Annotated in this window: 56 protein-coding genes, 1 other RNA gene and 1 pseudogene (1 of these 58 cut by a window edge); 25 read left to right on the top strand and 33 right to left on the bottom strand. The window is 48.7% G+C overall.

Annotation, left to right across the window (positions count from 1 at the left end):
* The 6 genes from IPL17_RS06300 to IPL17_RS06275 all read right to left on the bottom strand — a co-directional run.
* Positions 1–491 carry the 5' portion of an HAD family hydrolase gene (locus IPL17_RS06300; RefSeq protein ID WP_345306228.1) on the bottom strand. 142 nt of this gene lie to the left of the window's left edge, so only the first 491 of its 633 coding nucleotides appear in the window; it begins with the start codon at positions 489–491; the stop codon falls past the left edge of the window.
* Positions 492–521: 30 nt separating this feature from the next.
* A complete protein-coding gene (locus tag IPL17_RS06295; protein WP_345306227.1) occupies positions 522–1,391 on the bottom strand; it encodes a DMT family transporter in 870 nt (289 codons plus the stop codon).
* Positions 1,392–1,409: 18 nt separating this feature from the next.
* Positions 1,410–1,961 carry a DinB family protein gene (locus IPL17_RS06290; RefSeq protein ID WP_345306226.1) on the bottom strand — a complete coding sequence of 184 codons (552 nt, stop codon included), beginning with the start codon at positions 1,959–1,961 and terminating at the stop codon, positions 1,410–1,412.
* A gap of 132 nt (positions 1,962–2,093) precedes the next feature.
* Positions 2,094–2,714 (bottom strand): hypothetical protein, encoded by a 621-nt coding sequence (locus tag IPL17_RS06285; protein ID WP_345306225.1) that lies wholly within the window; start codon positions 2,712–2,714, stop codon positions 2,094–2,096.
* A gap of 49 nt (positions 2,715–2,763) precedes the next feature.
* Entirely contained in the window at positions 2,764–4,224 is a 1,461-nt protein-coding gene (locus IPL17_RS06280) for a WD40 repeat domain-containing protein (protein WP_345306224.1), read from the bottom strand.
* A gap of 894 nt (positions 4,225–5,118) precedes the next feature.
* Positions 5,119–5,802, bottom strand: coding sequence for a glycosyltransferase family 2 protein (locus IPL17_RS06275; protein WP_345306223.1), 684 nt, complete (start codon positions 5,800–5,802; stop codon positions 5,119–5,121).
* 109 nt (positions 5,803–5,911) lie between these two features.
* On the opposite strand from IPL17_RS06275, the gene IPL17_RS06270 reads away from it, so the two are divergent.
* From IPL17_RS06270 to IPL17_RS06240, 7 genes are all read left to right on the top strand, one after another.
* Entirely contained in the window at positions 5,912–7,246 is a 1,335-nt protein-coding gene (locus IPL17_RS06270; protein ID WP_345306222.1) for an ATP-binding protein, read from the top strand.
* Between the two features lie 32 nt (positions 7,247–7,278).
* Positions 7,279–8,031 carry a glycerophosphodiester phosphodiesterase family protein gene (locus IPL17_RS06265; RefSeq protein ID WP_345306221.1) on the top strand — a complete coding sequence of 251 codons (753 nt, stop codon included), beginning with the start codon at positions 7,279–7,281 and terminating at the stop codon, positions 8,029–8,031.
* Between the two features lie 2 nt (positions 8,032–8,033).
* Entirely contained in the window at positions 8,034–10,868 is a 2,835-nt protein-coding gene (locus tag IPL17_RS06260) for a glycoside hydrolase family 3 N-terminal domain-containing protein (protein ID WP_345306220.1), read from the top strand.
* A gap of 38 nt (positions 10,869–10,906) precedes the next feature.
* On the top strand, positions 10,907–11,914 hold the full coding sequence (locus tag IPL17_RS06255; protein ID WP_345306219.1) for a hypothetical protein: 1,008 nt from the start codon (positions 10,907–10,909) through the stop codon (positions 11,912–11,914).
* 110 nt (positions 11,915–12,024) lie between these two features.
* On the top strand, positions 12,025–12,615 hold the full coding sequence (locus IPL17_RS06250) for a peroxiredoxin-like family protein (protein WP_345306218.1): 591 nt from the start codon (positions 12,025–12,027) through the stop codon (positions 12,613–12,615).
* A gap of 24 nt (positions 12,616–12,639) precedes the next feature.
* Positions 12,640–13,800 carry an ABC transporter permease gene (locus tag IPL17_RS06245; RefSeq protein ID WP_345306217.1) on the top strand — a complete coding sequence of 387 codons (1,161 nt, stop codon included), beginning with the start codon at positions 12,640–12,642 and terminating at the stop codon, positions 13,798–13,800.
* Between the two features lie 4 nt (positions 13,801–13,804).
* A complete protein-coding gene (locus IPL17_RS06240) occupies positions 13,805–14,536 on the top strand; it encodes an ABC transporter ATP-binding protein (protein ID WP_345306216.1) in 732 nt (243 codons plus the stop codon).
* A gap of 91 nt (positions 14,537–14,627) precedes the next feature.
* Here the strand turns inward: IPL17_RS06240 and glnA are convergent, their stop codons facing one another.
* The 5 genes from glnA to ssrS form a co-directional block, all read right to left on the bottom strand.
* Positions 14,628–15,968 (bottom strand): type I glutamate--ammonia ligase, encoded by a 1,341-nt coding sequence (gene glnA / locus IPL17_RS06235; RefSeq protein ID WP_345306215.1) that lies wholly within the window; start codon positions 15,966–15,968, stop codon positions 14,628–14,630.
* A gap of 122 nt (positions 15,969–16,090) precedes the next feature.
* On the bottom strand, positions 16,091–17,035 hold the full coding sequence (locus IPL17_RS06230; RefSeq protein ID WP_345306214.1) for an EamA family transporter: 945 nt from the start codon (positions 17,033–17,035) through the stop codon (positions 16,091–16,093).
* 24 nt (positions 17,036–17,059) lie between these two features.
* Positions 17,060–17,371 (bottom strand): MGMT family protein, encoded by a 312-nt coding sequence (locus IPL17_RS06225; protein ID WP_345306213.1) that lies wholly within the window; start codon positions 17,369–17,371, stop codon positions 17,060–17,062.
* The gene (locus IPL17_RS06220) at positions 17,352–17,924 is read right to left on the bottom strand and encodes an AraC family transcriptional regulator (protein WP_345306212.1); all 573 of its coding nucleotides are present in this window, start codon (positions 17,922–17,924) and stop codon (positions 17,352–17,354) included. The genes IPL17_RS06225 and IPL17_RS06220 overlap by 20 nt, the downstream gene beginning before the upstream one ends.
* 599 nt (positions 17,925–18,523) lie before the next feature.
* Positions 18,524–18,700: non-coding RNA, 6S RNA (gene ssrS / locus IPL17_RS06215), on the bottom strand.
* 141 nt (positions 18,701–18,841) lie between these two features.
* Here ssrS and IPL17_RS06210 point away from each other — a divergent pair.
* Positions 18,842–19,831 (top strand): GH25 family lysozyme, encoded by a 990-nt coding sequence (locus IPL17_RS06210; protein WP_345306211.1) that lies wholly within the window; start codon positions 18,842–18,844, stop codon positions 19,829–19,831.
* Positions 19,832–19,871: 40 nt separating this feature from the next.
* Here the strand turns inward: IPL17_RS06210 and asnS are convergent, their stop codons facing one another.
* The 3 genes from asnS to gatB are packed head-to-tail and all read right to left on the bottom strand — an operon-like array spanning position 19,872 to position 23,595.
* A complete protein-coding gene (asnS, locus tag IPL17_RS06205; RefSeq protein ID WP_345306210.1) occupies positions 19,872–21,215 on the bottom strand; it encodes an asparagine--tRNA ligase in 1,344 nt (447 codons plus the stop codon).
* Between the two features lie 56 nt (positions 21,216–21,271).
* Positions 21,272–22,120 carry a DUF559 domain-containing protein gene (locus tag IPL17_RS06200; RefSeq protein ID WP_345306209.1) on the bottom strand — a complete coding sequence of 283 codons (849 nt, stop codon included), beginning with the start codon at positions 22,118–22,120 and terminating at the stop codon, positions 21,272–21,274.
* A 23-nt stretch (positions 22,121–22,143) separates the two neighbouring features.
* Positions 22,144–23,595 carry an Asp-tRNA(Asn)/Glu-tRNA(Gln) amidotransferase subunit GatB gene (gene gatB, locus IPL17_RS06195; RefSeq protein ID WP_345306208.1) on the bottom strand — a complete coding sequence of 484 codons (1,452 nt, stop codon included), beginning with the start codon at positions 23,593–23,595 and terminating at the stop codon, positions 22,144–22,146.
* A gap of 81 nt (positions 23,596–23,676) precedes the next feature.
* Here gatB and IPL17_RS06190 point away from each other — a divergent pair, with 81 nt between their 5' ends.
* Complete coding sequence (locus tag IPL17_RS06190; RefSeq protein WP_345306207.1) at positions 23,677–24,168, top strand: DinB family protein; 492 nt, start codon at positions 23,677–23,679, stop codon at positions 24,166–24,168.
* A 31-nt stretch (positions 24,169–24,199) separates the two neighbouring features.
* On the opposite strand, the gene gatA is transcribed toward IPL17_RS06190, so the two are convergent.
* The 3 genes and pseudogenes from gatA to aspS all read right to left on the bottom strand — a co-directional run bounded on the left by gatA (position 24,200) and on the right by aspS (position 27,923).
* Complete coding sequence (gatA, locus tag IPL17_RS06185; RefSeq protein ID WP_345306206.1) at positions 24,200–25,660, bottom strand: Asp-tRNA(Asn)/Glu-tRNA(Gln) amidotransferase subunit GatA; 1,461 nt, start codon at positions 25,658–25,660, stop codon at positions 24,200–24,202.
* A gap of 87 nt (positions 25,661–25,747) precedes the next feature.
* A pseudogene (gene gatC, locus IPL17_RS06180) lies at positions 25,748–25,969 on the bottom strand (Asp-tRNA(Asn)/Glu-tRNA(Gln) amidotransferase subunit GatC); the annotation flags it as partial.
* Between the two features lie 190 nt (positions 25,970–26,159).
* Positions 26,160–27,923, bottom strand: a complete 1,764-nt coding sequence (gene aspS / locus IPL17_RS06175) for an aspartate--tRNA ligase (RefSeq protein ID WP_345306205.1) — start codon at positions 27,921–27,923, stop codon at positions 26,160–26,162.
* Positions 27,924–28,378: 455 nt separating this feature from the next.
* On the opposite strand from aspS, the gene IPL17_RS06170 reads away from it, so the two are divergent.
* A complete protein-coding gene (locus IPL17_RS06170) occupies positions 28,379–28,771 on the top strand; it encodes a hypothetical protein (RefSeq protein ID WP_345306204.1) in 393 nt (130 codons plus the stop codon).
* An 84-nt stretch (positions 28,772–28,855) separates the two neighbouring features.
* Here IPL17_RS06170 and IPL17_RS06165 read toward each other — a convergent pair whose 3' ends face one another.
* A complete protein-coding gene (locus tag IPL17_RS06165; protein WP_345306203.1) occupies positions 28,856–29,803 on the bottom strand; it encodes a serine/threonine-protein kinase in 948 nt (315 codons plus the stop codon).
* A gap of 281 nt (positions 29,804–30,084) precedes the next feature.
* Here IPL17_RS06165 and IPL17_RS06160 point away from each other — a divergent pair, with 281 nt between their 5' ends.
* Entirely contained in the window at positions 30,085–30,420 is a 336-nt protein-coding gene (locus tag IPL17_RS06160; protein ID WP_345306202.1) for a hypothetical protein, read from the top strand.
* Between the two features lie 327 nt (positions 30,421–30,747).
* Here IPL17_RS06160 and IPL17_RS06155 read toward each other — a convergent pair whose 3' ends face one another.
* Positions 30,748–31,200: a DUF3592 domain-containing protein gene (locus tag IPL17_RS06155; RefSeq protein ID WP_345306201.1), complete on the bottom strand. Its 453-nt coding sequence runs from the start codon at positions 31,198–31,200 to the stop codon at positions 30,748–30,750.
* A gap of 231 nt (positions 31,201–31,431) precedes the next feature.
* Here IPL17_RS06155 and IPL17_RS06150 point away from each other — a divergent pair, with 231 nt between their 5' ends.
* Positions 31,432–32,199 (top strand): EAL domain-containing protein, encoded by a 768-nt coding sequence (locus IPL17_RS06150; protein ID WP_345306200.1) that lies wholly within the window; start codon positions 31,432–31,434, stop codon positions 32,197–32,199.
* 90 nt (positions 32,200–32,289) lie between these two features.
* On the opposite strand, the gene IPL17_RS06145 is transcribed toward IPL17_RS06150, so the two are convergent.
* Together IPL17_RS06145 and IPL17_RS06140 are read right to left on the bottom strand one after the other, a co-directional pair.
* Positions 32,290–32,733 (bottom strand): universal stress protein, encoded by a 444-nt coding sequence (locus IPL17_RS06145; RefSeq protein WP_345306199.1) that lies wholly within the window; start codon positions 32,731–32,733, stop codon positions 32,290–32,292.
* 96 nt (positions 32,734–32,829) lie between these two features.
* Entirely contained in the window at positions 32,830–34,425 is a 1,596-nt protein-coding gene (locus IPL17_RS06140; RefSeq protein WP_345306198.1) for a GMC oxidoreductase, read from the bottom strand.
* A gap of 121 nt (positions 34,426–34,546) precedes the next feature.
* Here IPL17_RS06140 and IPL17_RS06135 point away from each other — a divergent pair, with 121 nt between their 5' ends.
* The gene (locus IPL17_RS06135) at positions 34,547–35,227 is read left to right on the top strand and encodes an isoprenylcysteine carboxylmethyltransferase family protein (RefSeq protein ID WP_345306197.1); all 681 of its coding nucleotides are present in this window, start codon (positions 34,547–34,549) and stop codon (positions 35,225–35,227) included.
* Between the two features lie 9 nt (positions 35,228–35,236).
* A complete protein-coding gene (locus IPL17_RS06130) occupies positions 35,237–36,034 on the top strand; it encodes a class I SAM-dependent methyltransferase (RefSeq protein WP_345306196.1) in 798 nt (265 codons plus the stop codon).
* Positions 36,035–36,104: 70 nt separating this feature from the next.
* Here IPL17_RS06130 and IPL17_RS06125 read toward each other — a convergent pair whose 3' ends face one another.
* The 3 genes from IPL17_RS06125 to IPL17_RS06115 all read right to left on the bottom strand — a co-directional run bounded on the left by IPL17_RS06125 (position 36,105) and on the right by IPL17_RS06115 (position 38,787).
* Positions 36,105–36,950 (bottom strand): 3-hydroxybutyryl-CoA dehydrogenase, encoded by an 846-nt coding sequence (locus IPL17_RS06125; protein WP_345306195.1) that lies wholly within the window; start codon positions 36,948–36,950, stop codon positions 36,105–36,107.
* Between the two features lie 71 nt (positions 36,951–37,021).
* Positions 37,022–37,516 (bottom strand): DinB family protein, encoded by a 495-nt coding sequence (locus IPL17_RS06120; protein WP_345306194.1) that lies wholly within the window; start codon positions 37,514–37,516, stop codon positions 37,022–37,024.
* Between the two features lie 71 nt (positions 37,517–37,587).
* Complete coding sequence (locus tag IPL17_RS06115) at positions 37,588–38,787, bottom strand: acetyl-CoA C-acetyltransferase (RefSeq protein ID WP_345306193.1); 1,200 nt, start codon at positions 38,785–38,787, stop codon at positions 37,588–37,590.
* Between the two features lie 99 nt (positions 38,788–38,886).
* Between IPL17_RS06115 and IPL17_RS06110 the strand changes: the two genes are divergently transcribed.
* Entirely contained in the window at positions 38,887–39,324 is a 438-nt protein-coding gene (locus IPL17_RS06110; RefSeq protein ID WP_345306192.1) for a group II truncated hemoglobin, read from the top strand.
* Between the two features lie 86 nt (positions 39,325–39,410).
* On the opposite strand, the gene IPL17_RS06105 is transcribed toward IPL17_RS06110, so the two are convergent.
* From IPL17_RS06105 to IPL17_RS06095, 3 genes are all read right to left on the bottom strand, one after another.
* Entirely contained in the window at positions 39,411–40,085 is a 675-nt protein-coding gene (locus tag IPL17_RS06105; protein WP_345306191.1) for a DNA alkylation repair protein, read from the bottom strand.
* 8 nt (positions 40,086–40,093) lie between these two features.
* Positions 40,094–40,555, bottom strand: coding sequence for an HIT domain-containing protein (locus tag IPL17_RS06100; protein WP_345306190.1), 462 nt, complete (start codon positions 40,553–40,555; stop codon positions 40,094–40,096).
* 95 nt (positions 40,556–40,650) lie between these two features.
* Positions 40,651–41,250 (bottom strand): GNAT family protein, encoded by a 600-nt coding sequence (locus IPL17_RS06095; RefSeq protein WP_345306189.1) that lies wholly within the window; start codon positions 41,248–41,250, stop codon positions 40,651–40,653.
* Positions 41,251–41,388: 138 nt separating this feature from the next.
* Between IPL17_RS06095 and xseA the strand changes: the two genes are divergently transcribed.
* From xseA to IPL17_RS06080, 3 genes are read left to right on the top strand one after another with little or no spacing between them, the layout of a single operon-like run.
* Positions 41,389–42,594: an exodeoxyribonuclease VII large subunit gene (gene xseA / locus IPL17_RS06090; protein ID WP_345306188.1), complete on the top strand. Its 1,206-nt coding sequence runs from the start codon at positions 41,389–41,391 to the stop codon at positions 42,592–42,594.
* Positions 42,595–42,623: 29 nt separating this feature from the next.
* Positions 42,624–42,875 (top strand): exodeoxyribonuclease VII small subunit, encoded by a 252-nt coding sequence (locus IPL17_RS06085; RefSeq protein ID WP_345306187.1) that lies wholly within the window; start codon positions 42,624–42,626, stop codon positions 42,873–42,875.
* On the top strand, positions 42,872–43,324 hold the full coding sequence (locus IPL17_RS06080) for a divergent PAP2 family protein (protein ID WP_345306186.1): 453 nt from the start codon (positions 42,872–42,874) through the stop codon (positions 43,322–43,324). Before IPL17_RS06085 ends, IPL17_RS06080 begins: the two co-directional genes overlap by 4 nt.
* Positions 43,325–43,356: 32 nt before the next feature.
* Here the strand turns inward: IPL17_RS06080 and murJ are convergent, their stop codons facing one another.
* Positions 43,357–44,925, bottom strand: a complete 1,569-nt coding sequence (gene murJ / locus IPL17_RS06075) for a murein biosynthesis integral membrane protein MurJ (protein ID WP_345306185.1) — start codon at positions 44,923–44,925, stop codon at positions 43,357–43,359.
* 38 nt (positions 44,926–44,963) lie between these two features.
* On the opposite strand from murJ, the gene IPL17_RS06070 reads away from it, so the two are divergent.
* From IPL17_RS06070 to IPL17_RS06045, 6 genes are all read left to right on the top strand, one after another.
* Complete coding sequence (locus tag IPL17_RS06070) at positions 44,964–46,076, top strand: phospholipase D-like domain-containing protein (protein WP_345306184.1); 1,113 nt, start codon at positions 44,964–44,966, stop codon at positions 46,074–46,076.
* Positions 46,077–46,202: 126 nt separating this feature from the next.
* Entirely contained in the window at positions 46,203–46,577 is a 375-nt protein-coding gene (locus IPL17_RS06065) for a DUF5666 domain-containing protein (protein ID WP_345306183.1), read from the top strand.
* 137 nt (positions 46,578–46,714) lie between these two features.
* A complete protein-coding gene (locus IPL17_RS06060) occupies positions 46,715–47,263 on the top strand; it encodes a sigma-70 family RNA polymerase sigma factor (protein ID WP_345306182.1) in 549 nt (182 codons plus the stop codon).
* Positions 47,256–48,512 carry a DUF5666 domain-containing protein gene (locus tag IPL17_RS06055; protein ID WP_345306181.1) on the top strand — a complete coding sequence of 419 codons (1,257 nt, stop codon included), beginning with the start codon at positions 47,256–47,258 and terminating at the stop codon, positions 48,510–48,512. Before IPL17_RS06060 ends, IPL17_RS06055 begins: the two co-directional genes overlap by 8 nt.
* Before the next feature lie 179 nt (positions 48,513–48,691).
* Positions 48,692–51,271 (top strand): DUF87 domain-containing protein, encoded by a 2,580-nt coding sequence (locus IPL17_RS06050; protein ID WP_345306180.1) that lies wholly within the window; start codon positions 48,692–48,694, stop codon positions 51,269–51,271.
* Positions 51,272–51,426: 155 nt separating this feature from the next.
* Entirely contained in the window at positions 51,427–52,002 is a 576-nt protein-coding gene (locus IPL17_RS06045) for an isoprenylcysteine carboxylmethyltransferase family protein (protein WP_345306179.1), read from the top strand.
* A gap of 11 nt (positions 52,003–52,013) precedes the next feature.
* Here the strand turns inward: IPL17_RS06045 and IPL17_RS06040 are convergent, their stop codons facing one another.
* The 4 genes from IPL17_RS06040 to IPL17_RS06025 all read right to left on the bottom strand — a co-directional run bounded on the left by IPL17_RS06040 (position 52,014) and on the right by IPL17_RS06025 (position 54,438).
* Positions 52,014–52,364: a hypothetical protein gene (locus IPL17_RS06040; protein WP_345306178.1), complete on the bottom strand. Its 351-nt coding sequence runs from the start codon at positions 52,362–52,364 to the stop codon at positions 52,014–52,016.
* A 143-nt stretch (positions 52,365–52,507) separates the two neighbouring features.
* A complete protein-coding gene (locus IPL17_RS06035) occupies positions 52,508–52,762 on the bottom strand; it encodes an RNA-binding protein (RefSeq protein ID WP_345306177.1) in 255 nt (84 codons plus the stop codon).
* Between the two features lie 166 nt (positions 52,763–52,928).
* The gene (locus tag IPL17_RS06030; protein ID WP_345306176.1) at positions 52,929–53,453 is read right to left on the bottom strand and encodes a M17 family metallopeptidase; all 525 of its coding nucleotides are present in this window, start codon (positions 53,451–53,453) and stop codon (positions 52,929–52,931) included.
* Complete coding sequence (locus IPL17_RS06025; protein WP_345306175.1) at positions 53,422–54,438, bottom strand: M17 family peptidase N-terminal domain-containing protein; 1,017 nt, start codon at positions 54,436–54,438, stop codon at positions 53,422–53,424. The genes IPL17_RS06030 and IPL17_RS06025 overlap by 32 nt, the downstream gene beginning before the upstream one ends.
* A gap of 487 nt (positions 54,439–54,925) precedes the next feature.
* Here IPL17_RS06025 and IPL17_RS06020 point away from each other — a divergent pair.
* A protein-coding gene (locus IPL17_RS06020; protein ID WP_345306174.1) for an IS3 family transposase occupies positions 54,926–56,007 on the top strand; the annotation gives its coding sequence in 2 pieces (ribosomal slippage) (positions 54,926–55,178 and positions 55,178–56,007; 1,083 coding nt in all).
* A gap of 450 nt (positions 56,008–56,457) precedes the next feature.
* On the opposite strand, the gene IPL17_RS06015 is transcribed toward IPL17_RS06020, so the two are convergent.
* A partial coding sequence (locus IPL17_RS06015; RefSeq protein ID WP_345306173.1) for a hypothetical protein occupies positions 56,458–56,713 on the bottom strand: 256 nt, incomplete at its 5' end.

Below are 56,713 nucleotides of genomic sequence, written 5' to 3'. Positions count from 1 at the left end.
CTTAATGAGTCTCCGACCATAAACACTGATTCTTGCTTTCCGTTTTCTAAAAGGCGGTTTCGCGCCATTGATATTTTCTGCGCCTTGGAGCCTGGTGAATCCACTCCATAGACCGCATGGATGAGACTTTCCAGGCCGTGTTTGACGAGAAAAGTTTTTACATTTTGCGACGAATTTGTTGTGACAATGGCAAGCGTGTGATTGATGGAAAGGTGTCTGATCACCCTGCTCAGACCTGTGAAAATGGCCGGTGGGGTTTCCTTTTCTGCGAAAAAGTTTAAACAAATTTTGACAAACTCATTAACAAGATGTTCAGGGACTTCACATGCCTGTCCATAGGATGCAAAAGACATAACTTCAAGATTGTTTAAGTCCTCTTTTGTTACTAAATGGTTTATACCCAATTTGTTGCAGGCTTCTTGACCGAAGTGAAGCAAGTCATCAAGAGTATCTGCGAGTACACCGTCATAATCAAAGATGATAAGTGCCATGAAAAGGGGCTCCGTTTGGCGCGTTTTATACTAGAACGCGGTTGCGATAATACCGGCAACCGCCATGACGATTCCAAATCCCTGAGGTTTTGAAATTTTGTCTTTCAAGAAAACAACAGCCAGTGCAATGGTCACGATTGACAAGGCGGACGCGATGGGTGTGATCAATATTGCGTCGCCGATCGTCAAGCCGAAATTAACAAGTGCTACTGCGCCAGTTTCGATAACACCCATTAATAAGATGATGGTTTTTGTTTTCGCAGAAACTTTAGTCAAGCCGATCCTTTGTTTTGCAGGAAGCGAGAAGACCAACAGGAATAAAATAATTCCAAACTTTATAAACAGGGTCGTTAATAACCACCCGATTTCTTCAGAAATGATCTCGCTAACGTTCCAGAAGATACCAAAGAAAAAAGCCCCGAAGACGGCTTCTTTGACGCCCGCTGAAAGCTGGAATCTTTGATTTCTAATTTCACTCCAATTTAAGGAAGCCAAAGTAGCGCCAAGGATAATCATAAGGACACCCAAAGTTTGTAAAGCAGAAAGCCGCTGCCCCATAAATATAAAAGCAAACAACATGGTAAACACAGCCCACAGATTCATGGTCGCTGCAATGATGGACACATTGCCCTTCTCAAAGCCTTTGAAGAAAAATAAATACCCGGCGGAATAAAGTATCGCCGCGATGAAGGATAAAATAATTACCAAAACAGGGATGTTGATGCCTGGCTTGAAAAGAATGGCAAGTAGAAAGATGGAAATCAAACCAGCCAATTGCGACCAAAACAAAGACTTGAAAGATCCGATCTGTTTGGCAAAAACGCCGCCAAGAAAGTCGTATATTCCCCACCCGACCATGCCGCCTATTCCCAATACGATGCTCAAGATGGTTGTACTCATGAGTGCCTGCTTCGCATTTTAACTGTCTGCGCTTCCATGTATGCCTTGAACACCGACAAGGCATTCGATCATCCCAAGATGCCGGTTGTCATGGGTCATCCATGTTGAAATGATGGGACCGATGCGTCCGTCGTGCCAATTTTCCCCATGAAGACCCTCATAAATTTTGTAGAACTCCTTGTCACTGATCCCTTCAACGGCACGCTGGGCGGCGGCAAACGCGCGGCGCGCGTAATCAAGGAGCAAATCCTTCCCAGGGATTCGGAGCGTCACGGCAGTCTTATCATCCATGCTCATGCCGGTTTGAGCATAGCCCAAGCTGTCCGTTTCCATATCCCAATGGATTGCTAGTTCTTCCTTATCCCACAATTGATTCCCGCGTCCATTGATCATCTCTTGAAGGTAATCTGCCCAGCGTGCCAGATGCCAGACATGGAAACCTATGGAAGGAGTGGTTGCATTTGGTGTCCAGCCAATCTGTTCATCGGTCAGGTTGACGAGGAGATCAAGCAGGTTTTCGTGGGTGTTGCGATATTGCTCGGAAATCTCAGCCATTATGCTTTCGGGCATTTTATTTCTCCATGAAGTTGAGCGCCAAACCATTTTCGTTCGTGGATCGTGACTTTCACGTCTGAGCGGAAAAGCTCAAAGCCAGGTCCATCTCCAAATACGATCAGTATGCCCTGAAGCCCTTCTCAATTGTTAGCCTGCTTGGGTGTTTTTGCGGATATCATATTTCCATAGCAAAATACCCTGCCAAATACTTATTATCGTGCCAAGCAACAAAACAAATCCTTCAAGTTCTGGGAACAGATAAACAAACAAGGACGAGACTCCCGCCAGAAAATAGAAACCATTTAACAGTCGGGGAAAGAGGTGAGATGCCCAACTGGCTGAACCAAGTAACACAAACGCCCATCCTAGAAAATGGAACCCGATCGCATTCACACTTGTCACAAGCGTTGTCCAAACGACAAGGATGGTTGTGGAGTTTTCCAGATCCAGTTCAGGGTGGTTCAAGTGGTAATGACGATTGGATGCGCGGATAAAAGCGACTGCTGCCATCCCCGCTGCGGAAAGGACAGCTGCCAAAAGACCGAGGTCCGCGCGGCGAAACGCCCTCTCCCCGATGATTTCACGAAGCACATAGGTCACAACGATTAGACTGGCTGACAGGATTGGTCCGTAGAGAAAATCTGCCAGGTCATATGCGAATACTCCGACGGCATCTCGCAAATTTCCAGTCAGGTAAATCAGCGGCGCAACAACAAATGATACCGCTAGTAAAAAAGATGCGAGCCCGCCCCATTTGTTGATTGTCATGGTTTTACTCCAATTTCAGCGAAGTGCTATTTACCCTTTGCCGTCAATTTTATTCCAACCCCGACTCCCATTCATAAGACTCGACAACGACCCAGCTTGTGGATTTCAGCCTCGTTTCGCATTGACGCATCGCTTCTACTATTGTAGCCTGCTGGCTTCGTGGGTCCTGGGCGAATGCTGCTCGACATTGTTCATCCCAGGCTGATGCTTCCCAGCCTGTCAAGAGCAGGGCGTAGTCAACATAGAGAGGGTTGCCGGTATCGATCTGGCGTTCGCCATACTTCTTGAAGAATTCGCTGCGATTCCACCACACTGGAAAATCCATTATCCAGCCTGGCTGGCCGTGTTCGGTCGGGCATAAGTAGATTCGTTCGCGAACTGTGGGCATGGTTTGCTCCCTGTGATCTATCCATTTGCCTTTAAGGACGCCCCAAATTAGAATTCCACCGTCATCTGTACGTGTAATAAGGAATCGCCCATCAGGCGAGAAAGAATCAAGCCAGCCGCGTAGTGCGGTCTCATGGGATGTCCAGTTTGTTGTATCCCTGGCAACTGAGGAGCCTTCTACTGTCTGATATGCTAGGATTGAACCGTCAGGTGAAATCAAATAGCCGGAGTGCCTATCGAGGATGCTTGTAATTTGGACAGCGCCGTCTGGAGAAAATATTTTAAGAGAACCCTCAACACTATCTAGCGCTGCCAGGAATTTTCCGTTCGGCGAGTAAGATGCTCTATACATGTTAGGCAATGTTTTCAGGATAGTTTGGCTCTTAATATCCCAAATATCGACATTGCCCTCATCCACGGTAATCGCTTCAATGGCAATTTTGGAGTTGTCGGGAGAAAACGAGAGTCCTAAACCGTTCGAGTTCTCTAACAAGGCTATTGGCGTGTTATTTGCGATATTGATCACAGAGGTTCCCTCGGCTACATCAAACGCCAGGTATTTTTCATCTGCCGACACAGCAAACTCAATTCCATCCCATGCGGATAGAATATTGCCTGCACTATCAATATGATAGATCATATATGGACCATAGGAACTTACTATGATGCTTCCGTCGGATAGATACTTTATCGCTGTGAACGGTACATCGGCATTCTCAATGTTAGTGATGTACAGTGAATTAGAGGAAATTGTTCCGCTTTCCAGGTCAAAAAAGAAGAGTTGAGCCTTGTTGCTGTTCCCTAATACTAATGTTTTTCCATCAGGCTCAATTACGACAACCGAATGGGCCATCGGCATTTCAGCAGGGAAGGCCTGCACTAGCTGCAATCGTGTCCAGTTTTGAGGTGAGATGGTTTCCAACTGAGTGAGCCACCCTGCTGGAAGATTGGGACGCACTACAGAAGGCTGGGTGACAGGTACAGAGGTCAGATGCTGTGTTGCAGGCAGGGATGTTGCGGGTGCGGTCATTGTCTCAGAAGGCGGGGTTTCTTTTGGAGAAAATAAACTACACGCGAACAGTAAAAATGCGGTAGTGATGAAAAATGTGAAGGCACGATGCATGTTGTAAAATCCTTTAGTGAGATAGAACTGCCTAACGGTTTTCGTCATCGTCCCCGAGAGTGTTCTTCCCGCGTGGGATCGCGGACTTGATCTGCAGGTTGTCCCGCTGGGGTGTGGCGTGGACTCTGCAGATTTCATCTGTGTGTGATTTATTGGACAACCTGCCTACCATACCGATGACTAAAAAAGACGCCACCGCAGACACGGCAAGATTTTACGTGTAATTTTTTTTACCGGAATAAATAATGTAACTGACCAAACAATGCCACACACGAACTAAGAAGAAGCGGATTTTGAAGAATCTGACACAAACAGAAGACAACAACGCCAACGAAACCGAGATAATTTTATAAACTCAACTTGTCTGAGCCTTTGCAAAAAAATACAAGCCAATTTTGAGAGTCTGAAAATTCAACTAAAAACGCTACTGATATTTTTTTAGAGATGAGCCACAAGTTCGGCAAAATAAATCTGTTGTTCCTAAAATTTTTGTTCCACAACTTGGACACTTATTAGGTGTAATTAGTGGCGCGAACAATGTTACCAAAATAATAGCTGACCCTAGCAACCCCATAACGCCAGAAACCAAATTGAGCAATCCCCATTGCATTACTACCGACGGGCTGTCATTAGTGCTGAACGAATCGGGTGTCAAAAAAACAATAATCAAGCCTGTTATCATTATTGCGCCGCCAATAATTAGCGGCACTATTTTTATTTGACATCAGTTATTGATTACCTTGTCTTGCTCTAGCCTGTCTTAAGTCGTCGTTTTACCACCCAGTGAGCTTATGGATTGGTGCAATTTAAAACGCCAAAATTAATATAGGCAAAAGACCGCCATAGGTTAAGAAGAGGTGATCTGGGTTCGCGCTTAAGTGCCCTCTGTAAGAGTTACTCCACAAACCGATACTTGACCAAAGTCCACACTGCTTCGAAGGCATCATGTAACTTGATCTTCTTGCCCTGCGAATAATCGCGCGGATTAAAGGTGATCGGCACTTCGAAGATGCGGAATTTGCGCTTGAGGATCTTGGCGGTGAACTCAGGTTCAAAGTCAAAGCTGTTGGCGTGCAAGACCATGCCATTTAAGACCTCGCGGCGGAAAACCTTGTAGCCGGTTTCCATGTCTGTCAGGATGGTGTTGTAGAGGATGTTGGTCATCAGGGTCAGCATCTGATTGGCGACCAGATGCCAGAACATCGTCACGCGGTGCGCGCGCCCTAAAAAGCGCGAACCATAGACCACATCCGCCAGACCCTCTTCAATGGGTTGGAGCAAAATAGGAAAATCGCGCGGATCATATTCCAGATCGGCATCCTGGATCAGGAGCACGTCTCCGGTTGCCGCCGCCATGCCGGTCCGCACCGCCGCGCCTTTGCCTTTGTTCTTCTCATGCAGGATGACGCGCAGGCTGTTCTTTCCATCCAGGGTTGCCAGGACATCACGCGTGCCGTCTTTCGAACCATCATCCACGACCACGATCTCATGGACAAGGTTGGTCTCGTACACACGCTTTAAGATGACTTGAATGCTCTCAACTTCGTTGTAAACGGGGATAATGACGGATAGTTTCATAGAAAATCGATTATAAACGAAAAGAAGTATAATCAGATTCCGACATGAATTTATTCACGGCGTCGTTTTTTAAACAAAAACCTTCTCAAACACCGGATGGACGACATCTATGACTCGACAACCAGGTAAAGTTTCAGCACCGCTTACAGGTGGATTTTCTCCGCCGCAGATCAACAGCCTTGAAGATACAGGTCTTTCCCCGCTTTGGCTGCAAGACCTGATCCTTAAAGTCTTGTATTTCCGCGGTTACATGACCGGTTTCAAGATCTCGGAAGAGATCACCCTGCCGCTTGCCGGTGTTACAGATCAATTGCTCGCTTCCTTAAAAACGGAAAAATTCATCGAAGTGAAATCATCGCAGGGCGGTTTGGGCGAAGGCGCCTACACCTACGGGATCACCAGCGCGGGCATCCTGCGCGCCCGTGAAGCCATGGAACGTAGTCAATATGCCGGCCCCGCTCCGGTCCCGTTCGAAGTCTATAACGAAGCCATCCGCCGCCAGAAGAGCGGACGATTGACCGTGACCACCCGTTCCATGCGTCAGATCCTCTCGCAAATGGTCATCTCTGAATCCACTTTTCAAAGGCTGGGTCCCGCGCTGAATTCGGGTTCTTCCATTTTTATGTATGGTCCGCCCGGAAACGGAAAGACCAGCATTGCGCGCGCATTTGGAAATCTGGTCTTGAGCCAAAGCATGTTCATCCCGTACGCGTTGTATCTGGATGGACAGGTCATCAAAGTATATGACGCTGTCAGCCACAGCCTCGCGCCAGACAGCGATCAGGCCAATGGCGCATCCAGTACCGGTAATTTGCGGACCAACATGCGCCGTGATCCGCGCTGGTTGAAGATCCGCAGGCCGTTCATTGTGGTCGGCGGCGAATTAACCCTCGAAGGACTCGACCTGGTTTTTGATGACACCACCAAATTTTACGAAGCGCCGTTCCAGGTCAAAGCCAATGGCGGTATTTTATTGATCGACGATTTTGGCCGACAACAGGTGCGTCCGCGCGACCTGCTCAACCGCTGGATCGTTCCGCTCGAGAACCGCGTTGATTATTTGCGTTTGCACACCGGCCGCAAAGTGGAAGTCCCTTTTGATGTGCTGGTCGTTTTTTCCACGAACCTGCCTCCCAAAGACTTGGTGGACGAAGCCTTCCTGCGCCGCTTGCGTCACAAGATCGAGATCGGCGACCCCACTTTTGAGGAATATCGCGAGATCTTCAAACGTGTCGCCCAGGATAAACGCGTTGAATATGTGGACCAGGGACTCGCTTATCTTTTGCAGGAATGGTACATCAAGCCCAACCGCAAATTGCGCGCTTCGCATCCGCGCGATCTATGCGACCAGATCATTGACATCTCATCCTATCTCGCCGTCCCCGCGACCATGTCCCGCGAAATGATCGATCAAGCCTGCGCGGCGTTTTTTGTGGATATCTAAGACGCTTCAGACCTACCCCGAGCCTGCCACCGATGTTTGAAAATTTTCCCCATCCCATCATACTTGCGCACCGCGGTGACCTTGCCCACGCGCCGGAGAACACCCTCGCATCCTTTTCCCAAGCCCTGCAAAAAGGCGCGGACGGTGTCGAACTGGATGCCAAATTAACCTCCGATGGTCACGTGATCGTGATCCACGATACAACTGTGGACCGCACTACAAACGGCAAAGGCCGCATCCCAACGCATTCCCTCGAGTCGATCCGCCAGCTGGACGCGGGCGCGTGGTTCGATGAAAAGTTTCGCGGAGAGAAGGTCCCATTGCTGGAGGAAGTGTTTGAACTGATCGGCAGGGATAAATTGATCAACATTGAATTGACCAATTACGCCACCCCGCGCGACGGGTTGGTGGTGAAGGTATGTGAGTTAATTAAACGCCATAACAACCAAAAACAGATCATCTTCTCGTCTTTCTTTCCTGCCAACTTAAAGATCGCAGCGCAGAGTCTGCCTGAAGTTCCGCGCGGCTTGCTCGCCATGCCGGGGTTGATGGGCATCTGGGCGCGTTCCTTTGGTTTCATGTTTGGCGAATATCAGGCATTGCATCCCCATATTTCCAGCGTCAACAAGCAGCAGGTTCTGCGTGTGCATCGCATCCATCGCCGCGTGCATGTGTGGACGGCGAACACCCCCGCGCAGATCGAGCAACTTAAAGAGTGGGGCGTGGATGGCATCTTCACTGACGATCCGCAGACAGCGGTACGCGCACTCGGGAGGGCAGGGTGAAGTTGAGGTCCTCTGAAAACCGCGATCAAGCCCGGGCGGAGCGCGAAACGAAAATCCAAAAGGCGTCGTTCATCGAGCGACGTCTGTTTTATCTAAAGAAGCACCTGCTTCATATCTTTCTCCTTATCAATTTGTTCGCCATGTTTGTGCCAACCTTGGCGCAGGCTCAGTCTCCCACGCTGCCCCCGCAAATTTCTGCTATCTTGAAGTCCATGACCCCGCAGGAACGGGTCGGGCAGTTGTTTGTTGTGACTTTTAAGGGGACGGACGTTGGCGATACTTCCGAGATCTATGATCTGATCGTTAATTATCATATTGGCGGCGTTGTGCTTCTGGCGCAGAATGATAATTTCACCGCCGCTCCAGACACGTTAACTCAGACACACGCCATGATCGAAAGCCTGCAGCGCGTGGCTTGGGATACATCCACTGCCCCGGTCACGGACTCTGCCAGCGGGCTCACACAGGGGAACTCCGCTTTTGTACCGCTTCTGGTTGGTGTCGCGCAGGAAGGGAATGGATACCCAACCGATCAGATCCTAAGCGGTTTAACGCCGCTGCCAAGTGAAATGGCGATCGGCGCGACCTGGAATACCGGGCTTGCGCAGCAGGTCGGGGAAGTACGCGGGCGCGAACTTTCTGCGCTTGGTTTTAATTTATTCTTTGGACCGTCTCTGGATGTGTTGGAAGCGCCTTCGATCTCCGGCGGGGACCTGGGCACCCGTGTTTTTGGCGGCGATCCATATTGGGTCGGTGAGATGGGGCGCGCTTATATTACCGGCTTGCATACCGGCAGTAATAACCAGCTTCTGGTGATTGCAAAGCATTTTCCCGGCGTTGGCGGCTCAGACCGCCTGCCTGAAGAGGAAGTTTCAACCGTTCGTAAATCCATTGACCAATTAAAACAGATCGAGCTTTCGCCGTTCTTTGCGGTTTCAGGGAATGCAACTTCTCCCGAAATGACAGTCGATGGGCTGCTGGTCTCGCATATTCGTTATCAGGGATTCCAGGGCAACATCCGCGCGACCACGCGACCGATCAGTTTTGATCCGCAGGCATTGAAACAGATCCTGGCTTTGCCTGAATTTTCCACCTGGTATGAGAATGGCGGATTGATGATCAGTGACGATCTCGGCACGGCGGCGGTTAGTGATTTTTATGCGTCTGGCGGCGGGCAGTTCCTGGCGGTTACCGCTGCGCGTGACGCATTTCTTGCGGGCAATGACATGATGTATCTCGGCAATATTGTGTCCAGTGATGCTCCGGACACGTTCACATCCACGACCCGCGTGATCGATTTTTTTGCGCAGAAATATGAGGAAGACCCGGCCTTCGCTCAACGGGTGGATACCTCTGTCGCGCGCATCCTTGCTGTAAAGTCTGGTATTTACGAAGATTTTGTTTTTTCAAATGTGGTAACGCCTCTTAATGCGTTGGCCAATATCGGCACCGCGACCGATGTCACATTTGATGTGGCAAGAAATTCGGCGACGTTGATCAACCCCGATATTCAAGACCTCGCGTCTGTCCTGCCGCTTCCGCCCCAATCGGATGAACGGATGGTGTTTATTACAGATACCGCGGGTTACAAACAATGCAGTCAATGTGCAGAGCAATCATCACTTGCAGTGGATGCGTTGCAGGAGGCTGTCCTTCAACTATACGGTCCGCAAAGCGGGAATCAAACCGCGAATTTCAGGTTGACTTCCTACTCATTAAGTGATTTGCAAACCCTGCTGGATGATCTTGAAATCCCGTTGATCCAGGATGACATCACCCGCGCAGATTGGATCGTGTTTTCAATTACAGATTCTTCTCAAGGGCAGGCGGCTCTTGTCAGTCGTTTCATGCGAGAGCGCCCCGATCTGTTATTGGACAAGCGCATCATTATGTTTTCTTTTGGCGCGCCTTACTATTTTGACACCACCACCATTTCAAAATTCACAGCCTATTCCTCACTTTACAGCAAGCAAACGCAATTTGTGGATGTCGCAGCGCGGCTTCTATTTCAGGAGCTTACTCCGATCGGAGCTTCGCCTGTTTCGATCCCCGCAGTTGGATATGAATTGATCTCGGTGCTGACTCCCAATCCCGATCAGATCATCCCGCTCTTTCTTGACCTTGAAGTTGTTCCTGAGATTCCCGATTCTCTGATCACCCCCGAGCCGACTCCGATCCCGCTTTTTCAAATTGGCGACACCATCGCGATCCGTACTGGCCTGATCACAGACAATAATGGGAACCCGGTGCCGGACGGCACGCCTGTTAAATTCTCCATGATGCTTACCGGGGAAGGCGCCGGCATCCTGCGCCAAGTGGACGCCGTGACTACTCAGGGTGTGGCGCGTGCCGCGTTCGGTCTGGACAAACCCGGCCTGCTTGAGATCAATGTGACCAGTGACCCGGCCGTGATCTCCAATATCCTGCAGTTGGACGTTTCGCAGTCCGGGGCCGTGGCGGTGACGGTCGTTGTCCCGGAGTTGACCGAAACTGTCGCTTCACCCACACCTGAACCGCCGGTCGTGGAAGTTGTGGATGATTATATTTCGACCGAAGGCTATCCGCGTTTGTCCGCCTGGTTTGTGGCGATCTTGATGATCGTCTTTTCTACCGGGATTGGATATGGCGTGGGGATACAAGTTGTAAATCGCCGTACCGCATTCCGCTGGGCATTAGGCATCGCGCTGGGCGGTCTGGCTGCGTATAATTATCTTGCTTTTGGGTTGTTCGGCATCACGAACTGGCTTACCGCAGGCGGTATAACGGGGTTGGTCACCTTTGTGATCTTTGGCGAATTTCTCGGCTTTGTTGTCGGTTGGGTCTGGTCCAGAAGATAAGAATACGGGATATACAATAATTGACAAGGAAAAAAAACATGCCTGTGCAAAAAAAGAATAAAGAAAAAGAACCCCCGATCCTCTTTGATAAAACACAAGCCATCATCAAACAGGCCAATATATTATTGCACGGAACACTGATCACCTATTTCAACAATCCGCGTGGAAGCGTCTGCCATGACGACGTTCTGGCTTTGTATGAACTGCTTGAAAAGATAGGACATCAGGAAAAGATTTATCTCTTTATTAAATCAAGCGGCGGGAATGGACAAGCCTCCCTGCGGCTTGTAAATCTTTTACGCCAGTATTGCAGGGAAGTTGTAGCGGTCATCCCCTTGGAATGTGCTTCCGCTGCGACCATGATCACACTGGGCGCGAATGAAATTCAAATGGGACCGATGGCTTACCTCACACCAGTGGATACGTCGTTGACCCACTCACTCTCTCCGATTGACCGCGACAATGACCGCGTCAGTGTCAGCCTGGATGAATTGACTCGCGTTGTCCGCTTGTGGCAGGCGCAGAACAGTGATGCCAAAGAGAATCCATATCAGGAATTATTTCGGCATGTCCATCCGCTCGTGATCGGCGCTGTGGACCGGGCAGAGTCGCTTTCGATCATGCTCAGCAAGGAATTGCTCGCATATCACATTGAAGACGATCAAATGCAGGACCAGATCGCCAGCGCATTGAACGCAAAATACCCATCGCATGGCTATCCCATTTTGTTTGAAGAAGCCAAACGTATCGGTCTCAAGGTTAGTCACCTTGCCCCTGAGATCAACTCCCTTTTGCTTGAGCTGAATGAACTTTACAGCGAAATGGGTCAGCGTGCCACCACCGACTTCGACGATACCCATGCGCATGGCAATGAAATTCTAAATATTTGGGAGTCGACGGATGTGCTTGCTTACTACCAACAAGACAAGGATTGGTTCTATCGCACCGAAGAAAGGCGCTGGATTTCCCTTAACGATATCAGCAGTTGGCGGCGGGTTTTAAAGGTGGGGAACAAGGTTGAAAAGACGATTTTGCATATCACATAAACCTGTGCAAAACCTGTGCAATATGTTATGATCTGTTTATCAGATTATGGAAAATCCGTGTCTGTGCTGATGCGGATTTTATTTTAATAAAAATGAAGGTGTAAAGAAAAATGGCAAATCTTAAATTCAATGACCCCGCTCCCGATGTGACATTGCTTGACGGGGAAGGGAAGCCAATTCAGCTTTCCTCGCTTTGGCAGGATAAGGTACTTGTCCTTGCGTTTACCCGTCACTTTGGATGTCCGCAATGCAAAGAGATGCTCGATCAATTGATCGACTCGCATCAAGCCCTGACCGAGAAAGGGCTGCGTCTCGCGATCATTTCCCACGCTTCGGCAGAATCAGCCAAACAATTCTGCGACCTGCGCGCACCCAGCGCCATCTGTCTCGCCGACCCAGACCGCACAGCCTATCATGCGTATGGTCTGTATCAAGGCACGCTCTGGCAAACCCTGCTCTCACCGCAGATCTGGATCTCCAACCGCAAATTGGCGCGCACAAAGGGATATAAACCCGAACTTCCGCACGCGGGCCAGGATGCCTATCAAATGTCTGGGACATTCATCATCGGCACGGATGGACGAGTCCGCCTCCCATACTATTACGAAGATATCGCCGATCATCCGCCCGTTGACCTGATCCTGCACGGCATCATGGGCGCCGACTGGAACAAACCATATGACAGCAAACCGCTCCTATAAAAACTCAAACGATAAAAACAAAACATGAAAAATTTTTTTCTCGCTACATATCTCGCAGTAAAAGAAGTGATCCGTAATCGCGGCCGATTTTTGCTTGTCGCTCTGGTGATCGCGCTCATCACTTTGCTTGTGTTGTTCATTGCCGCGCTGGGTGAGGGACTCGCCAATGGCAATCGTCAATACGTTGCAAATCTGGATGCGCAGCTGATCGTCTTTTTGGAAAAGTCAGACTACAGTATTTCCGCCAGCCGATTGGAGACGAACACGGTCAAGGCTGTGCGTCGTGTGGAAGGCGTTGAAGATGCCGGTCCGGTCTATACCTCAACCACTGAAATTGTTTCCCTGCCGGAACCGTTGAAAGTATCCATGCTCGGGGCGGAAGCGGGAAAGCCCGGCATGCCTTCCATCATTGACGGACGGAATTTCCGTGGCGGTGAAGCCCGCGAAGCAGTTATGGATCGTAATGTCGCTTTGCGTTCAGACTTGAAAATCGGTGACTCGATTCAGATCCGCTCCACACAGGGAACAGATGATAAGTTTTTTGATCTCGTGATCGTCGGTCTGGTTGATGGTCAATCCTATTTCTTTCAGCCCACCATTTTTGTTCCCGCCGCGACATGGGAAAAGATCCGTCCGCAGTCGGAAGCGGAATTGAACAGTGATACGCCATATCCCAATATCATCGCTGTCAAACTGACCGATCCCGCTCAGCTGGATGCCATGTCCACCCGTTTGGCGGATGAAGTCTCAAACATCGAAGTCGCTACTCTTGAAGTTACCATTAATAACATTCCTGGCTACTCTGCTCAACAGGGAACTGTTCAAACCCAGGGTGTCTTCACTTTGTTGATCGGTATTCTGGTGATCGGCGGTTTTTTCCAAATTCAAATTTTGCAAAAGGTTCCGCAGATCGGTGTCTTGAAAGCCATCGGCTCGTCGAACTCGGTGGTGGGGCTTGCCGCGGTGATCCAGATCATTGTGGTGACAGCTCTCGGCGTAGGTATTGGAGGCGCGATGACCTATCTATTCTCGCTGGGTTTCCCGCCCACGATTCCATTGGTGTTCAATGGTTCGCGATCCTTGATCGCCGTTGCATTGTTGTTGGGGATTGGACCACTTGGCGGCATGGTTTCGATCATTTACGCAGTCCGCATTGAGCCGTTGAAGGCTTTGAGATTAGGATAAGAATATGAGTTCTGTTGCTTTGGAAGTTCGTGATCTAGTTAAATCATTTGCGTTGGATGGCGCCACCATCAACGCGGTAGATGGTGTTTCGTTTCAGGTAAACTCTGGCGAATTTGTGGCGCTGGTGGGCCCAAGCGGTTCAGGTAAGACAACCATGCTCTCCATTCTTGCCGCTCTGCTCACTCCCACTACTGGACAAGTTCTGATCGATGGGCAGGATCTTGCGCAAATGAACGAAAAGAAGCGCGTGAAATTACGCCGTGAGAAGATCGGCTTTACCTTTCAGTCCAATAATTTAATTCCATACCTTACTGCTCGTGAGAATGTGGAGTTCATGCTGCGCTTGAATAATAAACTTGACCGCGCGGGCCGAGTCCGCTCGGATGAATTGCTGGCGCGTCTTGGTTTGTCTGACCGTTTGCATAATCTGCCCGCCCAAATGTCAGGCGGGCAGCAGCAGCGCGTAGCCATTGCGCGCGCGCTCATCCACAATCCTGCCGTTGTGCTTGCTGATGAGCCGACCGCCTCGCTGGATACGGAACGCGCTTTCCAAGTTGTGGAAACTTTCGCGCACCTTATCCATGAAAATGACCGCGCCGGCATCATGGTCACGCATGACCTACGCATGTGCCAGTTTGTTGACCGTGTACTGCAAATGCAGGATGGAAAGTTGGTAAAAGTATATGAATCAAAGCAGGAAATTTTGGAACTTGCACAAGGGGTATTGAAGCATTAGAGTTGAAATATTCTGAAAGTAGAAAAAAGACTCTGAGTTTTTCTCTCAGAGTCTTTTTTCTACTTTCTGCTTTCCGTATTCTGCTTTTGAACTACGCTGTTTCCAAATACTTTGTGATCTCGTAATCGGTCACACGCAGGCGGAACTCATCCCACTCTTCCAGCTTCGCGCGCATATAAGCTTCGAACAAATATGTGCCGAGCGCGGACTTCAATACTTCATTCTTTTCCAACTCAGCAAGAGATTCAGCCAGAGAGCCGGGCAATTCAGTCACGCCCAGATTGGTGCGTTCTTCCTTGTTGAGGTGATACAGGTTGATGTTGTTGAGCGGCTTGGGCGCGGTAAGATTTCTGTCAATGCCATCCAGCGCGGCGGCAAGCATCACGGTGAATGCCAGATACGGGTTGCAGGATGGGTCAGGGAAGCGCAGTTCAGCGCGGACAGCCTTGTCGCGTCCTTCGGTGTAGCGCGGAATGCGGATCAACGCGGAGCGGTTCTGCTGAGCCCAGCCGATATAGACAGGGGCTTCATAACCGGGCACCAAACGCTTGTAGGAGTTCACGGTCGGAGCGACCACACCCGCGAGCGCGCGCGCATGTTCCAACTGACCCGCGATGAACGAATATGCCAAAGGTGAAAGATGGGCGGCATCACTCTTATCGAAGAATAAATTTGCGCCGGTCTTTATGTCGAAGAGGGATTGATGGCAGTGCATACCAGAGCCATTAATGCCGTACACAGGCTTGGGCATGAAAGAAGCGGTCAGCCCGTGCTGGGCGGCGATCGCCTTCACGGTGTATTTCAAAGTCAGCACATTATCGGCCGCCTTCAAAGCGTCGGCAAAACGGAAATCAATTTCATGTTGTCCCAATGCAACTTCGTGATGGCCCACTTCCACATCCAGACCCATTGCGTCAAGCGCTTCCATTAACGCGGTGCGCACCACAACGGCTTCATCGAAGGAGGAGAAATCAAAGTAACCGCCCGTATCGTGGGGGACAGGGTGAACTCCCTGGCCGTTCTCGCCTTTGAACAGGAAGAACTCCGGCTCGGGTCCAATATTGAGCATCCAGCCGCGGTCAGCGATTTTCTTAAGGATGCGCTTCAATGCGCCGCGCGGATCGCCTTCGAACGGTTCGCCGCCGGGGGTGTAGATATCGCAGAACACGCGCGCGCGTTTCGAATCTTCCGCCGACCAGGGCAAGACCGCATAGGTATCGGGGTCAATGATCAGGCGCATATCGCTTTCCTGAATGCGCGCAAAACCTTCCACCGATGAACCATCGAACCATGCGCCGTCCTTCAGCACATCTTCGAGGTGGCGCACAGGCATGTCCACGCTCTTTACCGCGCCCATCACATCTGTGAATTGCAGCGAGATGAACTTGACTTTATCTTCCTTCACTTTTTTAACCAAATCTTTTGGATCCATTTTCTTTTCTCCTTTTTAATTTTGTTCTGGAGTTCAGCAGTTTATACCCTTGTGGGTGCTGCTGGATCATCTCCAGGTTTTTAATGATAGCTGACGACCTTCGACATTTTCCTGCTTACTGGTCATTCTTCATACGCCCTCGCTTCTTCCTCACCTGCACTGGCGTGCGGCGCAGGTGTCACTTTTGGCTTGCTCCTGCTATTAATAAAGATCACCGACCCGATAATGATCGCTGTCGCCAACCCAATGCGCGGCTCCAGTGTTTCATTTGCCAGCCAAACCCCAAGCAAAATAGCCACGATCGGGTTGACATACGCGTAGGTCGCAACCAGCGAGATTGGCGCATTTTGCAGCAACCAGGTGTATGAACCAAAACCAACGATCGAACCTATGGTGATCAGATACCCCAGCCCGGCCAGGGATCGAGTGGAAACCTCTGCGGGATTCCATCCATTCAACTCACCTGTGACCAGCGAGACAATGAACAAACCAATACTACCCATCAACATTTGCGCGCCTGTTGACATGAGAGATGCCTTTGGCAGGTCTGCGTGTTTGCTATATACCGAGCCTGTTGCCCAAAGCAAACAAGCGAAAAGCAATGCGATCACTCCATAGATATTTAATCCCGCCCCCGCGACAGCTTCCGAGGGATTGATCAGAACATAAATGCCCAGGAAGCCGATCAACAGCCCAACAATGGACTGCCAATTGGGCTTGACTCCATTTGGGCGGATCGCTTCTGCGACCACCAGGAATAACGGAACAGACGCGATGATCAGCGCCGCGATGCCCGAAGGGATGAATTGCTCTGCCCACGAAACCAGTCCGTTGCCCCCGAGCAGGAGAAAATTGCCAATGATGGCTGTGGATATCCACTGCCTGCGGGTGGGCATTTGCTGTCCTGCCGCGCGCTGCCAAATGACGAGGATCAAGCCTGAGGCGAGGAAACGCACTCCCGCATGAAAAAATGGAGGAATGGTCTCGATCGCAACTTTAATACCCAGGTAAGTTGAACCCCAAACAATGTATAACGCGAATAACGCCAGCCAAATTTTAGATTTCATTTTTTCCTTTTATGTAATGCGACATTAATGCCGCGCTACAAATTCTTGTGCCAGCAACGCTTTTTTTCTCGCCGCGCCGTAACGATAATTTCCAAATTCTCCGCTCTTGCGAATGACCCGATGACAGGGGATCAGTACCGCAATTGGGTTATGTCCAACAGCTGTGCCGACTGCTCGTAATGCATTCGGGTTCCCGATTTGCGCGGCGATGTGCTCATAAGTGGTCACTGTGCCGATTGGAATGTTGAGCAATGCTTCCCAAACTTTGATCTGGAAGTTCGTTCCGCTCAGGTGCAGTTTCAAAGGCTGAGCTGTTTTATCGGAAGCCGGGATCATCTCCATGGTAGCCAAAGATGCGGTCCGTCAACGGGGCGGTGGATCTGTGATCCTCGATCATCTTCGCCTGATTCCATGTCGAAACTAAATGATCGATCGCCTGACCTTCGCTGGTTTCGATAAAACTCAGGTTGCAGATGCCGCGTTCGGTTGTGGCGATCAGGCATTTTCCAAAAGGCGTTTGGTGCAGACCATAATGAATGGTCAGTCCTGCGCCGCGCGTTTTGTATTGGCCCGGTGTGACAGCCTCGGTGTTTACAAAAAGATCATGCAAGCGCCCCAAACTCGATAACCCCACTTGATGGGTGGTATCGAGCAGGTTTTCAGACCGGGCAAGCAGGTCTTTGGCATGCTCCTTTGTCAGGAATTGCATGAAACGCTTTGGACTAATGCCCGCCCAGCGCGTGAACATGCGCTGGAAGTGATATTCGCTCACGCCAACTGCGGCTGCGATCTCTTCCAGTTCAGGCTGGCGATTTACATTCGCTTCAATGTACTGAATTGCCAGTTCTATCAATTTATAGTGTTGTGAAAGTTCAAGATTATTTTCCATAACGATCTCCTTTTTGATGTTGGAGATTGTATTGGTTCATTTGTAAAGCGGCGACCCGTTTCTTGCTCATTTTTTTTTCAGATGCTCTATAAACTTGATGGGTATTCATACTGGAGGGGGAATACCTTGTGTACGAGACCTTTCAGGTTTTCACAGACAATAAAAAAAACAGGCATGCTCGGGCATACCTGTTTTAATACACAATGGTATTAAAAAGAAACGCCCTTCCAACAAATTACAAGCAACGCTCTCCTGCTTGTATTCACCGCGTTCACCTTGTCCCAAACATTACTGTCTGGTTTTCAGTGGCGAGCAACCGATACCGTTTTGCTCAAAACGCTTGCTTTGGAAGGGAGAAGGAAGTCCGTGATATGACTTCGAAGGCATCCGCTGATCTATCCGATTTTCTTGACCTCGTTTGGTTGAGGGCAATTAGCGTCCCGCTCACACGGGAGAACCTTCACCTCGTGATCTTGTTTTGTCATTTACATGACACCAAAAGACCCAGCCGCTTATATCTCCATTTATTTGTCTTACAACGCCGCGTATTGTATACGCAGCGCAGGTGCTCGTCAAGTAACAATGTATCATGGATAAAGAAAAACCCCGCACGTGCCGTGTATCACCAGGTTTTGAACCTGCAAGTGCAGGTGGGTCCCTACCTAGAAACGCCGCCTTGGCTCAGGCCTATCGCGTTATTCCTATTAAGTTAAGGACCCTTTTAATATGTATTGGCTCAAAACGTGAAGGCGATATCACGAACACAGAAGGGCTGTGATTCTTATACCATAATCAGCGGTGCAAGTATAGTTAAAAATTAATATCCCTTAATTGCAGTTTTGAAAAACTTGTTGATTTCATAATTATTTTGTGCTAGTCTGTATCTATCGAATCTTACCTTATATAACGGAGGCAAAATGGCTACAGTTCCAGGTATTGATGTTTCTCATTGGGATGCGGGTATTGATTGGCCCAAGGTGCGTGCGACCGGCCAACGTTTTGTGTTTGCTAAAGCCACGGAAGGCATTGTTTATAAAGATGATACCTTTAAGGATAATTGGTTTGGCGCCAAATCTGCGGGGCTTTTGCGTGGCGCGTATCATTTCTTCCGCTGTAATGTGGATGCGAAGAAGCAGGCAGATTACTTTATTGATTATGTGCGTTCGGTAAAAGATGACGGTGAACTTCCGCCTGTGCTTGATCTTGAATCCAATGACGGCGTTTCGAAAGAAAAGATCGTGACCGCCGCGAAGGTTTGGCTTGATCGGGTCGAAGCTGCCTTTGGAAAGAAACCCATTATTTATTCAGGCCAGTATTTTCTACAGGATTATCTTGTACTGCCCGGAGGCGGACCCCCACCATGGGCGAAGAATTATCCGCTTTGGCTGGCGCAATATCCAAACCAATATGTTGAAGGAATGAAACCCTTCCTGCCGCGCGGCTGGTTTAATTGGACGATCTGGCAGTATAGTGACAAGGGCAGGATCAATGGGATCAATGCCTCGGTGGATATGAATCTATTCAACGGCACGCTTGAGGAATTGTATAAATTTGCGGGCGCGGCAATCCCGGACCAAACGCCAAAAATTCATACCGTTGGCGCTGGTGATAGTTTTGAATCCATTGCCAATAAATATGGGGTGACCGTGCGCGAATTGGTTTCGGAAAACCTGCAATTGCTAAAAGTCGGGGATAAGTTGACTGTGCCGGTTGCGATTGCCATTCCTCAGGAAAGTGTCACCGAAAACACGTCTTCTACTTCCACACGAACGTATACCGTGCAGACGGGAGATACTCTTTCATTTATCGCGGTGAAATTCAGTACAACAATCGCCGCGATCGCCAGCGCAAATAATATTAAGAATATCAATAACTTGAAAGTGGGGCAGGTGTTGATAATACCCTAAACAAAAAACTCGGAGGTCTTCAAGACCTCCGAGTTTTGATTTAAGGATAAACCCTCTTGATCGTTCTTGGGAAGGCGATCGCCTCGCGGACATGCTCATTGCCACAGATCCATGAAGTGACACGTTCCGTTCCCATACCGAAGCCTGAGTGGGGAACCGATCCGTATTTTCTCAGATCAAGATACCACTTGAACGCCTCTTCGGGAAGTTTCTGGTCGCGGATGCGCTGGAGCAATGCATCGGGATCGCTGATGCGTTCGGAGCCGCCACAGATTTCGCCGTAGCCTTCGGGCGCTAGCAGATCCACGCTCTTGCAGACTTCGGGACGGTTGGGCCACGGTTCCATATAAAAGGCTTTGACGGCAGTTGGGTAGCCATAAACGAAAACAGGCTTGTCGAATTGCTGGGTGATGATCGTCTCGTGCGGTGCGCCGAAGTCAATACCCCAATCGAACTTGAGCAATTCCTTCTTTTCGGGGTCGGTTTCTTTTTCGTGGAACTCCTGGATTATTTTTGCCGCGTCATCATAGGAAATGCGCGGGAAGGGGGCTTTGATATTCTCCAACTTCGAAATGTCACGCCCAAGGGATTTTAACTCAGGCATACGGTCACGCAAGACGCGCTGAACGATATGGGTCAGCATCTGCTCCTCGATCTCCATCAGACCATCCAAATCGCAGAAGGCGATCTCAGGTTCGAGCATCCAGAACTCGGTCAGGTGGCGGCGGGTCTTTGACTTCTCCGCGCGGAAGGTGGGACCAAAGCAGTAGACTTTTCCAAACGAGAAGATGTTCGCTTCGTTATAAAGTTGACCTGTTTGCGCGAGATAGGCTTTGCCTTCATCGAAGTATTCGGTTTCAAAAAGAGTGGTGGTGCCTTCGGCGGCGGCTGGAGTTAAGATGGGCGTACTCATTTCAACAAAGCCATTGAGATCGAGCCATTCACGTGTGGCCGCCATGACCGTGGCTCGCACGCGCAGGATCGCCCATTGACTCTGCATTCGCAGCCACAGGTGACGATTATCGAGCGCAAAATCCACACCGTGATCTTTGAGCGACATGGGATAGTCCAAGCCCGCTTCCTGCACGATCTCGATCTGCTTCACGCCAACTTCATATCCGCCGGGGATGCCGGGCGCGCGCTTATCTTCGCGGACTGCACCTGTGATGATGACGGAGCTTTCCTGCGGCAGGCGCATGACCTTGTCGAAGACCTCAGGCTCAAGGTCACCTTTGAAGGCGACGCATTGCACAAAGCCAGAACCGTCGCGCACGAGCAAAAAGACCAGCTTGCCTTTATCGGTGCGGTTATAGATCCAGCCCTTGATGGTGACTTCCTGTCCAATGTGATTTGAAATTTGTGTAACGCTGATATGTTCAGCCATGTGGGGATTCCTCTGTAAATTGATTTTGACTATTATATTACATGTAATAGTTACGGTTAGATGCCATCTTCTTCGATGAATTCCTCTTCAGTCGAATACAAGGCTTTTTCTTCAAACAGGTTAAGTTGTTGTGCGCCACTTCCGTCTGCTGAAAATTTACGGGGCACTAAACCATCTTCTTTTAATCCGTCAAGAGTATTGATCATTTCTTGAACTTGTACAATATACTTTGCCTTTTCTTCTCGAATTTCCTTGCCATTGAAACGTAAAACATGCCAGCCGCGTTTTTCAAGGTCATTATTTCGTTTATTATCTTTATCTATTCTGTCTTTTTGAGCATGCCAAGTATCGCCGTCTGCCTCGACATCAATTTTCCCCTTATTGCAAAAAAGAGCAAAATCTAGCTGATAGAAATGTTTCTTAATAGGTTCTCTCCACTGCCTTTCTGCGGATATTTTGGCTTTCTTGAATGTTTCCCAAACAGCATCTTCCAGCGGGCTTTCGTCAAATAGGTCATTAAATTCTTCTGCGTGAATGAATTTTTTCCATTTTGTTGAAATGAAAACATTTGATCTGGGAATACGACTTGGAATCGAACGTGGAAGTTGCTCAAGTTTTTCAATAAAAACTTGGTGGTACATTTTTTCGGATTTTTGACTGTCAAATTTGTTTGGAAATAACTTCTTATAAGGTTTTTGGATAATTTCTTTTATACGCCCAAAATATCGAATTCGGAAAGCATCCATGGCAAACACTTTTGGTTGGTAAAAAGCGATGTACTCAGGCGGCCAGCGTTTAGGTGTAAAGTTAACGGGGAGGTGATACCAGTTTTCATCTCTCACATTCTTGAAGTGAGATTTTTCCTTTAAGAGTGCTACTAAAACTTCACTTTCGTTTTCAGCCATATATATGATTTTAACACGATAGATTACTTCCTTCTCTCTTCCAACGCCTTCACCAACAACTCCTTCGCCACATTTGGGTCTGCCTTGCCTTTGGTGGCGCGGGCGACTTGTCCCATGAGCCATTGGATGATGGTCTCTTTGCCAGCGAGGAATTGTTCCACTTCCTTGGGATTATCGCTCAGGACTTTTTCGATGGCTTCCTGAATGAATCCCGTATCTGAAACTTGTGCGAGATTTTTGGCTTTGACGATTTCCTGCGGGTCGCCGCCGTTTTTGATTATTTCGTTGAGCACGATCTTGCCCGAATTTCCGCTGATGGTTTTATCAGCCACCATGTCGATCAACTGCGCGAATTTTTCAGCGGGCAAATTTATTTCTTCCAATGCCAATCCCGAATCATTCATGTAACGCATGAACTCGCCCGCGATCCACGAGTGGATTGTCTTTGCGGTGCTCTTTGATTTTGCAACAATACTCTCGAAGTAATTGGCAAGAGTCTGCTCGGAGGTAAGCAACTGCGCTTCGGACGGAGTCAGTTTGAAGTCCGAAATGAAGCGCGCTGTTTTTGCATCGGGCAGTTCGGGGAGTTGATCCTTGATCGAATCGATCCACGTGCGGTCAAGTTGAAGCGGGGGCAGGTCGGGTTCGGGGAAGTAGCGATAATCGTGAGCATCTTCCTTGCCGCGCTGTGAAACCGTCACGCCGCGCGCTTCGTTCCAGCCCAAAGTTTCCTGCACCACTTCGCCGCCAGCTTCATAGACTTTAATTTGACGTTCGATCTCATATGCGGATGCACGAGTCAGTGCACGGAAACTGTTGAGATTCTTGATCTCGGTTCTGGTTCTTAACTCGGAGCTGCCACTGGGTCTGACGGAGACATTCGCCTCGAAACGCAGGATGCCCTTTTCCATGTCGCCAGAGTTGACGCCGAGATAGCGCAGGATGGCGCGGATCTTTGTCGCGTACGAAAGCGCAGCTTCCACGGAGCGCATATCAGGCTCAGAGACAATTTCGAGCAGAGGGACGCCTGCGCGGTTGAAGTCCACAAGGGCGTAATTTTTTTCGTGAGATAACTTGGCTGTGTCCTCTTCCAAATGAACGCGGCGGACGATAACCCGCATTGGAGATTCTGTATCATCTAAAATATCCAGATAACCTTTGGATGCGATCGGCAGGTCATACTGAGAAATTTGATAACCCTTGGGCAGGTCGGGATAAAAATAATTCTTGCGTGCGAAAGTGTTGAATTCGTTGATGGAGCAATTCAACGACAAGCCAACCAGTGTTGCTTGTTCGATTGCCTTCTTGTTAAGGACAGGCATCGCGCCGGGCAAGCCTGTGCAAACGGGACAAATAAATGTGTTCGGTTCTGGCGCGTTGGAATAATCTGCTGAACAGGAGCAGAACATTTTTGAGTTGGTCTGCAACTCAGCGTGGATTTCAAGTCCGATAATGGGTTCGTATTTTTGTGTCATAGTTTTGTAGTCTCGTAGTCGATTTTGCTAGAACACCTGTGCTATAATATTTCAATTGTATAAAAAGGAGCAAACTTTAATATGAATGCAAATGCCTTTCGCCATTTTTACAACTATCACTTCGCCGAAAACCGCAAGACATGGGAGCATATCGCTTCACTCTCCTTCGAACAGTTCACGCAAGCCGTGGATTATTCCCACGGGTCTGTTCGGGATCAAGTCGTTCACCTTCTCGATGCGGAAGATATGTGGTTCAGTGAACTGCGCGGTGCCAATGCTTTAGAACCGCTTCCTTCCACCACCGAAGTTGATGACCGGGATGTCATTCGCTCACATTGGGACAGTGTGGAGCAAAATATTCGCGCATACCTTGCTGAGTTAAAAGATGATATGTTGTTCACCAAACCGATCAAAGAGCCAGAAGAAGATCAAGTCCTCTTTGCTTGGCAGGTACTTCTCCACGTGGCGAATCACGCCACTGACCATCGCGCTCAACTTCTCAGGGTATTACATGATCTGGGCGTCGATACAAAATCTCAAGATTATATTTTCTATGTATATGAAAACCCGTAAATATCTTTCATGTGTAAGTCTAAATTGGCGATCACAATTTTGGAAGTTGCTTGTGCCAATCTGTCACTTGTTGATATGCATGACCGACTTGGAATAAAGTTTGCTCATCCAAATGTTTGCCGATGAGCTGCATTCCGACGGGCATGTTGTTCGAGAAGCCAGCGGGCAGGGCTAGTGCTGGGACTCCTGCGGGATTTGTGGCGACAACGTAAATATCGGAGAGATACATTTCGAGCGGATCGTTTGTCTTTTCGCCGAGTTTGAAGGCGGTGGTGGGGCAGGTGGGGGCGAGGAGAATGTCAACGGACGACAGAGCCGACTCAAAGTCACGACGAAGAAGCGTGCGGACTTTCTGGGCTTTGAGATAGTACGCGTCATAATATCCCGCTGACAGCGCGTACGCACCAAGCATGATCCTGCGTTTGACTTCGTCGCCGAATCCCTCGTGACGAGTCTGCAGGTAAATGTCGATCACATCTTTTGCATTTTCTGAAACCGAAAGACCGAAGCGCGTACCATCCATGCGGGCGAGATTGGAACTCGCTTCGGCGAAAAGCAAGAGGTAATAAACGGGCAGCGCGTATTTGGTGTTGGGCAATGAGACTTCTTGAATCTTCATGCCGAGTTTTTCATAGGTGCGAATGGCTTCCTGAATGGAACTTTCCACACCCGCTTCCATGCCCGATACAAAATATTCTTTTGGAATCCCGATGGTCATGCCTTTGACCGACTTGTTGATGCTTTGATAATATTGCGGAACAGGCGAATTGAACGTTGTGCTGTCGCGTTCATCGTGACCTGCGATGGCTTCAAGCACGGTCGCGCAATCATAGACATCGCGAGTCATAGGGCCTATGCAATCAAATGAAGAGACAAGCGAGATGAGACCGTAACGCGAAACGCGACCATAGGTGGGCTTGATGCCTGTGACATTGCAAAAGCCTGCAGGCATACGCACTGATCCGCCTGTGTCTTCGCCGATGGAGAAGTTGCACAACCCGGCAGACATGGATGCCGCTGCGCCGCCGCTTGAACCGCCAGGGACTCTTTCGAGATCCCACGGGTTGTGCGTTTTGAAGAGCGCGGAATTTTCGCAGGAGGAGCCCATGCCGAATTCGTCCATGTTGGTTTTGCCGATCAGCACAGCACCTGAATCCGCGAGTTTGTTGGTGACTGTGGCATCGTATTGCGGGACATAATCTTCAAGTATCTTCGATGAGCACGTAGTGCGGACTCCGCGGGTGGAGATGCAATCCTTCATCGCGAAGGGAATACCTGTCAACGGGGTGACGTTTTCGCCTTTGGCGATGCGTTCATCGGCTTGTTTGGCTTGTTCGAGCGCAAGGTCATCGGTGATGGTGACATAGGATTGAATCTTCGCGTCAACTTCGTGGGCACGTTGAAGAGTCGCCTGCGTCAGTTCAACGCTGGAGATTTGTTTGGTGGCGAGCATTTGAGATGCTTCGCGAATGGTGAGGTTGTGTAGTTGCATAATTTTTCCAAAAAGCTTTACCAAGAGAGCACGGAAGGAAAGATTTTAAAGGTTTCGTGGACTCTGTGTGCTCCGTGGTTACATCTTTTACTCTTCGCCTAAGACAGTTGGCACTTTGACATATCCGCGTTCAGATTGAGGGGCATTCTTCAAAAATTCTTCGCGGCTCATGGAGGGTTGGGCAACATCTTCACGCAGGACATTTGTGTTGTTGGTGATGTCTGATGCGGGCGGGACATTTTCCGTATCCACTTCGTTGAGCATGTTGAAGTAGTCAATGATGGAAGAGAACTGCGGGCTGAATTTTTTGGCTTCCTTTCTTCTCGTGAAATTCTCAAGCCAGCCACATAGATTGGCTCAGCGTGTTTTGTCCATATCCATGTCCGGTTGTTATTTTGTTTGTCCTATAAAACCTCCTTTGCCACGAAGGACATGAAGGAAACGAGGACCCTTGTAGTCAGATGCTACTGGTCCCTTTGTTTCCTTTGTGGTTGAAAAATTACTCAAACTTAATATGCAACTCTTTCAACTGCTTCGGCTCAACCGCAGAAGGAGCGTCCGCCATCACATCGCGGCCCGCTTGATTCTTGGGGAAGGCGATCACTTCGCGGATGTTGGGTTCGTCCGCCAAAAGCATGACCAATCTGTCGATGCCGGGCGCCATGCCGCCGTGCGGGGGAGCGCCATATTCAAACGCTTCGAGCATGTGCCCGAACTTGGCTTGAATTTCTTCGTCGCTCATTCCAAGCATTTGGAACATCTTCATTTGAATGTCACGGCGATGAATGCGGATCGAACCCGATGCGGTTTCATATCCATTGCAAACCATATCATACGCATCAGACGACACTGCGCCAGGGTCGGTGTCAAACTTGTCGAGGTCTTCCATCTTCGGCATCGTGAACGGATGATGCTCCGACTCCCATGCTTTGTTTTCTTCATTCCACGCGAAGAACGGAAAGTCCACAACCCATGCGAATGCCATCATATTTTTATCGGCAAGGTCTAACTTATCGCGGAACCATAAACGCAATCCGCCTAAAACTTTGTTGACCACTTTGCGTTCGTCTGTTGCGAAGATGATCAGATCGCCAACGCCTGCTCCCGTTTTGGATTTGAGCGACTCAACTTCTTCTGCTGTGACGAATTTGGATGCGCTTCCTTTCACGCCTTCAGCGGTTACTGCCAGCGTGGGCATTCCCTTCGCCCCAAGAGTTTTCGCTACCTCTGTGAGAGCGTCCACTTCCTTGCGGGACATGTCCGCACTGCGAGGGGCGACGATGCACTTGATCACGCCACCAGTTTCGAGCGTAGATTGAAAGACGCGGAACTCACTCTTTGCGAATACGTCGCTGACGTCCACCAATTCCATACCGAAGCGCAGGTCAGGTTTGTCTGATCCATATTTTTCCAACACTTCACGATACGAGAATTTTGGCCACGGCGATGAAAGTAATTTTTTGTTTGGCGTGACGGCGGGAAGCATTTTGGTGAATAGATCTTCAACCAATGCAAGCACATCATCACGATGAACGAATGACATTTCGAGATCGAGCTGCGTGAACTCAGGCTGACGGTCACCGCGCAGGTCTTCATCGCGGAAACAACGCGCGATCTGGAAATACTTATCCATCCCCGCGACCATCAACAACTGCTTCAATTGTTGAGGAGATTGCGGCAGAGCGTAGAACTGTCCAGGATAGATGCGGGAGGGGACGAGGTAATCGCGAGCTCCTTCTGGAGTCGCTTTGAACATGATCGGTGTTTCGATTTCAATGAAACCTTGTTCATCAAGATAGTCGCGCATGAACTTGATGACCTTGTGACGCAGAACCATATTATGAGTCAGGCGTTCGCGGCGCAGGTCAAGGTAACGATATTTGAGGCGGGTGTTCTCGTCGGCGAGATCGGCATCTGTGCTGACCATGAATGGCAGAGTCTTTGCGGGGTTCAAGATCTTTACTTCGCGGGCAATGATCTCGATCTCGCCCGTTTCCATTTTTGGGTTTTTCATGCCGTCAGGGCGTAATTGCACGATCCCTTCGATCTGCAAAACCCATTCCATGCGGATATTGGTCACAAGATCAAGCGATTCTTTTGGAAGATCCGGGTTGATGGTGACTTGCACCAAGCCCGAGCGGTCTCGCAGATCGAAAAAAGCCACCCCGCCATGATCGCGGCGTCGGTGTACCCAGCCTGAAAGGGTGATGGTCTGCCCCGCGTGGCTGGCCCGTAATTCTCCACAAGTATGAGTTCTGTACATAATGCGCCTCCGAAAATTTGTGAGACCTGACAGGTTTTCAAAACCTGTCAGGTCTTCTGTATTTATATAAAGTAAATCGCCCTTCGCGTTTGCGTCGGGCGATTGGTTTTGACTTGAGTTATTCGTCAACCAGCAAAGCTTCGCCCAACGATACAGGGATCGTCATTATTATTATCATTGGCGAAGATGGTTGTGTGTTGCATAGTGGCGGCATTATAGCATAAATACTCTTTAATGACGTGTGTCATTTTTTAGCCTGATGAGGCGTCGTCAGGATGCGCTCAATAGTCTGACAGGAGAATGTGTTTATAACGGAAATCGGCGGGAGCGGTGAAAGTTCCATGTGCCTGATGTTAGGAAAATGTAAGGTCGAAGGATTTATCCTGCTTCCTGTTCTGATAAAAACAATGTATATTTATTTTGATTAGCCCAATTATTTGTTAAAGGAGAAAAAGATGAGTTATAAATCAATGTTTGCTCTGAATTCGATTGTTATGCTTCTCGCAGGTCTGGCATTTTTGTTTGTGCCTGAAAAAATCCTTCTGCAGATGGGGACATCGGAGACATATGTGTCCACTATTCTGGCTGTGCGATTTTTGGGAACTGCAATGATTACGATAGGGTTGCTTCTTTGGTTTGTAAAGGATATTTCCGATGCGAGTGCGCAAAAAGGTCTGGGTTTTGCGATGCTTGCAAGTATTTTTATTGCGTTTGTGCTGACTCTAATCGGATCCGTGTCAAGTACGTCTGTGATTCGTTCCAATTCATGGATTCTAATTGTCGTTTATGCTCTTTTTAGTCTTGGCTATGGCTTCCTCTTATTCTTGAAGCCAAAAATGAAAGAATAATACATCCCCGAGATGCCAAAGTGCGCTATCCACATATTTGGGATAGCGCACTTCTTTTTATCTATCAGTGCAGAGATCGTAAATTCACATTAATTTTCTGGCTTCTTTTTCAAAATCCGTCAACAAGTCATCCGTGTTTTGATAGCGCTCTTTGGGGTTTTTATTGACACACTGTAGTAACACTTCGTCAAAGTCTTTTGATATAAGGGGGTTTAATTCGCTTGCTGGCGCGGGATTGGATTTTTTATCCGTTATGGAACGGCGGTCAAAAAAATAATTATTCTTAGAGTTGTATATTTTTTGACTGGCCAAGGGGTGAAATCCTGTTAATAATTCATAAAGCACGATGCCAAGTGCGTAGACGTCAAGTGTCGGACTGGCTTTTACTTGATCACTGTTGACTTGCAGGATCTCTGGCGCCATATATCCGATCGTGCCCCCGGTGACCCGCATCCCGATCGGGCGGACAAGACCAAAATCGATCAATGTGATTTTCTGCCGGTTTGACATCACATTGCTTGGTTTAACATCACAATATACAAATCCTTTTTTATGTATATAACCTAACGCAGAGCATAAGTGGGTCAGTATCTTCAAGGTCTCCTTTATGGAGAACCTTTTCCTGCTATTAAGGATTTGATTCTTTAAGGTAGTATTCCCAATAAAATCTAGAACAATATAGGGACGCTGACCTTTCAAGTTATAATCACAAAGTCGAATAATGTTCGGATGGTGACAATTTATGAGGAAATTCGCTTCCTGGATGATGTATTCCCCCGATCGGTCAATGATACGGTGCCCAATATCCAGTGTTTTACCGACACTTTCTTCATATTCCTCTTGATCATTAACCCCGGCAAAGTGCAATGGGAGTATTTTTATGGCGACCATTGAATTTCTTGTATTATCAACAGCTTTATATATCTCGGATGTGCCGCCTTTACTGATTGGCGCAATCACATGGTATTTTTCAGAGATGAATTGATCGATCTCTCCATGATAGATGTTTTGATCGCTGGAATGGCTGCTCATAAGATAATTATACCGTGCAGGAACCTGTTGGCAGGTTGATATTTTAAAATAGTGGGTATATTATCCAGTGCGCGTGAAAGTAAACGGAGTTCGCGGGTTATAATTGAAATTAAGTAGCCCCTGTAATAAAGGATCGTTATGAAACAAAAACTTATATTTCTTCTGATTTTTGTAATGATCGTAGGTTGTAGTCCGTCCAATCCGGTGGATATTCCCAATAGGGATCAATAAAATTTGAAGACGAGGCACTGAAATAACAAAATACATTTGGAAGAGCATATATGAATATTTCACTTAATCGCAGGGATTTGTTTAAAAATTCAACCATTAAAGATAAACTGAATTTATTTCAGTTACTATTTGAAACTAAGTCTCTGACTGCGGACCTTGCCCTGGCTCTGCTCAAGATCATTCATCAGGAATTGAATGATCATCAAAAACCTGATCGTACTGTTTTTAAGCGGTATGCCGAAGCGATCGAGAGCCTGCGTTTTAATGTCCCTGATCTGCTTCAACAAATTGTGGATGGCTGGAAAGCCCATCAAAATGTTACGCCTGAGGAATGGTTTTCTGATGATAGTTCAGATACAGACAATAATTCAGCGGCACATCAATAGTAAGGTTTCAAAATAAGACTCCCTGAAATATCCATGTCAGTTTTTTTGATTAACCCGTCGAACATCCTAATAAGTACATGGTCTTCATCAATTAAAAAGTAGAGCGACTCTTATTCAGAAGAGTCGCTCTACTTTTTTTAATCCGGCCACGAAGAAAAAAACATACCCAAAGAAATCACCCCGTGAATATGGATTTCATCTTTCATACCCATCCTCCTCGCGGACAGATAATCTTTCTGTCCGCGAGGAGGATGGGGGATATTTTACGCCTGCACTCCGGTAAAATCGATGCAGGTGTTTTCCTGATTTTAGAAACAGGCTGTAGGTTTATGTCGGCAATTTGAATATGAGGCCTAAAGCCAACAGAATAGCCGCGATCAATAATTCCCCGCCAGCCTTCCATAGATCACGAAATGCATTGTCCCACTCCTTCTGCACATAAGCCAGCCAGGGCGCATTTTTGTCGTAGACGATTTCAACCGTTTCACCGGGCTTGTAGCGCCGGGCTTGAAAAGTGGCGCTGTCCACCACTTCGATGGTCAGTTCTTTTTCGTCAGGTGTTCTATAAAAGAATTGGGGATGATTGACTTTGCCCAAAATGGAGGACATCATGCCTGTCGTTGTCCCCTCGTTCGAATGCGGACCGTTATTCAATTGCACGATCCCGGTCGTGGTTGAACTGTTCTTTTTGATCTCCCTCATTCGCAAAAGTTGCGGAATTGCGGGAATTCCCGTTGTCAAACCAAGGATGAATAGTAGAAGAGCAATACCGTAAATCATTATTTTTTCCCTTTGTGCAGGAATAAACTCCATGGGAATTATATGCGAAACACGTCTAAATACTATGGTTCATTTCAAAATTGTACTTTATGGTCATTTATGACCCAAAAAAGCCAACATATTAAGGTGTTCAATGAGAGCTGTTTATGTAATATTTATTTCTGATCAGGAATTAGTTCGGATTACCCGCTTCCGAGCCATGAACAGCAAAATATTTACACAAGGATTGGCATGGATCTTAATCGAGGCAAAATTTTATTATCTGACGATATATTGGCCATCATGAAAGGCGTTGATTTTGAATTCAGTTTTGCTTTTCAACCCATCGTCAATGCGGACAAACGTGAGGTTGTTTCGTATGAAGCCCTGGTCAGGGGGCCGAACGGTGAGCCTGCCACAGACGTGTTCTCGCAGGTTGGCGAAAATCTTTATGGATTCGACCAGGCTTGCCGCATCAAAGCGATCCATATGGCCAGCCAATTAAAACTTAATAAACAATTGAATATCAATTTGCTGCCATTCGGAAGCTACCAGACCGGTATGAACATCCGCGCAACATTGCGCGCATCGGAAAATTTTGGCTTCCCGATCCAGAACATAGTTTTTGAGGTGACTGAATCTGAGATGCTGACTGATCACCGCCGCTTGATTGATATTATCAAAATGTATCAGGAGTTTGGATTTCAGACCGCCATTGATGATTTTGGGACCGGGTATTCGGGATTGAAATTATTGGTGGAATACCAGCCTAACTATGTCAAACTTGACCGTCACCTCATTGCGGATATTCAAACGAATGATATCAAACAAGCAGTGGTGCAGGGGATCGGGTTTATTTGCAAAAAATTGGGGGTGGGATTAATGGCGGAAGGGGTGGAGAAGTTCGAAGAGTTTTCATGGCTTCGCGCGATCGGCGTTAATTTATTTCAGGGTTATTATTTTGCGTCGCCGGCTTTTGAATCTCTGCCTGACGTGGCTGTTGGCTTATATGCCTGTTGAATCAAAACTCTTAAAAAAAACAAGCCTCTGACATTTAGAGGTCTCAGAAGCCTGTTTTTTCATATTCAGTTTTTCTAAAATCCTAAGTTGTTAGTTCTTACTAAAGGGGTGGACCAGCATCACGGGAATATGCGCGTGATGCACAACCCGGTCTGCGACACTGCCCATCAACCAACGCTGAATGCCGGAACGTCCATGGGTAGACATGGCGATCATATCGGCGTGGACCTCATCTGCGACCTTCAAGATTAATTCAGGAATTGGGCCTTCACGCATAATATGTGAAACCTTTGCGCCTTCCTCTATTAATTTAGCTTCTTCTTTTTCAAGGTAGGCTTCGGTCTCGATCTCTGTTTCCTCAATCACCTTGGTTGCCAATCCTGGGCTGCGTGCGAGAAATTCCAAACTTGGGGTCACAGGCACGCTCAAAAGTATGATCTCTGCGCCTTCGGTTTTTGCCAGCGCTTGTACATGAGGCAATACAGCTTCTGCAAGTGATGATCCATCCAACGGGACTAGTATTTTTTTGTACATGAGGCATCTCCTTTTGATCGGAAGAACATAAATGGAAATGTTTATGAATTATTTCACAATCACTATAGCATAAGGAGATTTGAATTTCAAGACCTGCTATCTGGCTTTTATCTTGCTCATGGCGTATTCTGCCAGCGCGGCGATGGTCAACGACGGATTCACGCCCGGATTGGCGGGCATGATCGAACCGTCGATGATGTACATACCGTCGTAATTATGTACCTCAAAATTTTCATTGACCACGCTTTCGTCCGCAGTTTTACCGATCGGTGCACCGCCAAGAATGTGCGCCGTGGTCGGCAGGTTTAGCAAATTCTCGCCGATTGAGCCAAGTGGTACTCCATTAATACGCGCCGAAAAATCACGCGTCAATTCGTGTGAGCCTTGAACCTGCGCTCCGATCTCATAACCGGGTTCCTTCTCGGCTACCATCGCGCGGCGGAAGAGCGTGAATCCGCTGCGGCCAATTTGGAAGCGCATACGATTATCGGCGTGCTGCATCACGAGCAGGATGGTCACGTTGTGCGCCCAGCCTGGCAGTACCAGCGCTTTCAGGAAGTCAATGGGATGCGTCAGCGCCCACCAGATAAATTTCAAAAGGCGGAGCGGGATGCTTACATCGGTATCAATTAACGGCGCGGCCAGGAAGCGCATCAGGGATGATCCATCTGGATATCGCACTGGCTCGACACGGGTGATATCGTCATAGTTGTAGATGGATGAAATGGAAACGCCTTCTGAATAATTGATATCAGACTTGCGTGCGACGCTTCCCAACAAAGCCTCTGAGTTGGTCCTGACCATGTGACCGAGTCTACGGGATAGATTCGGCAGGGACCCCTTCACGTCACGCAGGTTCAATAATAATTTCATCGTCCCCATCACGCCCGCGGAGAAGATGATGTTCTTTGCGTGGACAGTTTGTTTGCTCTTGAAAAGTTTGGTTGAATCTTGGTAGGTGATTTCATAGCGGGCTTCTGACCGTCCACCGTCCACCGTCAACGGTCTGACATCTACAACTTCCACTTCTGCGCGAACCTCCGCGCCATTCTTCTCCGCAAAATACAAATAATTTTTAGGTAATGTGTTCTTCGCATTGTGACGACATCCCACCATGCAGCCGCCGCAGTGCTGACATCCTGCTCGGTCTGGACCATCTCCCCCGAAGAATGGATCGGGAACGGTCACACCTGACTCGCCAAAATATGCACCTACATCCGTTGCGCGGAAGCTATGTCCCATGCCGCGTTCTTCGGCCATTTGTTTGAGCAGATCATCCGCTTTCCATAGTTTTGGGTTGCGCGCCGCGCCGAGCATTCTCCTGGCAGTGACGTAATGTTCTCTAAGTGTTTCTCCCCACTTCACATTTTGATTCCACGCGGAGGTCGCGAACGTTTCATCAGTGGGGATCTCCAGCACATTGGCGTAGCCGAGACTACCGCCGCCCACGCCCGCGCCATGCAAGACCATTACCCCTTTGAGAATGCTAATCTGCAAAATCCCATACGCACGGATCGCAGGCATCCAGACGTATCTCCAGTACTGCCAGTTGGATCTGGCAAAGTCTGTATCTTTGAATCGCTTTCCCTTTTCAAGCACGAGAACGGAATAGCCTTTTTCTGTTAACCGCATTGCCGAAACACTTCCCCCAAAGCCAGAACCGATGATCACATAATCATAGACTTGAGTCATTATGATGCCCTCCCAGGCGAATTGGCGTGATTATAACAAGAGCTTTCAGGATTACACCGATCAAAAGACATGGGGGATTGACTTTCGATTCGAATGGCATATATTGATAATTGGATAACCTATGAACCGTGCTGCGATCTTCTTTCTTGTTTTCATTACTTTGGGATTGGCAATTCTTTTGGCGTTGCTGGGTGCGGCTACGATCAGATCCAATTTGCTGGGTTGGTTTCTTCTTGTTTTAGGTTCGACATATTTTTTCGGTGTAATTATTGTTTACTGGATTCGCAGAATACAATTTTGGCGTCCCCGGGCAAAAGGTGAGTTTGTAAAAGAGGAACAGAATGACTGGTCTTTCTGGTTGATCGTCATCGGAATGATCTCCGTTTTTTATTTGCCGCCCCTTGAATATATTTTCTTGCCTGCAGCTTTGCCATGCATGGTTTGGATGCAAGCCACTGGTTTAACTTTTATTATTCTTGGCTCGGTGTTATTTATCTGGGCGCGGCGTATGCTGGGAAAATTTTATTCGGGACATGTCTCAGTGATCGAGGGTCAACTATTGATGCAGAGCGGACCTTATCGATTCATTCGTCACCCCGCTTATGCTGGTTACCTGTTGATGTCCCTTGGTCTTGCGCTCGGCTATTCCAGTCTGGCAGGGCTTGCTGCGACTCTATTTCTTTTACTGCCCTCTGTAATTTATCGCATCCGCATTGAAGATAAAATGCTTGCCGAATATTTTGGTAATGAGTTCAAGGCTTATGCCGCCCGGGTTGCAAGATTGATTCCAGGCCTTTGGTGAAGGAGCGTTATGAATATACCTGAGGTGAATTTAAAAGGTGTTGCACGGACTCTGCTTGTACCCCTGGCATGCCGTGCCATTGAATCCATTCGCCCCGATGCGATCATCCAGGACCCGCATGCCGTTGATGTGTATAACGCGCTCGGCGGTAATTCTGATTTCGTGATGGGTATGAGCGGGGTGGATATTTTTGTCACCGCAATGCGCGCCCGCCAATTTGACAGATTCACACGTGATTTTCTCGCCCGCAATCCAGATGGGTTGGTGGTCGACCTCGGTTGCGGATTGGACACACGCTTCAACCGTCTCGATGATGGACAGATGAACTGGCTTGGCGTGGATCTGCCCGAAGTCATCGAACTGCGCCGAAAATATCTGCCTGACGATGAGCGCTGCAAAACCATCCCGCGATCGATGTTTGAACTTTCATGGCTGGATGATGCTGCGCAGGTGAACAAGCCTGTTATCTTTTTGGCGGAGGGTGTCTTTCCATATTTCAGTACGGCAGATATCAAGCCGATGGTGATGGCTATGGCGGCGCGTTTCCCGAAAGCGGAATTGGTTTTCGATGCCGCCGCACCTTTTATCTCGCGTCATCACAACCGCACCAGTTCTGTATTAAAGCGTTCGGGTACGCGTATTCTTTGGGATGCGAAAAATCCCCAGGAATTGGAAACCTGGGGACTGCGCCTGCTCGACCATTGGTATTACTTCGATAACCCCGAACCACGTCTGCGCGCCTTCTTTTGGATGCGCTTTATCCCGTTCATGGCTAAGGCAACGGGGGTTTTTCATTATAGGCTTTGAGAGTGTAGGGCCTCGTTAAAGTGGGGGTTGCTTCGTCGCTGCTTTGCGGCTATTCACTATTATCTGCTTTTTAATACTTATAAAACCCGCGTCCCGTCTTTCTTCCCAAATAACCCGCATCCACCATTTTTCTCAGCAAATACGCGGGACGATATTTATCTTCACCCAAATCCCTTTGCAAGACTTCCATCACGAACAGTACCACATCCAGACCGATCAAATCTGCCAGGGTGAGTGGTCCCATCGGATGATTCATTCCCAGCTTCATGACCTGGTCAATAGCTTCGGGTGTGCCGACATTTTCCTGCAAAGCGAAGACTGCTTCGTTGATCATCGGACAGAGGATCCTGTTTGAAATGAACCCAGGCGAATCATTGGCTTCGACCGGTTCCTTGCCCATCCATTTGCAGACTTCAAGGGTGGTGGTCATGGTGTCGTCCGAGGTCGCCAGTCCGCGGATGACTTCGACCAGTTTCATCAGCGGCACGGGATTCATGAAATGCATCCCGATCACTTTTTCGGGACGCTTGGTCACTGCGGCGATCTTGGTGATCGAAATGGACGAAGTATTGGTCGCGAGGATAGCGTTTACATTTGCGTGCGCATCCATGTCACGGAAGATCTTGAATTTTAATTCAGGGTTTTCTGTCGCGGCCTCGATTACCAAATCCGCTTCAGCGATGTGAGTCATATCTGGCGCGAAGTGGATCTTTTCGATGGAATCCTTTTGCTCCTCTGAGATCACGCCTTTTTCGAATAGTTTGGTTGAAGATTTCTGAATGGTGGCTTTTGCCTTTTCGAGCGCGGCGGGCATCACATCCATGCAGGTGACGGTGTATCCCGATGTCGCTGCTATTTGCGCGATGCCATTGCCCATTGTCCCTGCGCCGATTACGAAGATATTTTTGATGGTCATGGTTTCTCCTTGGGGGAAAGTAGATAGGTAGACAGGTAAACAAGTAAACTCGTAAATACCTGCCTACATGTTTACATGTTTACGTTTTTCCGTGTGTACTTTTTTACATTCTCTCTTATCTGCTCAATATGCCCGGGGATATGCCTCGAATAGATATTGATCCATTGGTCAAAAGTGTAGGGCGCTTCGTATTCAGGGTGGATAATGGCATGTGTGAATACTTTTTCTGGCTGGCGCTTGAGCAATTCGTAAGTTGTCTTTCTTGCCAGCCGCGTAACTTCCAGCGCGTCTTCGAAATTATGATCGTGATAATTTAAAACATCCGCCCACAGCGCCTGATCATAGCCCATCAAGATTCCGCCCGGTTCGACGATCAATTTGCGGGCGCGTAAAGCCGCATTGGATTCAGAGTCCGCGATGTGGATGATGATCTCGTGAACGCTCCATTCGGTCGGCTCGGGTTTCCACTTCATCACCTCGTGCGGGACCTCGGCCAGTGCGGCTTTCAATAGGTCGAATCCACACCCGTAGAGTTCGATCTTTTCCTTGCGTTCGGTTTTGTCCATAGTTATGTCTCTCTTCGGTGGTTTCGATACGCCCCGCGAAAACCGTGCGGGGCTACTCAACCACCATAACTTTACTCGACCTCCACCGCCATTGCCACTGCTTCACCGCCGCCAAGGCACAAAGACGTAATGCCTCGTTTTAATCCGCGGTCTTTCAGGGCATAAATGAGAGTCGTTAAGACGCGCGCGCCGCTTGCTCCCAGCGGGTGACCGAGTGCGATCGCTCCGCCGTTCACGTTGACCTTGTTCCAGTCCCAGCCTTGATCGGCGAGGGCATATCCGTTGGCGAGGACTTGCGCGGCGAAGGCTTCGTTGACTTCAAAGAGGTCAACATCGCTGATCTGCCATCCGATCTTTTTTAGCAATTTTGGAATTGCGATACCCGGTGCAGCGAATAAATATTTCGGTTCCAAAGCAGCTTGCGCGTATCCAATAATACGGGCGATAGGCTTGAGGTTATTCCTTTCAGCATAAGCACGAGAAGAGATCACCACCGCCGCAGCGCCGTCGTTCATGGAAGAGGCGTTGCCCGGAGTGACTTTGCCATCCGCTTTGAAGGCGGGCTTTAATTTTGCAAGTGATTCGAGTGTGCTGTCTTTACGCGGACCTTCATCTTTGTCAAAGATGGTCACTTCACCCTTTCGCCCGGGGATTTGGACGGGAGCAATTTCCAGCTTGAAGCGTCCCGCTTCTTGAGCCGCAACAGCTTTCAGATGAGAGCGAAGCGCGAATTCATCCATCGCCTCGCGCGTAACCTCGTACTCGTCCGCGATAAATTCGGCAGCGTTGCCCATGCCCCAATTCTCAAACGGATCCCACAGGCCGTCATTGAGCAGGGCATCGGTGAGAGGTTGATTTCCGAACTTGAGTTCGCCCGAACGCCCGTTGACCAGATAGGGCGCGCGGCTCATCGACTCCATTCCGCCTGCCACGAACAGATCGGCATCGCCAGCGCGGACAGCCTGCGCCGCCATCATGGCCGCCTTCAAGCCTGATCCGCACACTTTGTTAATTGCGGTAGCGCTGACCGTGGCTGGAAGCCCCGCGAAGATCGCGGCTTGACGGGCGGGAGCCTGTCCATTCCCAGCTTGGATGACATTGCCCATCAGAACCTCTTCAATATCCTGTGGATCAATTCCTGCGCGTTCCACTGCGGCTTTGACTGCCACCGCGCCGAGTTTGGTTGCAGGGATACTGCTTAACCCGCCCTGAAATTTTCCAATGGCTGTGCGCGCTGCACTTAAGATCACGGCTTCATTTTCTTTGCTCATGGGGGTTCTCCTATAGGTGGTGTCGCAATTATAAAGCCTGGAATATTACGTGGAGCGCAGACTTCAGCCTGTGTTTCGTTTTCAGTTACAATTTCACATATGAATGAATTGAATTCCCTCTACGATCTGATCGGCGGCGAGACAGGCTTGCGTACGCTTGTTGACCGATTCTATGATCTGATGGACACATCTCCCGAAGCAAGGGATATCCGTGCTCTTCACGCGAAGAGTTTAAATCAATCGCGAGAGAAACTCTTTATGTTCCTCTCTGGCTGGTCGGGCGGACCGTCATTGTATATCGAGAAATATGGCCATCCGCGCCTGCGTCAGCGTCACATGCCTTTTTCGATCGGTGACGTTGAGCGTGATCAGTGGTTATGGTGTATGAACAAGGCCTTGGATGAAAGCGGATTTCTCCCTCCGTTGTGGAACATCTCAAGACGCGCTTTGCCGAGGTGGCTGATTTTATGCGGAATAAGGCGTAAGAACCTTAACCACAAAGGGCACGAAGGAACACGAAGGAAAAATCAAGAATAAAAATTATTCGTGTTGGTCTTGTTTTGGTGTTGATCTCACCTTTTGTATGTTTTGGCGTTGGTCTCCTGACCAACGCCTTTCATTTCCTATTCCCCGATATTCTTCAACGCCTCGCGCCGGCTTAGCGGATGCAAATCCTTTGTGGCTTTCACGAATTTTTTCACCGGCGCGGGGTTTGTGTGAGCATATTGTCGCAACGCCCAACCGATGGCTTTATTGATGAAGAATTCATCCGAACCGAGATTTTCTCTGACGATCTCACATAGCAGATCAAAGTCCGTTTCTTTTTTGTAGCCAAGCTGAAAAAGCAATGTCGTGCGGCGCAGCCAAAAGTTATCCGACTTGCGCCATTTCTTTAAATATTTTTCTTTTACTTTGTGGAATCGCTTGAATTGACTTCCAACTGCGTGACTGGCGAGCAGGTCAACTGTGTCCCACCATGATTTGTCCATGATCAGATATTCAATGGCGGTGATGAATTCAGGCTCAAGTTTCTGCTCCAATTTGCTAATGAGGGTCATGGCGGCATATTGGAATTCACGCTGCGGCAAAGACCAAAGTTCGCGTGAGATTAAATCTAGTTGATCAAGTTGGGGAAGTCCATGCTCTTTGATGAAATCCCGCATGAGGACCGCATTTTGCGGTGATTTGATCCCAAGATATTCAAACTGATCCCGCATGTATTTCTTCATCGGTCCCGCCTGCGCGGGATCTGCGTTTTGTTCGAAAATATCTTTCAGCTCAAGAACATATGAGTGCATGCAACCTTCTATTTGTGTTTTAGAAATTCCCCATGTACACGTTGATACGTATCCTCCAAAGACTCAGGCAGAACGCGCGTCTCTCCTGTCGTGGACATGAAATTCGTATCTCCAGCCCAGCGCGGTACAATGTGAATATGGACATGTCCCAACACGCCTGCGCCCGCCGCTTCGCCGATATTGATTCCCATATTGAAAGATTCCGTCCTGTAAACTTTTCGCAGGATGGTTGTACAGCGTGAAGCAAGTTCCATCATTTCTGCGCGAGTCTCGGGATCAAGATTTTCCAAATTGGACTCATGCCTGAAGGGAATAACCATCACATGTCCGCTCGTGTAGGGGAAGCGGTTGAGGATCACATACGCGTTTTTCCCGCGAAAGGCGATCAGATTTTCAGGGCTGTCTGTTTTGTCTTGCGCAATACAAAATACACAGCCAGCCGTTTTTTCGTGTTTTTCAATATATTTCATACGCCAGGGTGACCAGAGATGCTTCATAGGTAAAGATTGTAGCAGAGAAATTATTATCTTCTCGATAGACTCGAACGGTTTCCTAAACCTTTTAATTAATTTTGATTGTTGAACTTAAACATCAACGACTGTCTCACTGCAGGCCACTCCGAATTGATAATGGAAAATACAACGGTGTCGCGATAGCTTCCATCGGCTGTGCGTTGGTGGTTTCTCAACACGCCATCCTGCTTTGCACCTAATCTGGCGATCGCGGCGCGCGACTTGTGATTATGCCAGTGTGTGCGGAACTCCACTGCGATTGCATCCAATTTTTCAAATGCGTGAGACAGGAGCAGGTACTTGCACTCCGTATTTACGGCCGTCCGCTGATAACTTTCCGAATACCATGTGTAACCGATCTCCAGGCGTTGATTGCCCTCATCCACATTGAAGTAACGGGTACAGCCTATGATCTTATTGGATTCCCTGTCTCGGACAATGAACGGCATCGCTCCCGCATTATCGCGCATATCCAATGCCGTTTTTATGTATGCTTCCGCTTTTTCAGGCGAGGGGATGGATGTGAACCATAACTTCCAAAGTTCGCCGTCTTTAACAGCGTTGATCATGCCATCCAAATGTTCCAGGGAAAGCGGTTCCAAAACAACTTTTAAACCCGTGAGTGTAATTGGCTCAATCCATCTTTTTTTCATATTTTATCCTTCCAGCTAGAATAACATCACAAAAAATATTTCAACAATTATAGGCGAATTTTTTTTCGCCTTTCTCATATCTCACTCTTTCCAATTTCCTATTCACTATTCACCATTTTTCGATTATCCTGTAATTCAATGCAGCCGACCTTGTTTTCCTCCATTCACCTGACCGTCTCTCAACTCACTTTCCGCATCCGTAAATTGCTGGAAGGCGATCTTGAAATGCAGGATGTGTGGGTGGAGGGTGAGATCTCGAATCTCTCAAGACCGAATTCTGGTCATATTTATTTCACACTCAAGGATAAAAATGCTTCCTTGAAGTGTATGATGTGGAAACCTGACGCAGCGCGGCTGCGTGTCAATTTGCAGGACGGCATGGCAGTCGAAGCGCATGGACGCCTCACTGTCTACGAGCCGCAGGGAAGTTACCAACTCGCGGTGAATCTCATCCAGCCCAAAGGGGAAGGCGCGTTATATCAGGAGTTCCTGCGTCTGAAAGCCATGCTTGAGGCTGAAGGTCTTTTTGATCCTGAACACAAACGCTCCATTCCGCAGTTTCCCCGCAAGATTGGAATTGTTACTTCGCAAACAGGCGCGGCATTGCGCGACATGCTGAACACCATTCGCCGCCGCCTGCCGCTCGCCCGCGTCATTCTTGCGCCTTCGCCCGTGCAAGGCGTAGACGCCCCTCCCGCGCTCGTCAAAGCGATCCAATCGCTCAATCACCAAAACCCAGATGTCATCCTGCTTGCGCGTGGCGGCGGTTCCATTGAAGACTTATGGGCTTTCAACGATGAACGGATTGTCCGCGCCGTGGCGAATTCAAAAGCGCCCGTGATCTCAGGCGTGGGTCACGAAACCGATTTCACGCTCTGCGATTTTTCCGCGGATCTGCGCGCGCCGACGCCGACCGCCGCGGCGGAACTTGCCACGCCGATCACGATTCTCGACCTCAGCAGTGACCTGCTCTCTGCGCGCGCGCGTCTCAATGACTTAACCTCGAACCTGCTCGCTGAACAAAAAGCAGTGCTCTCATCTATGACAGCGCGCCTGAAATATGTTTCACCAGAAAGACAGCTTCAGTCGGAATATCAACATCTCGATGAGTTTTCCCGCCGCGCATATTCCGCGTTGACTCACCGCATCCAATTGCAGGCCTCAAACGTAGATGGTATATCAAAACGTTTGCAATCGCTAAACCCGCAAGGCATACTTTCGCGTGGATATGCTATCATCACCAGAAAAGATGATGGCGCTGTCGTGTCAAAAACATCTCAGGCGCACGGCGAGATGAAAGTCCGCGTTAGTGACGGCGAATTCGAAATAAATCGTAAATCGTAAATCGGCCGAGCCCACTGCACGGAGATCTTATGGCAAAAGCATCTGCAAAAAAAACAGAAAAAACAGTGGAAGAATTATCCTATGAGGAAGCATTGACTGAACTCGAGGGCATTGTCGAATCTCTGGAAGATGGGCAGAACCCTCTCGAAGAGTCGCTGAATCTCTTTGAACGGGGGCAGGCCTTGGTCACGCATTGCGGCGCATTGCTTGAGTCCGCTCAACTCAAAGTGCAAAAACTGGCTGGAGAGTCGCTCATTCCGTTCGAGGAAGAATCCGAATGAACTTTCTTGCCATTTTCGAGAATAAAGTATTGATCGCTGTGTTGATCGCCTGGCTGTTGGCGCAGGCGTTAAAGATCCCAACTGAATACCTGCGCTCGCGCCGCTGGATGTGGGCCATGTTCTTTGCTCCCGGCGGGATGCCCTCTTCCCATTCTGCCCTATTGGTTTCTGGAACGCTCGCAGTTGGTTTGTATCAGGGATTCAATAACCCTTTGTTTGGGATCGCCGTCGCCATCACGATGATCGTTGTCCATGACGCGGCTGGTGTGCGCAGGCAGGCTGGTATGCACGCGGAACGCATCAACCTGCTTTTTGACGAGTTATTAAAAGGTCATATGTGGGATGAGAATGCTCTAAAGGAAGTCATCGGTCATACGCCGCTTGAGGTGGTTGGGGGGATTCTGTTGGGTTTATTGGTGGCGTTCGTACAGTGGAAGATTTGGCCGTAATGATTTTATGTAGGGGCGAGGTCGCCTCGCCCCTACCGATTTTTCAACCTTCTCAAGACCCCGCTGACCATATACTGTAGTTCGGGCACTCGTAAGATCCATAGCGCGGAAATATAAACCCCGCCGCCAAAGATCACGCCGATGGGCGTGAGGATCCACGCGCTCAAGTTTTTCCCAAAATATAGACAGCCCGCGATCACGACCGACATGGACAATACGCCGAGGGCGGCGAGTCCGATTCCGTTCAAAATTTGTCCCCCATCAATCCCATTTAATCTCTTACGCATCACAAAAAATAATGCGGCAGCTTCGAGCGCGGTGGCAAAAGAATTCGCCAGCGCCAGGCCGCCGTGCGGCATCCAGCCAATGGATGCGAACAGCCTGGCGAAGAGAATGCTGAAGATCACATTCAATCCCATCGCGATCACGCCGATCATGACTGGCGTCTTGGTATCATGCTGGGCATAAAAGGCGCGCGTCAGAATTTCCATGATCGAATGTCCGACCATGCCCGCAGCGTACCAGAGCAAAGCCCATGCCACAAGTTGAACGGCGCGCGCGTCAAATTCTCCGCGTTGATATAACATCGAGATCAACGGCTCTCGCAAAAGGATGAGTCCGATACTGGCGGGTAAGGCAAGAAAGATCACGCCGCGCAAGGTGGATGCCAGGGATGCGCGCATTTCATCATTCTGGCCGAGCGCGTGCTGTGCGGAAAAAGTCGGCATGACCGCGATCGCCACTGATTGCGCAATGACTGCCTGCGCCATGAGCATCAATGAAAAGCCATAATTCAAGCCAGTGATGCTTCCAAAAGGCATTTGCGAAGCCAATCTTAAATTCACCCAAAAATTGAGCTGTACCACTGCCACACCCAGGAGACGTGGTCCCATCAAGAGAAATACTTGTCTGGTGTTTGAGTTATTGAAATCCAGTGTGAAAGTATACGTACCTTTTTGCTTGAAAAGTGTGGGGAGCAAGACCAGTAAATATAACAATGCCCCAATCACAACTCCCCATGCCAACCCGTAAATTCCCATCGTGGGGGAGAGGAAGACTGCGCCGAAAATAATTCCCAGCTGATACATGGCAGGCGTCAGCGCGGGCACCAGGAATATTTGATGCGCGTTCAAGATGCCAACGATCAATCCGCCCAGCCCAAACAGGATCGTGGAGATCAATTGAATTCGCAAGAGCGAAATTGTCAGCGCGAAAATTTCTGGATCGTTGGAAAGTCCGAGAGTGTAGTGAACCACTTGCGGGGCGAAAAAGGCAATAAGTGCGGCGAGCAGGCTGAGGGTCAGTGTGACCGCGTTGGCGATCGAAGAGGCAAGTCTCCAGGCGGAAACTTTGTCGTCGCGTGCAAGCAATCCAGTGAACATGGGGATGAACGCAGAGCCAAGCGCGCCGCCTGCCACCAGCAAAAACAGGGTTTCACTGACGCGGTTTGCCGCGAAGAACGCGTCGAGTTCAGGCGATGCGCCAAAAGTGCGTGCCACAAGAATTCCGCGCACCAGTCCAGCGATCTGTCCAAAGAGTATTGCGATCATGACCGTGCCGGCGGCGCGCGCGATCTGTTTATTTGCTGTTGATTCTTTCATAGGGTGGCGGGATTATAATCGCTTCGGGAGAAATTTTTATGAAGAAGACTTTCACCATCCTGTTCATTTTTGCCCTGATATTGACTGCTTGTGATGCGGTTCCGTTGACGCCTCCCGCTTCGCCCCCGCCGACAGATGTTCCTGTTTCTGAACCATCTGTTCCGCTGGAAGAGATTCCGCTCGGCGCAGGCTATGGGGTGCGCGGCGCATGGTTCGAACTGTATTTTACGGATCCTGAAAGCCCGCTTGCCTCACAGAAAACAGGCGGCCCTGACGGTCCACTAGCCGAGGCGATCGATTCCGCGCGCTTGAGTGTGGATGTTGCCATTTACAGCCTGAGCCTGAACAGCATTCGCGATGCGTTACTGCGCGCGCACGACCGCGGCGTACAAGTCCGCATGGTGATGGAAAGTGATAACCTCGACCGTTCTGACCCGCAGAAGTTGAAGGATGCGGGTATTCCCATTTTGGGAGATCGGCGCGAAGGGCTGATGCATGATAAATTCGTGGTGATTGACAACTCTGAGGTGTGGCTGGGTTCGATGAATTTTACAGATTCTGGGGGGTATACAGATAATAATAATTTGATGCGGATCCGCTCTGTGAAGATGGCTGAGAATTTTACAAAAGAATTTGAAGAGATGTTCACGGATGACAAGTTTGGCTCCGATGTGGTCGCCGAGACCCCCAATCCGCGTGTCACCATAGACGGTACGCCGATCGATGTCTACTTTTCGCCTGATGATGGTGTGCAAGCCAGTTTCCTTGACCTGGTCAATAATGCCCGGGAAAGTATTTATTTCATGGCTTTTTCCTTCACCGCTGACCCGATCGGAGAGGCGGTGCGGGCTCGCGCCGCAGACGGTGTGACCGTGGCAGGGGTGATGGAAACCGACCAGGTCAAATCGAATATCGGCACCGAGTTCGACCATTTCAGTCAGGATGGTTTGGATGTCTATCAGGATGCCAACCCCGGCCAAATGCACCACAAAGTGATGATCATTGACCAAAATATCGTTATTTTTGGCTCATATAACTTTACCGACAGCGCCGAGACCCGTAATGACGAGGATTTATTGGTGATCTACAATCAGGATATCGCCGCGCAATTTATTGCCGAGTTCCAAAGGGTGTACGCGCAAACAAAATAACCTGTCCTGAGATAAATTTCCACCACCCAAAACGGCTGTTTTCAGTAATTTACTGAAAACAGCCGTAACTTTTTTGTTACCTTTGCGACTTATAAATGTAACCGAGACATATTTATTGAGGAAAATATGAAAAAAATTACCCGCCAAATTGTTTTTTTACTCTTGCTAGCCGCATTACTTGTCACAGCCCGCGCCAGCGCGGCGATCCATGCGAATAATTCAACGGCCGGGGTTGAAATTGGACCGAAAATTAATACTCAAACCATCGTTTTTGATAAAGGTGACAGTGATGCTTATGGCATAGTAGAGAGTATGAGAATGGATACACTTCTCATCGGCGGACAGTTTTTCACTCTTACAAGCACTACCACGTTTAAAGACCTGCTTAAGTCGGGAGACTTTGTCAAAGTACATTATTCTCTTAACCCTGATGGCAGCTACACCATTGTGGAAATTGAACTTTGGAATGCAGCTCAGGTCTCGATCGGTAGTTCTAACTAGATTTAAAATGACAACAATGGTAAAGGATAATTAATGGATTATTCTGAATACGGTAATTTTTATCGCTTTCAGAATGGTATACTCCGATGAACGAACGAACCATTCCAACCAATTATCAACGGAGAGCCGCGTTTCCCATGTCTAGCATCGAAGACAAACGCGTTCTGGATGGCTTGCGTGATCTTGATCAGCAGGTTATCGGAGCGATCTACGACCAGTATTTTTCAGAAATTTATCGTTATGTATTATACCGAATGGGTGACGCAACCGTGGCTGAGGATATTGCCAGCGATGTTTTTGTGCGTATGCTTGAAGCTGCCCAGAATAATAAAGCTCCAACTACCAATATTAAGGGATGGCTGATTGGGACCGCTTCCCACGCTGTGGCGGACCACTTGCGTAAAAAATACCGTCGTCCTGAGGAAGAACTTTCCGAGACGATGCCCGACCTTAGCCCGAGCATCGCCGCTGAAATTGATCAACGCGAACAGAACCGTTCTGTAAAAAGCGCGTACGCGCAATTGAGTCCGGATCAACAAAATGTACTTGCCCTGCGTTTTGGACAGGGATATTCTTTGGAAGAAACTGCAATGCATATGAATAAAAATGTAAATGCCGTCAAGGCTCTCCAGTTCCGCGCACTGGCTAATCTTCAGCGCGAGGTCGGTGAGGTGGACTATGAATAATAAATTATATGATGCTTTGGAAACCTGTTTGCAGGAAATTGAGAAAGGGGCAGCGCTTGAAAGTGTCATCGCGCGTTATCCTGATCTTGCCAATGAGTTACGTCCGATCTTGAAGGCTTCCATTCAGGCTCGCAAGTTGAGCGCGGACCCTTCGGCGGAAGCGATGCGCCGTGGACGCGCAAAATTATTACAGCGCGCCTCCGAGATGCGGGAAGCGAAAATAGCTCCACGCAAACGCGTAATCCCGATCTTCCAACGGCTTGCCCTTTCCCTCGGAATGGCTGCCACTTTCCTTGTAAGTGGAACTGGTTTGGTGGGCGCATCTGCCACAGCGCTGCCTGGCGAAAATCTTTATCCGGTCAAACGCACCTGGGAAGATCTGCAATTGCTTTTTACTCTTGATCGGGATGTTCGTGATGTGGTGAAAAGCCAATTTGAGATCGAACGTTTACATGAAGTGAACGAATTGATTGCTGAAGGCCGCCATGAAGTCATCCAGTTTGCAGGCGTGTTTATGCAGGTAAATGGCGTCTACTATGTTTCAGGCGTAAATGTTCTCATTCCATCCAATTTGCAGATTCCCGAAATTGGGTTGGCAGTGATCGTGACTGGTCGGACCAATGCACAGGGGTTTGTGGAGTTGGAATCACTCGAACTCTTGCCAGACGGTGTCTTTGTACCTGTTGGTCTCCCTGTTGAAATAGAATCAGAGTCTGAGTCAAATTCGAACTCTGATATTAACGGAAACGACGGATTAGATTCGATTTCAAATTCAAATGATAGTGATGGGTCAGGCGGTCAGTCAAGCGATAATGGCAATGAAGCCGGCGGTGGGGATAAACCTGAACACCGCGAAGATTTTGAGGTGGAAGGGGTTGTTGAATCTCTGTCAGAAACCACGCTTGTGATCCAAGGCAAAACCGTGTATTTGGAAAGTGCCACGATCAAAGGAAATCTGGAGAATGGCGTCAAAGTTGAAATTAAAGGGTACTATGCTGAAGATGGAAGATTTATCGTTACTGAAGTAAAAGTAAAGGGATCCAAATCTGATAGCAACAACAATAATGATAGCGGTGATAACGATAGTGGAAGCAACGACAGCGGTGATAACGACAGCAACGACAACGACAGCGGCAGTAACGATAGCAATGACGGCAGCAGCAGCAATGACAGCAGCAGCAATGACAATGATAGCAGTGATAACGACAGCAATCATAATGATAATGACAATCATAATGGCGGCGGTTAACAAAGATCAAAACAAAAAATGCGAGGTAACCCCTCGCATTTTTTGTTTAAATAGTCTCTGCCCAATTATCATTGCCATTTCTGCTAAAATGGATTAAATTATCTACTAGCACGCACGTTCTACAAAGCTCCCGAAATATGCTATTATCCGGGAGGTAAAAGAAGTTATGGAGACAACTCATGGCAGATTCAAATTTTTACCTTGGTCGTATAGTGGATGCAAAAACCGCGAAGCCCACTACAGTCGCTGTTGAATATGACCCCGCAGATTTAACCACCCACGCCGTTGTCACAGGCATGACAGGTTCAGGAAAAACAGGCTTATGCGTTGCCCTGCTCGAGGAAGCCGCATTACAAAATGTCCCCGCTATTATCATTGATCCCAAAGGTGACCTGACTAATTTACTTTTGCATTTCCCCGATCTGCTCCCGCAGGACTTTCAGCCGTGGATCGATCCCGAAATGCAACGCCGCACGGGTAAGACGATGGAACAGATCGCAGATGAGGCATCTTCTGCATGGGGCGCTGGATTAAATGAATGGGGTATCGGGCGGGAGCGTTTGCTCGCGTTGCAGAACGCCGCTAAATTCGCGATCTACACCCCAGGCTCAGATGCCGGTATCTCTGTCAGCGTGCTTTCCTCGCTGGCTGCGCCTGATCTCGAATGGGCAGCCAACCGCGAGGTTTTGCGTGAACGAATTTCAAGCACTGTCACCGCCTTGCTTGGTCTGGTCGGCATGAATGACATTGACCCGATTCGCTCGCGCGAGCATATCCTGCTTTCCAATATTTTTGAATTCCACTGGAGCGCGGGCAATGACCTCGATCTCACCGAGCTAATTCTTCAAACGCAAACCCCGCCGTTTCCCAACCTCGGCGCGTTCCCTGTCGATACCTTTTTCCCAGCCAAAGACCGAATGGAACTCGCGATGATCTTGAACAACATCCTCGCCTCACCTGCCTTTGAAACGTGGCGCGAAGGTGAAACCCTCGACATCCAATCCATGCTCTTTACACCTGAGGGCAAACCCCGTCATAGTATTTTTTATCTTGCGCATCTTTCAGATGGTGAGCGCATGTTCTTCGTTACGCTTTTGCTTTCCGCTGTTGAAACATGGATGCGTACTCAAAAAGGTTCTTCCTCTCTGCGCGCCCTGCTCTACATGGATGAGATCTACGGCTATCTTCCGCCTACCGCCGTGCCCCCCTCAAAAGGTCCGTTGCTTCGGATGTTGAAGCAAGCCCGCGCCTTTGGGCTTGGTCTTTTGCTCGCCACCCAAAACCCTGTGGATATGGATTACAAGGCTCTCTCAAACACAGGTACATGGTTCATTGGCAAACTCCAGACTGAGCGCGATAAGAACCGCTTATTGGATGGTCTCGAAAGCGCCGCGGGCGGGATTCCGCGCGCTGAGATGGATAAATTAATCTCATCGCTTGGCAAACGTGTCTTTGTCATGCACAATGTTCACGAAAAAATGCCTGTCTTAATTCAAACCCGCTGGGCGATGAATTTCCTGGCTGGACCTATGACGCGAGCCCAGATCCCCTCCCTCAATCAGTTGGTGAACGCTGTGGCAGCGCCTCGCACTGCGCCTCTATCGGTTCCCGCTTCGAAGGCAGGCGAAGTGGCGGATACACCACTTCGCCCTTCTGTCGAAGCCTTTCAGCCTGTTTCAGTTGCGCCGATTTCCCAATCTTCTGAACCGCAGTCTGTGGGCGTTCAGCCTGCCGCGCGCAACCTTCAGCCGTCAACCAATGGAAATTTAACAAAACCCACTCTCCCTGCCGGCATCCGCGAATATTTCCTGCCCCAGAATTTCAGTCTGCCCGAGGCTTTTTCCTCCGCTCAACGATCCATGCCTTCGCAAGCCATGATCCAGGGTGTGATCTATCGATCGTCTCTGCTTGCCGCCGCCCAGGTCAGGTTACTTGACCGCAAATATGGCGTGGATGCAGAAGTCACAAAAGCGGCGCTTGTGAACTCGCTTGATCGTCGCGGTATTGTCCGCTGGGATGAGTTCCCTTATGCTGGGCCTTCGCTGGATAAAGTCGAAACCACGCCAACCGCAGGCGCACGCTTTGGCGCAATAGACGTACCGTTGAATGACTCAAAATTGATGACCGCTCTGCAAAAAGATTTCACCGATTGGATCTTCCGTAATACGTCAGTCATGGCGCGCGAAAATCGCGCTCTTAAAGTTTCGGCGGGACCTGATGTCACACAGGCTGAATTCATGAAGGCGTGTTCCGATGCCGCGAGTGATGCGCGTGATGCCGAAGTCGCAAAGAAAGCCGCAGCGATCGACAGGAAGATCAAGTCTCTAGAAGATAAACTCTTCCGCGAAGAACGCGAACTCCAACAGGATCAGGCGGACTTGCAAAATCGCAATATCGAGACAGGCCTGAGCGGCGCAGAGGCTGTCGCTGGACTGTTAGGTTTTGGCCGCAAGAAAAGCCTCTCCACCTCCGTCTCGAAATTTCGCATGGCACAGAACGCCAAAGAAGATGTGCGCGAATCGGAGGAATCCATCACACAATACAAAAAAGATCTCGCTGCATTGGAACGTGAGCGGGAAGTAATTGCTGCAGAGATCAACGAGCGTTGGGGCAGCCTTGTCAACGAGATCAGCGAAGTCAGCATTAAACCGAAGAAAACAGATATCTATGTCAATATCTTTGGTGTGGCATGGAAACCGTTTTACATTGTGCAGGCAGGTGACGAGACGTTTGAGTTGCCCGCCTTTGGCGCGGAATAATAGCTTATTGTGAGGTGGTCTGGAACTGGATAAAGTAAGCTCACAATAGAGTTGGTCATTGCTTTGATTAAAGAATATTTACGCTTTCGCGATGATGTAAAATTTGTAAGGTAGTGACGACCTCAAGTCGTCACTATGATTTAAAGGATAAAACTGTGAGTATTGTGATCCTGTTATTTTCATTAACTCTGTGGGGTATCATCCATTCGATCCTGGCGTCCAACTTTGCCAAGGATATGCTGGGTAGCGCAAGGTTATATCGGCTTGGATATAACCTGTTCGCCGCGGTGAGTTTTTTGCCCATCCTTTATTTGATGAGAACATTACCAGATCGGTTGGTGTACCAAATCCCAGCTCCGTGGAGCATGGTGATGTTTGGAGGACAAATCTTTGCCGCGTTGATGTTATTGACCGCGTTCCTGCAAACCGATTCCTTATCGTTTGTCGGCTTGCGCCAACTGTTCGAAACCGAGAAACGAGGCTCACTTGTTACCCAAGGGTTATATCGAGTTGTGCGGCATCCGTTATACACCTTTGGATTGCTGTCTGTCTGGCTCACATCAACCGTCTCACAGAATACACTCACCGTCTATATCGGCGCCACTCTCTACACATTGATAGGCGCGTATTTTGAGGAACGAAAACTTTTGCGTGAGTTTGGCGTTGGATATGCCGAATATCGAAGAACCACTCCCATGCTAATTCCCTGGGTCAGGCTGGGTAAACAATAACCAGGCACTGGTCAACCTGTCTCAATCCCCAATATCGAAGTTAATCCCTGCACAAACAAACTCCCTCCGAAAAAAAGTACCGTGTTCTTCACATCCCCGCTGACAATGGACCAGTGGATGCCCCAGGCTAAAGCGGATATGCTCACAATGACAAGGAATAATCCGCTTAGCATCATGCGGTTCTGGCTGATGGGTTGGATACCGTCTTTGAGAGTCAATACCCCAAAATAGACCGCAAGGATCCCCGCGCCTGTCTTGAAAGCGATCCATCCCAACGCTTCGCCCGCAGAAACGCAAGACAGGATCAACAATCCGCCGACGAGTGAATTGATAAATGCCAAAAGAATAGCAATGACTTTCATAAAAGCGCCTCCATCGTATCTGTTTCAAGGATACAAGGGAGGCGCTTTCATTTTCTATTGAGAGTCTGTCAAAGACTATAAGAAAATTTCCTCGCTCCATACCGAACGAGGAAATTAATTTTGTAATGCGATTTCTGCTGTGTTTATCCGACCTTGGGTTTGGCTATGTTGACCTTAAGCGTATTATCTGCCAATGAATAAGCATTGAACATGCTGATCGCCTTGTCTGCATCTGCCTGCGCAGGCATGGATACAAATGCAAAACCCTTCGACAAGCCAGTGCCTTTGTCCATTACGAGGTCGACCGAAGTAACGGCTCCCGCTGTTGCGAACAAGGTATTGATTTCTTCCTGTGTGGTGCTCTTGGCCAAATTTCCTACATAAATTCTTACATCCATTTTATTACATCCTTCTCCAGCTCGGCTGGAAATAAAAAAATGACCGCAACCCTATAAGAGGGTCGGCGGCCAAGTGGTGCGACGAAGATCCAGTTATTTATTACTCATTTAGTGTAGCACACATTCCGTTCGCAGACGGGGTAATTCAGTCTATGTGGGAATAAGGTTATTTCCATTCCCTCGCAAAACTGACCAGCGCTCTCACTCCGAAGCCTGTCGCGCCGCGGATTACATGCGGCGGGTGGGTGTGCGGATACAGAGGGGTGCTGCCGATTTTATCTAATGCCATTCCTGCGATGTCCCAATGTGTCCAGGGATAGGATGTGAATTCTTCAAGAAATACAGCGCTGCTGCCTACTCCGCTGCCGGCTCCACCGCTATTCTTGATATCTGCATAGTCGGTCTTGATCTTGTCGTAATATTCAGCATATAAAGGCAAGCGCCATAACTTTTCACCAGAGGCATTACTGGCTTCATTCACTTTTTGGGCAAGTGAGTCATCATTCGCAAAATATCCTGCAGCTACATTCTGACCGAGCGCTGTCACACATGCGCCTGTCAATGTTGCCAGATCGATCACGGCTTTGGGTTTGAATTCCGCCGCGTAGGATAGCGCGTCCGCTAAGGTCATGCGTCCTTCAGCGTCGGTATTGATGATCTCAATTGTTTTTCCATTGCGCGCGGACCACATCCGCGGGACGGTAGGCGGTTCCGCTGGGCATGTTCTCGCAGGCAGCGATCAGCCCGACAAGATGAACAGGTAGCTTCATCTTTGCAATCGCCTTAAACGCCCCAATGACCGCCGCCGCGCCGCTCATATCTGAGCGCATATCTTCCATGCCATCCGCACCCTTCAAACTGATTCCGCCCGTATCAAATGTAATGCCTTTTCCAACAAATACAAGCGGAGGTTCGTCTGAGCCCTTGTATTCCATCTCAATGAACTTAGGCGGGTTGGCGGAGCCCTGCGCCACGGACAAATACGCATTCATGTTCTGTGACTGGATCCATTCGAGGTCGTGTACTGTGCACTTAATTCCGGCCTCATTGGCCATATTCTGAGCGGATTCTGCCAGTGCGGCGGGGGTCATATTATTCGGCGACTGATTGACAAGGTCGCGGGCGCAGTACACGCCTGAAGCTACAGATTGTCCCGTGCTGCTTCCTGATTCAAGCGCTTCGATTTTCAGCGCATTAGATTCAACCAATGTCAAAGAATCTACATCTTCACGCTCAACCGGGCTTGTGTGATTTTTTCGCCAGCGATATAAGCCGAGCAATGTCCCTTCAACCATTGACTGGGCTGCGGATGAAATATCCATGGAACTTGCGCCGAACACGCAGGCTGCAATTGTTTTGCACCCTAACTCGCGGGCTTTCTTTGCGCCCGCTGCCGCTGCCTGACGAATTCGATCTAGTGAAATATCTTCGATTTTACCGAGGCCAACCACGATCACTCGCTGGGCTGGCATGACTCCGCGTGAATAAAGAATAGCCGTTTCATTTAGTTTTCCGCGCACATCTTTGGCATTCACGAGCTCACTGACAGCGCCATTTAATGCCATATCCACTGCGCCCGTCGCTCCCGATGAAATGTCGACGCCTTCATACAAACTTACAAGGATCGCATCCGCGCTCACGGCCTGAATTAATGAGTTACTGATTTTTATATCCATGTTCGCTCCCAATTCGTTGAAATGTTAATTCATAATTTATTCAATCATATCATCTACGGGGGCGGCGAAATCTTCCTCAACAATAAGGCGCTGCCGGATAAGAGCGCAAAAACGCCAATTCCCACCCGCCCTGCACCCCCCTCTTAGCGTCCTCTGTTTGCGATCATTTTCTTTGCTGCCGCTCATCGGTTTAACTGGCCTATCGCGCTTGGCTGTTCGATTTTAACCCCTTCCCCCGCATCTATGCAAAAAGGTGTAATACAAAATTTCAAGTTGTTTTTGCGTTGATAAAGAGTTTTGTCTGATTGAAGTCTGTTCAGCCATTGCTTTTTAAAGTTGCAGCTTTGAAAGCAATCTGATATCAATTTCTCTTGGTGGAGAAGCGGGAATACTTCAAATCAGAAGGATGCAGAGGGTAACCAGCCCGTAAAATCATACCAAAGAGAAGTGGAAAAATCATGGCAAAATAGAGCCAGGAGAGATCCACATGAAGAAATCGAAGTTTTCAGAAAGCCAGATCGTAAACATCTTGAAGGAAGCCGAAGCAGGGGTGTCGCTGGAAGAACTTGTTCGTCAGCACGGGTTTAGCAAAGCATCCTTTTACAAATGGAAATCAAAGTACAGCGGCATGTCAGCCAGCGACTTGAAACGGCTGAAAGAGCTGGAAGAAGAAAATCGGCGGCTGAAACAGATGTATGCGAACTTGAGTCTGGAACATGCAGTGCTCAAAGATATTATCGAAAAAAAACTCTGAAATCAGAAGAGCGGCGAGATCTGGTCGAGTACGCAATCGCCGAACATGAGCTGAGCGAACGGCAAGCCTGTCGAGCAGTGAATTTGAATCGCGGCACCTATCGCTATCAAGCCAGCAAAACAGATGATCACGAAATTGAGCAGGAACTGCAGCAACTGGCAGAAAGCCAACCACGCTGGGGCTGCAGAAAGATGACCGACTACTTGAGAAATCAAGGACATCGCTGGAACCACAAGCGCATTCGAAGGATTTACCGTGGTTTGGCGCTGAATTTGCACAGAAAACCCAAGAAACGGCTGGCTGCCAGGACTGCACTGGCACTTGGGGTGCCAGTGCAGTCCAACTTGACTTGGTCTCTGGATTTTATGAGCGACAGCCTTTCCAATGGCAGAGCCATTCGCACCTTGAACATTATTGATGATTACAACCGCGAAGCGCTCTGGATCGAAGTCGATCATTCACTGCCAGCAGAACGAGTGGTTCGCGTACTGGAAAATCTGCTGCTTTGGCGAACTGCTCCCAAACAGATCCGCATGGATAATGGTCCGGAGTTTATCTCCAAGCGCTTGGAGAACTGGGCGAAGGAGAAACAGATTGAGTTGCTCCACATCCAGCCGGGCAAGCCTGCACAAAATGCATATATCGAACGGTTCAACCGCACGTTTCGTGAAGATGTTTTGGATGCTTATTTGTTTGATGATTTGGATGAAGTCCGTTTGATCGCAGAGCACTGGCTTGAAGATTACAACACCATCCGTCCGCACGAGGCATTAAAGGGTTTGTCACCCCGCCAGTTTGCAATTCAAAATGCCTGATTTTGTCTATTTATCTTTGGTACATAAAATGGGTACTTGACACAGAGATTATGGAATTTGGGAGTTCAGAGATATATTCAGTCTCGAAGGGGGTGGGCAGGGATTACTTTCTTTTATAAAACCAACCAGGGTTGTTCCTCTACCATCAGACAGCATCTATGTCAGAATTAGTATTGATTGCTTGAATTCATTTTTCAATTTGACCAATCAACCATTAAAATCATTCCTTTCGATGACGTAATAATCTATGTTTCAATGTGATATTCTGGAAATGCACACATATGTTGACCACCTGATCTTTCCTTACTCATACCCTATCCCATCACCCACAAGGCCAGGCCGTCACACGCATCCTTTGCCGCAAGCCATTCATGCTGTTGAGCCGCAAGCGGCAGTCCGTCGTTTTTTCCAACGCCAGGGGCACAATTTCCTAATTAATGGTCAGGAATATTATCTGGATAAATGGAGCGGATCTTGCCTCGGGTTGGGCAAAGCATCCTTGGCAATGACGTTACCTTTGGCAGATTTGCTTGCGGATCTTTCTCCCCGTGGATTGCTCATTCCAAAACAGGCCCCCTGTCCATGCTTTGAGCGGATCTGACATCCAGCCCGCGGGATCCCGTTCCAGACGAAAACAGTGTGCTTGCCGGAGAAAAAGCCATTCAATTGGTACAGGATCTTAACGAAATGATCTGCTGATTTGCCT

Source organism: Candidatus Villigracilis saccharophilus (assembly GCF_016711665.1).
This window is presented reverse-complemented; position numbering and strand designations above follow the sequence as displayed.

What these genes read in the sequence shown, in the direction of transcription:
- IPL17_RS06065 (WP_345306183.1), top strand. Translation starts at nt 46,203, where the DNA reads ATGAAAAAAATTACCCGCCAAATTGTTTTTTTACTCTTGCTAGCCGCA.
- IPL17_RS06255 (WP_345306219.1), top strand. Translation starts at nt 10,907, where the DNA reads ATGCCTGTGCAAAAAAAGAATAAAGAAAAAGAACCCCCGATCCTCTTT.
- xseA (WP_345306188.1), top strand. Translation starts at nt 41,389, where the DNA reads ATGCAGCCGACCTTGTTTTCCTCCATTCACCTGACCGTCTCTCAACTC.
- IPL17_RS06140 (WP_345306198.1), bottom strand. Translation starts at nt 34,425, where the DNA reads ATGACTCAAGTCTATGATTATGTGATCATCGGTTCTGGCTTTGGGGGA.
- IPL17_RS06080 (WP_345306186.1), top strand. Translation starts at nt 42,872, where the DNA reads ATGAACTTTCTTGCCATTTTCGAGAATAAAGTATTGATCGCTGTGTTG.
- IPL17_RS06060 (WP_345306182.1), top strand. Translation starts at nt 46,715, where the DNA reads ATGTCTAGCATCGAAGACAAACGCGTTCTGGATGGCTTGCGTGATCTT.
- gatA (WP_345306206.1), bottom strand. Translation starts at nt 25,660, where the DNA reads ATGCAACTACACAACCTCACCATTCGCGAAGCATCTCAAATGCTCGCC.
- IPL17_RS06285 (WP_345306225.1), bottom strand. Translation starts at nt 2,714, where the DNA reads ATGACAATCAACAAATGGGGCGGGCTCGCATCTTTTTTACTAGCGGTA.
- IPL17_RS06290 (WP_345306226.1), bottom strand. Translation starts at nt 1,961, where the DNA reads ATGCCCGAAAGCATAATGGCTGAGATTTCCGAGCAATATCGCAACACC.
- IPL17_RS06145 (WP_345306199.1), bottom strand. Translation starts at nt 32,733, where the DNA reads ATGTACAAAAAAATACTAGTCCCGTTGGATGGATCATCACTTGCAGAA.
- IPL17_RS06275 (WP_345306223.1), bottom strand. Translation starts at nt 5,802, where the DNA reads ATGAAACTATCCGTCATTATCCCCGTTTACAACGAAGTTGAGAGCATT.
- asnS (WP_345306210.1), bottom strand. Translation starts at nt 21,215, where the DNA reads ATGGCTGAACATATCAGCGTTACACAAATTTCAAATCACATTGGACAG.
- IPL17_RS06105 (WP_345306191.1), bottom strand. Translation starts at nt 40,085, where the DNA reads ATGCACTCATATGTTCTTGAGCTGAAAGATATTTTCGAACAAAACGCA.
- murJ (WP_345306185.1), bottom strand. Translation starts at nt 44,925, where the DNA reads ATGAAAGAATCAACAGCAAATAAACAGATCGCGCGCGCCGCCGGCACG.
- IPL17_RS06120 (WP_345306194.1), bottom strand. Translation starts at nt 37,516, where the DNA reads ATGGACAAAACCGAACGCAAGGAAAAGATCGAACTCTACGGGTGTGGA.
- IPL17_RS06245 (WP_345306217.1), top strand. Translation starts at nt 12,640, where the DNA reads ATGAAAAATTTTTTTCTCGCTACATATCTCGCAGTAAAAGAAGTGATC.
- IPL17_RS06085 (WP_345306187.1), top strand. Translation starts at nt 42,624, where the DNA reads ATGGCAAAAGCATCTGCAAAAAAAACAGAAAAAACAGTGGAAGAATTA.
- IPL17_RS06130 (WP_345306196.1), top strand. Translation starts at nt 35,237, where the DNA reads ATGAATATACCTGAGGTGAATTTAAAAGGTGTTGCACGGACTCTGCTT.
- IPL17_RS06125 (WP_345306195.1), bottom strand. Translation starts at nt 36,950, where the DNA reads ATGACCATCAAAAATATCTTCGTAATCGGCGCAGGGACAATGGGCAAT.
- IPL17_RS06240 (WP_345306216.1), top strand. Translation starts at nt 13,805, where the DNA reads ATGAGTTCTGTTGCTTTGGAAGTTCGTGATCTAGTTAAATCATTTGCG.
- glnA (WP_345306215.1), bottom strand. Translation starts at nt 15,968, where the DNA reads ATGGATCCAAAAGATTTGGTTAAAAAAGTGAAGGAAGATAAAGTCAAG.
- IPL17_RS06040 (WP_345306178.1), bottom strand. Translation starts at nt 52,364, where the DNA reads ATGAAAGTCATTGCTATTCTTTTGGCATTTATCAATTCACTCGTCGGC.
- IPL17_RS06155 (WP_345306201.1), bottom strand. Translation starts at nt 31,200, where the DNA reads ATGATTTACGGTATTGCTCTTCTACTATTCATCCTTGGTTTGACAACG.
- gatB (WP_345306208.1), bottom strand. Translation starts at nt 23,595, where the DNA reads ATGACACAAAAATACGAACCCATTATCGGACTTGAAATCCACGCTGAG.
- IPL17_RS06200 (WP_345306209.1), bottom strand. Translation starts at nt 22,120, where the DNA reads ATGGCTGAAAACGAAAGTGAAGTTTTAGTAGCACTCTTAAAGGAAAAA.
- IPL17_RS06190 (WP_345306207.1), top strand. Translation starts at nt 23,677, where the DNA reads ATGAATGCAAATGCCTTTCGCCATTTTTACAACTATCACTTCGCCGAA.
- IPL17_RS06030 (WP_345306176.1), bottom strand. Translation starts at nt 53,453, where the DNA reads ATGTGGTCCGCGCGCAATGGAAAAACAATTGAGATCATCAATACCGAC.
- IPL17_RS06265 (WP_345306221.1), top strand. Translation starts at nt 7,279, where the DNA reads ATGTTTGAAAATTTTCCCCATCCCATCATACTTGCGCACCGCGGTGAC.
- IPL17_RS06135 (WP_345306197.1), top strand. Translation starts at nt 34,547, where the DNA reads ATGAACCGTGCTGCGATCTTCTTTCTTGTTTTCATTACTTTGGGATTG.
- IPL17_RS06110 (WP_345306192.1), top strand. Translation starts at nt 38,887, where the DNA reads ATGAATGAATTGAATTCCCTCTACGATCTGATCGGCGGCGAGACAGGC.
- IPL17_RS06100 (WP_345306190.1), bottom strand. Translation starts at nt 40,555, where the DNA reads ATGAAATATATTGAAAAACACGAAAAAACGGCTGGCTGTGTATTTTGT.
- IPL17_RS06165 (WP_345306203.1), bottom strand. Translation starts at nt 29,803, where the DNA reads ATGAGCAGCCATTCCAGCGATCAAAACATCTATCATGGAGAGATCGAT.
- IPL17_RS06210 (WP_345306211.1), top strand. Translation starts at nt 18,842, where the DNA reads ATGGCTACAGTTCCAGGTATTGATGTTTCTCATTGGGATGCGGGTATT.
- IPL17_RS06270 (WP_345306222.1), top strand. Translation starts at nt 5,912, where the DNA reads ATGACTCGACAACCAGGTAAAGTTTCAGCACCGCTTACAGGTGGATTT.
- IPL17_RS06050 (WP_345306180.1), top strand. Translation starts at nt 48,692, where the DNA reads ATGGCAGATTCAAATTTTTACCTTGGTCGTATAGTGGATGCAAAAACC.
- IPL17_RS06250 (WP_345306218.1), top strand. Translation starts at nt 12,025, where the DNA reads ATGGCAAATCTTAAATTCAATGACCCCGCTCCCGATGTGACATTGCTT.
- IPL17_RS06035 (WP_345306177.1), bottom strand. Translation starts at nt 52,762, where the DNA reads ATGGATGTAAGAATTTATGTAGGAAATTTGGCCAAGAGCACCACACAG.
- IPL17_RS06070 (WP_345306184.1), top strand. Translation starts at nt 44,964, where the DNA reads ATGAAGAAGACTTTCACCATCCTGTTCATTTTTGCCCTGATATTGACT.
- IPL17_RS06160 (WP_345306202.1), top strand. Translation starts at nt 30,085, where the DNA reads ATGAATATTTCACTTAATCGCAGGGATTTGTTTAAAAATTCAACCATT.
- IPL17_RS06150 (WP_345306200.1), top strand. Translation starts at nt 31,432, where the DNA reads ATGGATCTTAATCGAGGCAAAATTTTATTATCTGACGATATATTGGCC.
- aspS (WP_345306205.1), bottom strand. Translation starts at nt 27,923, where the DNA reads ATGTACAGAACTCATACTTGTGGAGAATTACGGGCCAGCCACGCGGGG.
- IPL17_RS06055 (WP_345306181.1), top strand. Translation starts at nt 47,256, where the DNA reads ATGAATAATAAATTATATGATGCTTTGGAAACCTGTTTGCAGGAAATT.
- IPL17_RS06295 (WP_345306227.1), bottom strand. Translation starts at nt 1,391, where the DNA reads ATGAGTACAACCATCTTGAGCATCGTATTGGGAATAGGCGGCATGGTC.
- IPL17_RS06225 (WP_345306213.1), bottom strand. Translation starts at nt 17,371, where the DNA reads ATGATCCCGGCTTCCGATAAAACAGCTCAGCCTTTGAAACTGCACCTG.
- IPL17_RS06220 (WP_345306212.1), bottom strand. Translation starts at nt 17,924, where the DNA reads ATGGAAAATAATCTTGAACTTTCACAACACTATAAATTGATAGAACTG.
- IPL17_RS06230 (WP_345306214.1), bottom strand. Translation starts at nt 17,035, where the DNA reads ATGAAATCTAAAATTTGGCTGGCGTTATTCGCGTTATACATTGTTTGG.
- IPL17_RS06095 (WP_345306189.1), bottom strand. Translation starts at nt 41,250, where the DNA reads ATGAAAAAAAGATGGATTGAGCCAATTACACTCACGGGTTTAAAAGTT.
- IPL17_RS06115 (WP_345306193.1), bottom strand. Translation starts at nt 38,787, where the DNA reads ATGAGCAAAGAAAATGAAGCCGTGATCTTAAGTGCAGCGCGCACAGCC.
- IPL17_RS06280 (WP_345306224.1), bottom strand. Translation starts at nt 4,224, where the DNA reads ATGCATCGTGCCTTCACATTTTTCATCACTACCGCATTTTTACTGTTC.
- IPL17_RS06025 (WP_345306175.1), bottom strand. Translation starts at nt 54,438, where the DNA reads ATGGATATAAAAATCAGTAACTCATTAATTCAGGCCGTGAGCGCGGAT.
- IPL17_RS06170 (WP_345306204.1), top strand. Translation starts at nt 28,379, where the DNA reads ATGAGTTATAAATCAATGTTTGCTCTGAATTCGATTGTTATGCTTCTC.